Annotated in this window: 53 protein-coding genes, 1 tRNA gene and 5 pseudogenes (1 of these 59 running past the window's edge); 30 read left to right on the plus strand and 29 right to left on the minus strand. The window is 67.7% G+C overall.

Features of this window, described 5'->3' with window-relative positions; genetic code table 11:
- Window positions 1–11 precede the first annotated feature (11 nt).
- The 3 genes from AVS7_RS23910 to AVS7_RS15500 are packed head-to-tail and all read right to left on the minus strand — an operon-like array spanning window position 12 to window position 1232.
- Window positions 12–773: a LysR family transcriptional regulator gene (locus AVS7_RS23910; RefSeq protein WP_024001658.1), complete on the minus strand. Its 762-nt coding sequence runs from the start codon at window positions 771–773 to the stop codon at window positions 12–14.
- A complete protein-coding gene (locus tag AVS7_RS23915; protein WP_082176554.1) occupies window positions 770–988 on the minus strand; it encodes an oxidoreductase-like domain-containing protein in 219 nt (72 codons plus the stop codon). The genes AVS7_RS23910 and AVS7_RS23915 overlap by 4 nt, the downstream gene beginning before the upstream one ends.
- Window position 989: 1 nt before the next feature.
- Complete coding sequence (locus AVS7_RS15500; protein WP_020229250.1) at window positions 990–1232, minus strand: hypothetical protein; 243 nt, start codon at window positions 1230–1232, stop codon at window positions 990–992.
- A 47-nt stretch (window positions 1233–1279) separates the two neighbouring features.
- On the opposite strand from AVS7_RS15500, the gene ylqF reads away from it, so the two are divergent.
- On the plus strand, window positions 1280–2233 hold the full coding sequence (gene ylqF / locus AVS7_RS15505; protein WP_024001659.1) for a ribosome biogenesis GTPase YlqF: 954 nt from the start codon (window positions 1280–1282) through the stop codon (window positions 2231–2233).
- A 271-nt stretch (window positions 2234–2504) separates the two neighbouring features.
- Here ylqF and AVS7_RS15510 read toward each other — a convergent pair whose 3' ends face one another.
- From AVS7_RS15510 to AVS7_RS15520, 3 genes are all read right to left on the minus strand, one after another.
- Window positions 2505–2972 (minus strand): OsmC family protein, encoded by a 468-nt coding sequence (locus AVS7_RS15510; RefSeq protein WP_020229252.1) that lies wholly within the window; start codon window positions 2970–2972, stop codon window positions 2505–2507.
- 65 nt (window positions 2973–3037) lie between these two features.
- The gene (locus AVS7_RS15515; RefSeq protein ID WP_034691060.1) at window positions 3038–3883 is read right to left on the minus strand and encodes an EamA family transporter; all 846 of its coding nucleotides are present in this window, start codon (window positions 3881–3883) and stop codon (window positions 3038–3040) included.
- A gap of 61 nt (window positions 3884–3944) precedes the next feature.
- Window positions 3945–4565, minus strand: coding sequence for a nitroreductase family protein (locus AVS7_RS15520; protein ID WP_020229254.1), 621 nt, complete (start codon window positions 4563–4565; stop codon window positions 3945–3947).
- A gap of 80 nt (window positions 4566–4645) precedes the next feature.
- On the opposite strand from AVS7_RS15520, the gene AVS7_RS15525 reads away from it, so the two are divergent.
- Complete coding sequence (locus tag AVS7_RS15525) at window positions 4646–5539, plus strand: LysR family transcriptional regulator (RefSeq protein ID WP_020229255.1); 894 nt, start codon at window positions 4646–4648, stop codon at window positions 5537–5539.
- 52 nt (window positions 5540–5591) lie between these two features.
- On the opposite strand, the gene AVS7_RS15530 is transcribed toward AVS7_RS15525, so the two are convergent.
- The 5 genes from AVS7_RS15530 to AVS7_RS15550 form a co-directional block, all read right to left on the minus strand.
- Window positions 5592–7211 carry a hypothetical protein gene (locus tag AVS7_RS15530; protein ID WP_020229256.1) on the minus strand — a complete coding sequence of 540 codons (1620 nt, stop codon included), beginning with the start codon at window positions 7209–7211 and terminating at the stop codon, window positions 5592–5594.
- A 31-nt stretch (window positions 7212–7242) separates the two neighbouring features.
- On the minus strand, window positions 7243–7458 hold the full coding sequence (locus AVS7_RS15535) for a hypothetical protein (protein ID WP_020229257.1): 216 nt from the start codon (window positions 7456–7458) through the stop codon (window positions 7243–7245).
- An 80-nt stretch (window positions 7459–7538) separates the two neighbouring features.
- Window positions 7539–8300, minus strand: coding sequence for a pseudouridine synthase (locus AVS7_RS15540; protein ID WP_020229258.1), 762 nt, complete (start codon window positions 8298–8300; stop codon window positions 7539–7541).
- Window positions 8297–8587: a hypothetical protein gene (locus AVS7_RS25220; protein ID WP_020229259.1), complete on the minus strand. Its 291-nt coding sequence runs from the start codon at window positions 8585–8587 to the stop codon at window positions 8297–8299. The genes AVS7_RS15540 and AVS7_RS25220 overlap by 4 nt, the downstream gene beginning before the upstream one ends.
- Window positions 8588–8636: 49 nt before the next feature.
- A complete protein-coding gene (locus tag AVS7_RS15550) occupies window positions 8637–8891 on the minus strand; it encodes a hypothetical protein (RefSeq protein ID WP_020229260.1) in 255 nt (84 codons plus the stop codon).
- 123 nt (window positions 8892–9014) lie between these two features.
- On the opposite strand from AVS7_RS15550, the gene AVS7_RS15555 reads away from it, so the two are divergent.
- On the plus strand, window positions 9015–9941 hold the full coding sequence (locus AVS7_RS15555) for a DHH family phosphoesterase (RefSeq protein ID WP_020229261.1): 927 nt from the start codon (window positions 9015–9017) through the stop codon (window positions 9939–9941).
- 55 nt (window positions 9942–9996) lie between these two features.
- On the opposite strand, the gene AVS7_RS15560 is transcribed toward AVS7_RS15555, so the two are convergent.
- From AVS7_RS15560 to AVS7_RS15570, 3 genes are read right to left on the minus strand one after another with little or no spacing between them, the layout of a single operon-like run.
- Entirely contained in the window at window positions 9997–11196 is a 1200-nt protein-coding gene (locus AVS7_RS15560; RefSeq protein WP_020229262.1) for an ABC transporter substrate-binding protein, read from the minus strand.
- A gap of 16 nt (window positions 11197–11212) precedes the next feature.
- Complete coding sequence (locus AVS7_RS15565) at window positions 11213–12772, minus strand: class I adenylate-forming enzyme family protein (protein WP_020229263.1); 1560 nt, start codon at window positions 12770–12772, stop codon at window positions 11213–11215.
- A complete protein-coding gene (locus AVS7_RS15570; RefSeq protein ID WP_020229264.1) occupies window positions 12769–13641 on the minus strand; it encodes a DUF169 domain-containing protein in 873 nt (290 codons plus the stop codon). Before AVS7_RS15570 ends, AVS7_RS15565 begins: the two co-directional genes overlap by 4 nt.
- A 106-nt stretch (window positions 13642–13747) precedes the next feature.
- Here AVS7_RS15570 and AVS7_RS15575 point away from each other — a divergent pair, with 106 nt between their 5' ends.
- Window positions 13748–14341, plus strand: a complete 594-nt coding sequence (locus AVS7_RS15575) for an XRE family transcriptional regulator (protein ID WP_020229265.1) — start codon at window positions 13748–13750, stop codon at window positions 14339–14341.
- A gap of 3 nt (window positions 14342–14344) precedes the next feature.
- Here AVS7_RS15575 and AVS7_RS15580 read toward each other — a convergent pair whose 3' ends face one another.
- Window positions 14345–15586: an MFS transporter gene (locus AVS7_RS15580; protein WP_034691063.1), complete on the minus strand. Its 1242-nt coding sequence runs from the start codon at window positions 15584–15586 to the stop codon at window positions 14345–14347.
- Between the two features lie 314 nt (window positions 15587–15900).
- On the minus strand, window positions 15901–16326 hold the full coding sequence (locus tag AVS7_RS15585; RefSeq protein WP_020229267.1) for a thermonuclease family protein: 426 nt from the start codon (window positions 16324–16326) through the stop codon (window positions 15901–15903).
- 118 nt (window positions 16327–16444) lie between these two features.
- On the opposite strand from AVS7_RS15585, the gene rarD reads away from it, so the two are divergent.
- Both rarD and AVS7_RS15595 read left to right on the plus strand, forming a co-directional pair.
- Window positions 16445–17323, plus strand: a complete 879-nt coding sequence (gene rarD / locus AVS7_RS15590; protein WP_024001661.1) for an EamA family transporter RarD — start codon at window positions 16445–16447, stop codon at window positions 17321–17323.
- Window positions 17324–17399: 76 nt separating this feature from the next.
- Window positions 17400–18029: a hypothetical protein gene (locus AVS7_RS15595; protein WP_020229269.1), complete on the plus strand. Its 630-nt coding sequence runs from the start codon at window positions 17400–17402 to the stop codon at window positions 18027–18029.
- 3 nt (window positions 18030–18032) lie between these two features.
- On the opposite strand, the gene AVS7_RS15600 is transcribed toward AVS7_RS15595, so the two are convergent.
- Genes AVS7_RS15600 through AVS7_RS15610 form a run of 3 tightly spaced genes read right to left on the minus strand, consistent with a single transcriptional unit; the run spans window position 18033 to window position 20499 of the window.
- Window positions 18033–19040, minus strand: coding sequence for a tetratricopeptide repeat protein (locus AVS7_RS15600; protein ID WP_020424057.1), 1008 nt, complete (start codon window positions 19038–19040; stop codon window positions 18033–18035).
- A gap of 41 nt (window positions 19041–19081) precedes the next feature.
- Window positions 19082–19657, minus strand: a complete 576-nt coding sequence (locus tag AVS7_RS15605; RefSeq protein ID WP_020229270.1) for a pseudouridine synthase — start codon at window positions 19655–19657, stop codon at window positions 19082–19084.
- Window positions 19654–20499 (minus strand): peptidoglycan DD-metalloendopeptidase family protein, encoded by an 846-nt coding sequence (locus tag AVS7_RS15610; protein ID WP_020229271.1) that lies wholly within the window; start codon window positions 20497–20499, stop codon window positions 19654–19656. The genes AVS7_RS15605 and AVS7_RS15610 overlap by 4 nt, the downstream gene beginning before the upstream one ends.
- Window positions 20500–20705: 206 nt before the next feature.
- Here AVS7_RS15610 and AVS7_RS15615 point away from each other — a divergent pair, with 206 nt between their 5' ends.
- Window positions 20706–22109 (plus strand): aspartate ammonia-lyase, encoded by a 1404-nt coding sequence (locus AVS7_RS15615; protein ID WP_020229272.1) that lies wholly within the window; start codon window positions 20706–20708, stop codon window positions 22107–22109.
- Window positions 22110–22224: 115 nt separating this feature from the next.
- Here AVS7_RS15615 and AVS7_RS15620 read toward each other — a convergent pair whose 3' ends face one another.
- Window positions 22225–23031 carry an META and DUF4377 domain-containing protein gene (locus tag AVS7_RS15620; RefSeq protein ID WP_020229273.1) on the minus strand — a complete coding sequence of 269 codons (807 nt, stop codon included), beginning with the start codon at window positions 23029–23031 and terminating at the stop codon, window positions 22225–22227.
- Between the two features lie 321 nt (window positions 23032–23352).
- On the opposite strand from AVS7_RS15620, the gene AVS7_RS15625 reads away from it, so the two are divergent.
- The 13 genes and pseudogenes from AVS7_RS15625 to AVS7_RS24495 form a co-directional block, all read left to right on the plus strand.
- A complete protein-coding gene (locus AVS7_RS15625; protein WP_020229274.1) occupies window positions 23353–23859 on the plus strand; it encodes a sigma-70 family RNA polymerase sigma factor in 507 nt (168 codons plus the stop codon).
- Window positions 23856–24836: a FecR domain-containing protein gene (locus AVS7_RS15630; RefSeq protein WP_020229275.1), complete on the plus strand. Its 981-nt coding sequence runs from the start codon at window positions 23856–23858 to the stop codon at window positions 24834–24836. The genes AVS7_RS15625 and AVS7_RS15630 overlap by 4 nt, the downstream gene beginning before the upstream one ends.
- A 241-nt stretch (window positions 24837–25077) precedes the next feature.
- A complete protein-coding gene (locus tag AVS7_RS15635; RefSeq protein WP_144425120.1) occupies window positions 25078–27552 on the plus strand; it encodes a TonB-dependent siderophore receptor in 2475 nt (824 codons plus the stop codon).
- Window positions 27553–27620: 68 nt separating this feature from the next.
- A complete protein-coding gene (locus AVS7_RS15640; protein WP_020229277.1) occupies window positions 27621–28958 on the plus strand; it encodes a sigma-70 family RNA polymerase sigma factor in 1338 nt (445 codons plus the stop codon).
- A gap of 83 nt (window positions 28959–29041) precedes the next feature.
- Window positions 29042–31504, plus strand: a complete 2463-nt coding sequence (locus AVS7_RS15645) for a TonB-dependent receptor (RefSeq protein WP_020229278.1) — start codon at window positions 29042–29044, stop codon at window positions 31502–31504.
- A 145-nt stretch (window positions 31505–31649) separates the two neighbouring features.
- The gene (locus AVS7_RS15650; RefSeq protein WP_020229279.1) at window positions 31650–31952 is read left to right on the plus strand and encodes a hypothetical protein; all 303 of its coding nucleotides are present in this window, start codon (window positions 31650–31652) and stop codon (window positions 31950–31952) included.
- Window positions 31953–31955: 3 nt separating this feature from the next.
- A complete protein-coding gene (locus AVS7_RS15655) occupies window positions 31956–33620 on the plus strand; it encodes a PepSY domain-containing protein (protein ID WP_020229280.1) in 1665 nt (554 codons plus the stop codon).
- Window positions 33617–33964 carry a DUF3325 domain-containing protein gene (locus AVS7_RS15660; protein ID WP_020229281.1) on the plus strand — a complete coding sequence of 116 codons (348 nt, stop codon included), beginning with the start codon at window positions 33617–33619 and terminating at the stop codon, window positions 33962–33964. Before AVS7_RS15655 ends, AVS7_RS15660 begins: the two co-directional genes overlap by 4 nt.
- Window positions 33965–33974: 10 nt before the next feature.
- Window positions 33975–35153: pseudogene (locus tag AVS7_RS15665) on the plus strand (efflux RND transporter periplasmic adaptor subunit).
- Window positions 35147–36879, plus strand: a pseudogene (locus tag AVS7_RS24910) (ABC transporter permease); the annotation flags it as partial. The pseudogenes AVS7_RS15665 and AVS7_RS24910, both read left to right, overlap by 7 nt.
- Window positions 36870–37418, plus strand: coding sequence for a TolC family protein (locus tag AVS7_RS25445; RefSeq protein WP_200405931.1), 549 nt, complete (start codon window positions 36870–36872; stop codon window positions 37416–37418). The pseudogene AVS7_RS24910 and the gene AVS7_RS25445, both read left to right, overlap by 10 nt.
- A complete protein-coding gene (locus tag AVS7_RS15675) occupies window positions 37415–37714 on the plus strand; it encodes a Fur family transcriptional regulator (protein WP_020229285.1) in 300 nt (99 codons plus the stop codon). Before AVS7_RS25445 ends, AVS7_RS15675 begins: the two co-directional genes overlap by 4 nt.
- A gap of 163 nt (window positions 37715–37877) precedes the next feature.
- Window positions 37878–37979 (plus strand): annotated as a pseudogene (locus tag AVS7_RS24495) (transposase domain-containing protein); the annotation flags it as partial.
- Between the two features lie 22 nt (window positions 37980–38001).
- Here AVS7_RS24495 and cadR read toward each other — a convergent pair.
- The gene (gene cadR / locus AVS7_RS15680; RefSeq protein ID WP_369799117.1) at window positions 38002–38478 is read right to left on the minus strand and encodes a Cd(II)/Pb(II)-responsive transcriptional regulator; all 477 of its coding nucleotides are present in this window, start codon (window positions 38476–38478) and stop codon (window positions 38002–38004) included.
- Between cadR and AVS7_RS15685 the strand changes: the two genes are divergently transcribed.
- Window positions 38468–39586, plus strand: a complete 1119-nt coding sequence (locus AVS7_RS15685; RefSeq protein WP_020229288.1) for a cation transporter — start codon at window positions 38468–38470, stop codon at window positions 39584–39586. The genes cadR and AVS7_RS15685 overlap by 11 nt on opposite strands.
- On the opposite strand, the gene AVS7_RS24500 is transcribed toward AVS7_RS15685, so the two are convergent.
- On the minus strand, window positions 39552–39833 hold the full coding sequence (locus AVS7_RS24500) for a hypothetical protein (protein ID WP_024001665.1): 282 nt from the start codon (window positions 39831–39833) through the stop codon (window positions 39552–39554). The genes AVS7_RS15685 and AVS7_RS24500 overlap by 35 nt on opposite strands.
- A 99-nt stretch (window positions 39834–39932) precedes the next feature.
- Between AVS7_RS24500 and AVS7_RS15690 the strand changes: the two are divergent.
- Window positions 39933–40298 (plus strand): annotated as a pseudogene (locus AVS7_RS15690) (type I restriction endonuclease subunit R); the annotation flags it as partial.
- 100 nt (window positions 40299–40398) lie between these two features.
- Here the strand turns inward: AVS7_RS15690 and AVS7_RS24505 are convergent.
- Window positions 40399–41490: a hypothetical protein gene (locus AVS7_RS24505; RefSeq protein ID WP_144425122.1), complete on the minus strand. Its 1092-nt coding sequence runs from the start codon at window positions 41488–41490 to the stop codon at window positions 40399–40401.
- Between the two features lie 535 nt (window positions 41491–42025).
- On the opposite strand from AVS7_RS24505, the pseudogene AVS7_RS23925 reads away from it, so the two are divergent.
- Window positions 42026–42331 (plus strand): annotated as a pseudogene (locus tag AVS7_RS23925) (transposase); the annotation flags it as partial.
- On the opposite strand, the gene AVS7_RS15695 reads toward AVS7_RS23925, so the two are convergent.
- Complete coding sequence (locus AVS7_RS15695; RefSeq protein ID WP_020229291.1) at window positions 42280–43803, minus strand: class I SAM-dependent DNA methyltransferase; 1524 nt, start codon at window positions 43801–43803, stop codon at window positions 42280–42282. The pseudogene AVS7_RS23925 and the gene AVS7_RS15695 overlap by 52 nt on opposite strands.
- Window positions 43804–44135: 332 nt before the next feature.
- Here AVS7_RS15695 and AVS7_RS23930 point away from each other — a divergent pair, with 332 nt between their 5' ends.
- Entirely contained in the window at window positions 44136–44699 is a 564-nt protein-coding gene (locus AVS7_RS23930; RefSeq protein ID WP_234450026.1) for an inovirus-type Gp2 protein, read from the plus strand.
- A 377-nt stretch (window positions 44700–45076) separates the two neighbouring features.
- Here the strand turns inward: AVS7_RS23930 and AVS7_RS23935 are convergent, their stop codons facing one another.
- From AVS7_RS23935 to AVS7_RS15715, 5 genes are all read right to left on the minus strand, one after another.
- Entirely contained in the window at window positions 45077–46498 is a 1422-nt protein-coding gene (locus tag AVS7_RS23935; RefSeq protein WP_024001668.1) for a YfjI family protein, read from the minus strand.
- Entirely contained in the window at window positions 46495–46740 is a 246-nt protein-coding gene (locus tag AVS7_RS25450; protein WP_369799118.1) for a helix-turn-helix transcriptional regulator, read from the minus strand. The genes AVS7_RS23935 and AVS7_RS25450 overlap by 4 nt, the downstream gene beginning before the upstream one ends.
- A 508-nt stretch (window positions 46741–47248) precedes the next feature.
- Window positions 47249–47338 (minus strand) — tRNA-Ser (locus AVS7_RS15705).
- Between the two features lie 69 nt (window positions 47339–47407).
- Window positions 47408–48553, minus strand: a complete 1146-nt coding sequence (locus tag AVS7_RS15710) for an ABC transporter substrate-binding protein (protein WP_020229294.1) — start codon at window positions 48551–48553, stop codon at window positions 47408–47410.
- A complete protein-coding gene (locus AVS7_RS15715; RefSeq protein ID WP_020229295.1) occupies window positions 48550–49041 on the minus strand; it encodes a fasciclin domain-containing protein in 492 nt (163 codons plus the stop codon). Before AVS7_RS15715 ends, AVS7_RS15710 begins: the two co-directional genes overlap by 4 nt.
- A gap of 189 nt (window positions 49042–49230) precedes the next feature.
- Here AVS7_RS15715 and pstS point away from each other — a divergent pair, with 189 nt between their 5' ends.
- From pstS to phoB, 6 genes are all read left to right on the plus strand, one after another.
- The gene (pstS, locus tag AVS7_RS15720; RefSeq protein WP_024001670.1) at window positions 49231–50271 is read left to right on the plus strand and encodes a phosphate ABC transporter substrate-binding protein PstS; all 1041 of its coding nucleotides are present in this window, start codon (window positions 49231–49233) and stop codon (window positions 50269–50271) included.
- Window positions 50272–50344: 73 nt separating this feature from the next.
- The gene (pstC, locus tag AVS7_RS15725; protein WP_020229297.1) at window positions 50345–51370 is read left to right on the plus strand and encodes a phosphate ABC transporter permease subunit PstC; all 1026 of its coding nucleotides are present in this window, start codon (window positions 50345–50347) and stop codon (window positions 51368–51370) included.
- Complete coding sequence (gene pstA / locus AVS7_RS15730) at window positions 51367–52248, plus strand: phosphate ABC transporter permease PstA (protein WP_020229298.1); 882 nt, start codon at window positions 51367–51369, stop codon at window positions 52246–52248. Before pstC ends, pstA begins: the two co-directional genes overlap by 4 nt.
- Before the next feature lie 18 nt (window positions 52249–52266).
- Window positions 52267–53052 carry a phosphate ABC transporter ATP-binding protein PstB gene (gene pstB, locus AVS7_RS15735; RefSeq protein WP_020229299.1) on the plus strand — a complete coding sequence of 262 codons (786 nt, stop codon included), beginning with the start codon at window positions 52267–52269 and terminating at the stop codon, window positions 53050–53052.
- A gap of 176 nt (window positions 53053–53228) precedes the next feature.
- A complete protein-coding gene (phoU, locus tag AVS7_RS15740) occupies window positions 53229–53930 on the plus strand; it encodes a phosphate signaling complex protein PhoU (protein WP_020229300.1) in 702 nt (233 codons plus the stop codon).
- 18 nt (window positions 53931–53948) lie between these two features.
- Window positions 53949–54527: the 5' portion of a phosphate regulon transcriptional regulator PhoB gene (phoB, locus tag AVS7_RS15745; protein ID WP_020229301.1), read on the plus strand. It continues 141 nt past the right edge of the window; the window shows 579 of its 720 coding nt (coding positions 1–579); it begins with the start codon at window positions 53949–53951; the stop codon falls past the right edge of the window.

The following is a 54527-nucleotide window of genomic DNA, read 5'->3' on the forward strand; positions in this document are numbered from 1 at the left end:
CTTCGTGATCCTCATGTTGCCCAAGGCTGCGCCTGTCCTGGGCTCCGGAATAAGTTCATAACACGCTCTAGGCAGAGGTCGCTGATGGATTGAAACAGCGATGCTTCAATCATTGCATCGACTTGCACTCCATTGGCACCGAGCCAGGCATTCAAGCGTGTCTGGAACGTTCCGGATGAAGCTATGAACGGCTTGTTGGCAAATTCGCCTATGTGGATGTGTCCGGCTCGTGGATCAAGCCATCTCTCGGTGCCGATGCATACACATTCCGATGAAAATTCGGCAACTGACTCGAGGTCTCCCAGCGAGAGCGTATCTGCCGTGAGTCCGATATCAGCCTGCCGGGTCCTGACATGCCTGGCCACGTCAACGTATGAGGCGACTCGAAGGCTAATAAAAACGTCGGGGAATTTTTCTCTCAGTTGGCGGATTACAACTGGAAGGATGGAATGGCCAATGGATGGGATTGCGCTGATCGAGAGCTGGCCAAGTTTCTGCTTTCGCAATTGACCGGAAAAATCGACAATTTGCTCTAATCCCAGAAAAGACTGCTGAACCTTTGCCATCAGGGCATGGGCTTCTTCCGTAGGTTTGATGGTGCGCCCGTTTTTGGCAAACAACAAAATACCCATCGATTTCTGAAGATCGGCGATCAGCCGACTCATAGCCGGTTGGGTGATTCCCAGCGCTTCGGCTCCGGCGCTGATCCCGTTATGCAGCATCGCGGCCCGAAAGGCCTCGATCATCCGGTGGGTGACATTCCGACTGGTCATGGAAATCGAAGGACATGGACAGAAGCAGCGGTCAATGCCTCCCGCGCATCTTCACACCACCATTCAGCGGCGGCATAGAACCCTTCCCACACGCACCCATTGCACCCCCGCCCGCAGCAACTCGTGGGCTCGGGCGGCGGCAAACGGAGGACCACACCCGCGCGCGCAGCCTCGGCCTGCAGCGCGGCGAAGCGCTGGCGCGTGGCTTCGAGCATGTCAGCGGCGGCGGCCGCGCCAGCGGATGAGGCCGTAGCGCGCCAGGAAGGCGCAGCCCAGCACCAGGGCGAACCAGCCGGCCAGGTAGGCCTGGCCCATGATTTCGCGCACGTCGGGCGAACGCGCCACGTAGGGGGCCAGGAGGACGATCACGCCGATGAGCGCGCACACGGCGCCCTTGAGCAGCAGCTCGGAATCCTGCTTGCGCTGCGGCGACTGGGAAGAAAGAGGCATGGCGGGCATTATCCTTGGCGCCTTCGTTCTCCCCATTCGTGAAAGTACACAGCCCCATGGCCATCCAGTGGTTCCCCGGTCACATGCACCTGACGCGCAAGGCGATCGGCGAGCGCATCAAGGACATCGACGTGGTGATCGAGCTGCTGGATGCGCGTCTGCCCGCGTCCAGCGCCAACCCGCTGCTGGCCGAGCTGACGGGCCACAAGCCCGCGCTCAAGATCCTCAACAAGCAGGACGTGGCCGACCCGGCGCGCACCCCGGCGTGGCTGGACTGGTACAACGCACGCCCGGGCACGCGCGCCATCGCCCTCGATGCGTCCGACGCCGCGCCCGCGCGCCGCCTCATCGACGCCTGCCGCCAGCTCGCACCCAGCCGGCGCGGCCTCTCGAAGCCCATGCGGGTGCTGATCTGCGGGATTCCGAACGTGGGCAAGTCCACGCTCATCAACACCCTCTCGGCCAAGCGCGAGGCCAAGACGGGCGACGAGGCGGGCATCACCAAGCAGGAGCAGCGCATCGTGCTCGACGATGACTTCTACCTGTGGGACACGCCCGGCATGCTGTGGCCGCGCATCACCGTGCCCGAGAGCGGCTACAAGCTCGCCGCCAGCGGGGCGGTGGGCCGCAACGCCTACGACGAGGAGGAGGTGGCGCTGGAGCTGCTGGCCTACCTCAAGCACCACTACGCGCCGCTGCTCGATGCGCGCTACAAGCTGGGGCTGCAGGCCGACGCCATCGCCGCGCTGCACGACGACGAGCTGCTGGAGCGCATCGCGCGCAAGCGCGGCGCGGTGATGGGCGGCGGGCGGCTCAACCTGCAGAAGGCCGCCGAGATCGTGCTCACCGACCTGCGCAGCGCGGCGCTGGGCCGCGTGACGCTGGAGACGCCGCAGGAGTTCGAGGGTTGGCTGGCCGCCGCCGCCGTGCAAGAGAAGGAGCGCGCCGAGCGCAAGGCCGAGCAGCAGCGGCGCAACGAGCGGCGGGCGCGCAACGCGCCGCCGCAGTAGGGCGTCTCATTCATCCAATCCCCCGCGCGCTGGCCCCGCAATGGGGATGGATGCGCGAAGCGCGGCGCAGCCAATAGCCGTAGCTATTGGCAAGCCGTGCGACAAAGCAGACGCCCCATTGCGCAGCCAGCCCGAAGGGAGGGGCATGCGGGCGGCGCATTGCGTTGTTGCGGCTCGCTTGTGTAGCAGAGCTACACGGCACTCACCGCGCCTAGCACTGCACCGCCCGGACGCCCCTCGCGCGGGGGATTGGATGGATGAAACGCCTTGGTCACGCCACCGGCTCGCAGCGCACCTCGGTCTTCACCGAGTTGGCGATGAAGCACTCCGCGTGCGCCTCGTGGTGCATGGCGTGCAACTGCTCCGGCGTGGGCTGCGCGCCGCCGAAGCGCACCTCGGGCCGCAGCGTGACCAGCGTCATCGCCATGCGGTCCTGCGCGTCGCGCGCCATCACGCCTTCGGCGGCGTCGCGGTAGCGGTCCACGCACCACCCCTGGCGCGCGGCGATGGAGAGGAACCACAGCATGTGGCAGCTCGACAGCGCGGCGACGAAGGCCTCCTCGGGGTCCACCGCCGCAGCGTCCGACCAGGGCAGCGGCACCACGTGCGGGGACGAGGAGCCGGGCAGTTCCGCCCCGCCGTCGAAGCGCAGCAGGTGGCGGCGGCTGTAGCGGTTCTTCAGGAAGTCCTCGGGCGGCGCGGTGCGCTCCCAGAGGGTTTCGGCGTGGTAGGTGGCCATGGCGTGTCCTTGAAGTGAAAAGTGCCTCCAGCGCTTGCCAGTCAAGCGCAGGCAGCTATCAAATTCTAGGCATTGCGCTGCCCCAGCCAGATACCGCCCAGCACCAGCGCCACGCCGGCGATCTGCGGCCCGGCGAGCGTCTGGCCCAGAAAGGCCCATCCGAGCAGGATGGCCGTGACCGGGCTCAGGAACCCCAGCGACGCCACCACGCCCGGCTCCAGCCGTGCGATGCCACGGAACCACAGCACATAGGTCAGCGCCGCGCCCACCAGGCCCAGCCACGCCAGCCCCAGCAGGTGGCCCGCCGTGGGCGCAGGCCAGTGGGGGCCGGCCAGCAGCGCGACCGGCACCAGCAGCAGGCCGCCCGCCGTGAGCTGCCATGCGGCGAAGGTGCGCAGCGGGACCGGCGGGCGCCATTTGCGCGTGAGCACCGTGCCGCAGGCCATGGAGACCGCGCCGGCCAGGCCCGCCGCGATGCCCGTGGCGTCCAGCGCCGCGCCGGGCGTGAGCACCAGCAGCGCCACGCCCGCGAGGCCGGCCAGCGCCCCGAGCACCGCCGCCGGGCGCACCGCGCTGCCCAGCACCGCCGCCGCCAGGAAGACCACCACCAGCGGCTGCACCGCGCCCACGGTGGCCGCGGCCCCGCCCGGCAGCCGGTAGGCCGAGACGAACAGCAGGCTCCAGAACACCGAGAAATTGAGCGCGCCCAGGATGAACACGCGCAGCCACCAGATGCCCTGCGGCAGCCGCCGCGCGGCCAGGAGCAGCAGCAGGCCCGCGGGCAGGGCGCGCAGCAGGGCCACCGTCATCGGCGGCACCTGCGGCAGCAGCTCGGTGGTGACGATGTAGGTGCTGCCCCAGATGGCGGGGGCCAGCGCCGTCAGCAGCAAATCCCGTGTCCGTATGGTCATTGGAAAACCTCCGTGCTGCGCACTGCGGTGCGAGCCCCCTTCGGAACGGCCGGGCGGGGACTCATGCGAACTCCAGCACCTGCGCCAGCGGGCGGCGCGGCTTTTGCGGCCAGTTGCCGGGCGCGGCGCGGCCCACGGTGGCGAGCATCACCGACACTTCGCCGGGTGCCAGTTGGAACTCGCGCGCCACGCCTTCGGCATCGAACCCCGTCAGCGCGCAGGACGCCAGGCCCAGCGCCTGCGCCGCGTGCATCAGCGTCATGGCGCCGAGGGCGGCCGAGCGCACGGCCTCGTCGCGCGCCGCCTGGGGTGTGGCGTATTGCAGGCGCGCGGCCTGCTGCCAGCCCTGCGCCATCCCGGCCGGCATGTGGCCCGCCTCCACGAACGGCTGCAGCCGCCCGGCCAGGGCCTGCGGGTCGGCGAGCACGCCGCAGACGATGAAGCAGACGGCCGCCTCCGCCACCTTGGCCTGGTCCTGCGCCACGGCGCGCAGCCGGGCCTTGGCCGCGGGCGTGCGCACGGCGATGAAGCGCCAGTTCTGCAGGTTGTAGGCGGTGGGCGCGCGCGTGGCCAGGCGTACCAGCCGCTCGATCTCGGCGTCTGCCAGGGTGTGGGCGACATCGAAGCGGTTGGCCGAGATGCGCTGCTCGATGAGGGTGAGGGTGGGGTGTGTCGTCGTCATGGCATGACTGTAGGTAATTCACCCTAAATTGATAATTGGCGAATATCGAAAGAAACTGTTCACCAACAGATGGGAATGCCATGGACCGCCTGACCGCCCTGCAGGTCTTTCGCCGCGTGGCCGAGCGCGGCAGCTTCGCCGATGCGGGCCGCAGTCTGGGCCTGTCGCCCGCCGCCATCAGCAAGAACATCGCCGAGCTGGAAGCCCACGTGGGCGCGCGCCTGATCCACCGCACCACGCGGCGCATGGCGCTGACAGAAGAAGGCCGCCTGTACCTGGAGCACGTGACGCGCGCGCTGGACGCGCTGGCCGAGGCGGACACGGCGCTGTGCCCCATCAAGGCGGCGCCCAGCGGCCTGCTCAAGGTGAGCGCGCCGATGACGGTCACGCTGACGCGGCTGTCCAGCGCCATCCCCGCCTTCCTGGAACGCCACCCGGGCCTGCGGCTGGACCTGCAGTTGGACGACCGGCGCGTGGACATCGTGCGCGAGGGGTTCGACCTGGCCATTCGCGGCAGCGACCGGCTGGAGGATTCGTCGCTGGTCGCCCGCCCGCTGGCCACCATGCCGCACGTGCTGTGCGCCGCGCCGGCGTATTTCGCGCGGCGCGGCCGGCCCGCGGTGCCGGCCGACCTGAACGCGCTGGACTGCGTGCGCTTCAGCCTGTCGGGCCATGCGGACGTGTGGGAGTTCCACCAGGGCGGCCGCACCGAGCGGGTGGCGGTGGATGCGCGGTATTCGGTGTCGTCGAGCCTGGCCGTGCGCGATGCGCTGCGTGCCGGGTTCGGCGTCAGCCTGATCCCGCGCCCCTACGTGGAGGACGACCTGCGCACCGGCCGGCTGCAGGCCGCGCTGGAGGATTGGCGCACGGTGGAGACCACGCTCTACGCGGTCTACCCGTCGCGGCACTACGTGGCGCCCAAGCTGCGCGCGCTGCTGGACTTCCTGGTCGAGGCGTTCGAGGAACAAGGGTGAAATAGGGCTCCAGCGCTTATCCATAAAGCGCAGGCAGCTATGGAATAAGGAGCTACCACGCCAGCGGCGCGGGCCCGTCCGTCCAGAACAGGATGCGCCGCGCCTCGGCGTAGCGCGAGGTGCCGTACTGGCAAGGGTCGGGCCCGCCGGCCCTGCGCAGCAGCGCCAGCGTGCCGCCCGCCGTGCCCACGGCCAGGGTGTCGCCCGGCCCGGGGGCGATGCACAGCACCGCGCCGCCGCCCACGTGGTGGTGCCACAGCGCGCGGCCGTCCTCGGCCAGGCCGAGCAGGTTGCCGCGCGCGTCGCCGTGCACGGCGGTGCCGTGGAGCGCGGCGCGGGGGGGCGAGTCTTGGAGGGGCGGATCGCCCTCGGCCGGGGTGATGCGCAGGCCGTCGACGCTCACGCGCCAGCAGCGGTCCGTCCAGGCCAGCAGCGAGCCGTCGGGTTGCCAGCGCAGGGCGTGCACGCGCTGGCCGTGGCGCGAGGCGTGGCGCGCATAGGCGCCCGGCGCGAAGGCGAAGCGGTGGTGGAAGCGCTCGGACAGGCCGGCGTCCGCCAGGGCGTGCACCGTGCGCGCCAGGTGCAGCACGGCGGCGGCGTGCAGGCCGCGCGGGTCGGCCAGGGGCGGCGGGCCGTCCTCGGGCTGGGCGGCCCAGTGCTCGCGCACCACGGCGGCGTGCGCGCGGCCGGCGGCCTGCCAGTCGCGCGACAGGGCGGTGAGCGCGGGGCCGAAGACTTCGGTGTCGGACTCGTGCGGCGCGAAGGGGGGCGTGCGCGGCAGGGCGGGGAGCGGGCCATCGGCCGTCTGCGCATCGGGCGGCTGCCGCTCTACCGCGGCGAACAGGCGCAGCAGGCGGTCCATGTGCTCCACCGCGTCGTTGGGCAGCAGCTCCAGCGCGTCGCTCTCGCGCTGGCGGTAGCTGATGCGCAGGCCCGGCGGGTGGGCCGTGCCCGCGCCTTCGGCCAGATCGATCTGGTAGCTGGCGCGGGTGTCCTCGGGCGCGCCGTCCCCGTTGCGCCAGTCCAGCCGCAGGGCGCGCCCGCCGTGCGGGTGGGGCTGGAGCGTGCAGGCCCAGGCCTCGCCTTCCCAGCCGTCGATGCGCTGGCCGGTGAACACCGGCAGCCGCGTGAGCGCCTCCACGCGCGCGGGCGTGAGCAAGGCGTGCAGCCGCGCGCGCAGCGGCCGACCGGCGCGGCGCTGGGCTTCGGCCAGGCGCCAGTAGCGCAGCACGCCGTGCCAGCCTTCGGTGCAGGCCTGCAGCGCCTCGGGCGGGGCCTGCGCGTCCAGCGTCAGCCAGGGGCCGGGGCGGCCGGTGCCGTCATGGCGGCGGTACTGGCATTCCAGTGTGTCGGGCGCGGCGGGGGTGGCGGCGCCGCGCAGCCGCGCCCAGGCCCGGGCCAGCGGGCGGCCGGGCGCATGTGCGGGCAGGGCGATCCAGAAGTCCCAGCGCTTCCAGAGCGTGATGAACAGGGCGTCGTGGTAGGCGTCCTGGTCCTCGTCCACATGGCTGCGCGTGATCAGGAAATCGGTCTGCCCAAACCAGCCGGCCGCCTTGTGGCGGCCCTTGTCGGGCAGGGCGGCGCGCAGCAGCTGGCGCAGGTGCCCGGCGCTCAGGGCATCGCCGGGGCACAGCGCGGGGTCTTGCGGCAGGTCGAAGAAGGCAAGGGGCATGGCTGCGGCGCATGGTAGCGCCGCCGGGGCGTCAGTTCTGCAGGGCGATGAGGCCCTCCCGCACATAGCGCTCGAACTGGTCGCGGGGCAGCGCGGCCAGGCCGGCCGCGCCGTTGCTTTCCTGCCAGCTCAGCGTGACGCTGTCGGCGGCATGCGTGAGTTCCACGGGGCCTTGGGGAATGGCGATGGGCATGCCGTCTCCTTCCCGGTAGGTCACGTGGCCTTGGATGGTGGCGTACTGCGGCATGGGCGGGCTCCTGGGCAAAAAAGTCTCTTGCCGTATTGCAGAGCAGGGGCCGGGCGGTGTCTGTCGGACCAGCGCCCGTTTCAGCCCTGCCAGGGCAGGGTGAACACGCGGTGCTGCCAGTCGTGCAGGTCGGGTGCTTCGTGCGGCGCGGAGGCGCCCGGCGCAGCGGCGTCCGTGGCGGGCCAGCGCAGGCCGCTGTGCAGTGCGATGGGCCGGCCGTCGGCGGGGTGCGGCAGGTCGAGCTGCCAGGCGTGCAGCCACAGGCGCTGCAGGCCCAGGCGCTGGGCCCACCAGCGGTTGAGCGGCCCCTTGCCGTGCGTGGCGTCGCCCAGCAGCGGGTGGGCGATGTGCTTGAGGTGCCGCCGGATCTGGTGGCGCCGCCCGGTGGTGGGCTCGGCCAGCACCAGCGAGGCGCGCGTGGTGGCGAAGCGCGGGTCGCTGGGCTCGGGCAGCTCCAGCCGCGCCAGGGCGGTCAGGCGCGTGTGCGCGGGCTGGGCCGGGGCATCTGACGGCGCGTCGTCGGGGCGCAAGGGGTGGTCCACCTCGGCCTGGGGCGGCGCCCAGCCGCGCACCAGGGCCAGGTAGCGCTTGCGCACCGCGTGGCGGGCGAAGGCGTCGGCCAGGGCGCGCGCGGCCGCGGGGTGCAGGGCCATGGCGAGCACGCCGCAGGTGCCCTTGTCGAGCCGGTGCACCGGGTAGACGTGCTGGCCGAGCTGGTCGCGCAGCGCCTGCACGACGAAGCGCGTCTCGCCCGCGTCCAGACCGGTGCGGTGCACGAGCCAGCCCGCGGGCTTGTAGACGGCGACCAGGTGCTCGTCGCGCCAGAGCAGGGGCAGGCTCAAGCGCGGCGCCCCGGGGTGAGCTGGATGGTGCCCAGGCCGGAGTCGGGCGGCGCGTCCTGGCGCGGCGCCACCCAGTACACCCACAGGCCGCGCAGCCAGGCGCACAGGTAGATGGCGGAGACGGTGAAGATGCCCCATTGCCCCGTGGTCCACGAGGCATAGAACCAGAACGGCTGGCCCAGCAGCCCGAAGATGCAGGCCCAGCGGCGCGCTGCCGCGCCGCGCGCCTGGGACAGCCAGGCGGCGGCGGCGCCCAGCAGGGCAATGGCGATCTGGTCGATTCCCATGGTGTTGGCGTGAGGCTGGATGTTTATACAGTCATCATAGCAGGCGGCGCTATGCGAGGTGCTTGTCCTTCAGCTTCCGCTCGCGCAGGGCCAGCACTTCGCGCGCGCGCTGCGCCCGCAGCGAGGCATGGCCCATGCCGGTGATGGCCGTGACCTGCGCGCCCTGGCCGGGGCCGTCGGGCAGCGTGGCCTGCACCATGCCCGCGGCGCGCAGCACGCGCAGTTTGTCGATGTCCGATTCGTCGGTCACGACGGCGGGGAACTGGTCCCGCTGAGCCAGTTGGCGCAAGAACTCCAGGGGCATGTCCGTGTCTCTCCGGTGGGAACCTGCCGCGCAGGGCGCGGCGCAATGCCCGGCCATCATGCGGGCCCGCGGCCGACGGCGCTGTAGGAGCCCGGCGCATGTTGCCGGGCACAATGCGCGCCCATGACGATTTCCGCACGCACCACGATCCTGCCGCTGCCCCTGCTGGCCGCGCCCAGCCCGCAAGACCCCCGCCCCCTGGTCCTCTACCACGGCCGCTGCGCCGACGGCTTCGCCGCCGCGCTGGCCGCGTGGCGTTTCTACGCAGGGCAGGTGGAATGCGTGGGGCTGTCGCACGGGCAGGTCACCTCGGTAGGCGACCTGCCGGCCCTGGAGGGGCGCGCCGTCTACGTGCTGGATTTTTCCTTCGCGCCCGAGCTGCTCGCCGCGATCGACGCGCGCGCCGCCAAGCTGGTGCTGCTGGACCACCACAAGAGCGCGGCCGAGCAGCTGGCGGGCTTCGCCTGCCGCTGCGGCGCGGTGCACTTCGACATGGGCAAGTCCGGCGCGCGGCTGGCGTGGGAGTTCTTCTTTCCCGAAGCGGAGCTGCCCGACCTGGTGCGCTTCGTGGAAGACCGCGACCTGTGGCGCTGGCAGTACTCCGAGACGGCGGGCTTCGTCGCCGCGCTGGACATGGAGCCGTTCGACTTCGAGCGCTGGAGCCAGATCGCCGCCTTCGCGCCCGACGCCACGGCCGCCTTCGTCGCGCGCGGCCAGGCCATGGACGAGAAGTTCCGCCACCTCGCGCAGGACGTGGCCGGCGGCGCGCAGCCGCTGGTTTTCAACGGCGAGGAGGGGCTGATGGTGAACGCGCCCGGCGCCTTCCACAGTCTGGTGGGCGAGCTGCTGTCGCAGCAGAGCGGCACCTTCGCGCTGATGTGGGCCGTGGGCAAGGACGGGCAGGTGAAAGTGGGCCTGCGCTCGCAGCGCGGCTACGACTGCTCGCCGCTGGCCGTCAGCATGGGCGGCGGCGGGCATGCGCAGGCGTGCGGCTTCCGCATGCCGGCGCAGCGCCTGCCGGAGTTGCTGGGTGGCACGTTCAAGTCATAGCCAAAATGGCCGCCAGCGCTTGTCTGGAAAGCGCTGGCAGCTATGGTTTTGAGAGTCATCCGCGCAGCAGCGGGCACTTCGACTCCGCGGGGGGAATGAAGGCCTGTTCCCCGGGCACCGTCGAGATCTTCTTGTAGTAGTCCCACGGCGACTTGGAGTCCTCGGGCTTTTTCACCTCGAAGAGATACATGTCGTGGATCAGGCGCCCGTCGGCCCGGATGTAGCCCTTGTTGAAAAAGTCGTCGATCCTGGTGCTTTTCAGCGCTTCCATGACTTTCTTGCCATCCGTCGTGCCGGCTTTCTGGGCGGCTTTCAGGTAGGTCGTCGCGGCGGAATAATTCGCTGCCTGGATGTTGCTGGGCATCCGCTTGTATTTCTCGAAGAAGCGGCGGGAGAATTTTCTCGAACCCTCGTCCTGGTCCCAATACCAGCTGTCGGCCAGTTGCAGGCCCGCGGTGGTCTTCAATCCCAGGCTGTGGATCTCGTTGATGAACACGAGCAGGCCGGCCACCTTCATGGTCTTGTCGACGCCGAACTCCTTGATGGACTTCATGGAGTTCGCGAAGTCCTTGCCCGTGTTCGCCAGCGCCAGGATTTGCGCCTTCGAATGCTGCGCCTGCATGAGGAACGACGAGTAGTCGCTGTTGCCCAGGGGCGCGCGCACTTCGCCGACGATATTGCCGCCCATGGCCTTCACCACGCGCGCCGCGTCGCCCGCCAGGGATTGGCCGAAGACATAGTCCGCGGCCAGGAAATACCACGACTTGTAGCCCGCGTTGACGAGCGCCGCGGCGCCCACCTTGGTCACGGCGCTGGTATCGAAGGCGGAATAATGGACCGCGTAGGGGTTGCATTCCTCGTTCGTGAGCCTGGCGGTGCCCGGGCCGGTGGCCAGGAAGGGAATGCTTCTCTCGGCCGAGATTCTCGACATGGCCAGCAGCGCGGCGGAATTGGTGCCGCCGATCAGCATTTGCAGCTTCTCCTTGTCCATCCATTCCCGCGCCGTGACGCTGGCCACGTCGGGCTTGTTCTGGTGGTCGGAGGTCAATACCTCGATGGGCCTGCCCAGCAGCTTTCCGCCGAAATCGCTCACGGCCCATTTGACGACCTCCGCGCCCGCCGCCCCGTCGATATCGGCATAGGCGCCGGACATGTCGGTGATGAAGCCGATCTTGATCGGGTCCGAGTTCTGTGCCTTGGCTCCCGTGGCCAGGACCAGGGCCGCAGCGGCGAGCGTGATTTTGGAAAGTTTCATGTTGCCTCCAGGTTTTTCAGGTCGGTCGATGGGTCGCGGTGTTCTCGAATTCGTCGCGGAGCTTTCTCTTGAGCACCTTTCCTGAGACGTTCTTCGGGAGTTCCTCGCGGAAGACGACACGCTTGGGCAGCTTGTAGCCCCCCAGCAGGAACCTCGCGCGCTCGATGATTTCCTTCTCCGAGACCTGGGCGCCCGCCTTCTTCACCGCGAAGGCGGTGACCGCCTCGCCCCATTGCGGGTCCGGAATGCCGACGACCACCACCTCCTGCAGTTCCGGGACGGCTTTCTGCAGCGCCAGCTCGACCTCGAGCGAATAGACGTTCTCGCCGCCGCTCTTGATCATGTCCTTCTTGCGGTCGACGAAATAAAGCAGGTTGTCCTTGTCGAAATACCCCAGGTCGCCCGTATGGAGCCAGCCGTTGCGCAGGACCTGCGCATTGGCTTCGGGGCGTTTGAAATACCCCTTGAAGACATTGGGGCCGCGCACGATGATTTCTCCGATGTCACCCGTGGGCAGCGGGGTGTCGTCGTCATCGACGATCCGCACGTCGTTGTACCAAACGGGCTGCCCCAGCGTGTTGGGCCTGGAGATCATGTGGATGGTGTATTCGCTCATGGTGACGGCCGGCGCGGCCTCCGTCAGCCCATAAATGAAATGCACGCTGTCCAGCCCCATTTCCTCGATGGCCTGGATGACCATTTCGGGCGTGTATTTCGCGGCAGCCGATATGAGCCGGCGCAGCGAGGTGAGGTCGTATTTCTTGCGGGCAGGGGAGGCCAGGAGCTGGATCAGTGGCGTGACCAGGATGTATGCCAGGGTGACCCGGTGTTTCTCGATGAGCCGGCAGGCTTCTTCCGGGTCCCATTGCGCCATGATGACCATGGGCAGGCCGCGTGCGAGGAAGGTGGTGGTTTGCGTGTGCAGCCCGCTGACGTGGCTCATGGGCATGGACAGCAGGAAGCAGTCGTTCTGGCCGGGCGGCACGTAGGTCAGCGACGAGATCGAGTCCCAGCAGACATTCGAATGCGTCAGCACCGCCCCCTTGGGCAGCCCGGTCGTGCCGGAGGTGTACATGATGATGGCGTCGTCGCTGCCTTGCACCTCCACCTGCGGCTCGTCGCTGGAGGCATCCGATACCAGTGCCTCGTAGCGCAGCGCGTTCTTGATCTGGACTGCCCCGTTGTAGACGATGAGCTGGACGCCTTCCAGTTCGCCCGCGAACTGCGCGGCGAGGTCCTGCAGGGAGGCGTCGATCAGCAATGCCTTGTTCTCGGCATCCTTGATGATGAACAGCAGCTCCTGCGGAGCCAGGCGCCAGTTCAGCGGCCCGAAAACCGTGCCGATCTTGGCCGATGCGTGGCACATCTCCAGGTACTGGATGGAGTTCTTTCCCAAGACGGCGAAGTGGTCGCCCTTGGAGAGGCCCAGTTGCGCCAGGGCGTTCGCGCAGCGGTTCACCCGGGCGTTGTATTGGGAAAAACTCACCCGCTCGTCGCCGAAGATCATGGCAGTCCGGTGAGGGTACTGCTCGGCGGAGCGGCGGGCGATGGAGCCCATGGTCAAGCCATCGATCATTCTTTCGTCTCCTTCGCGGCCGGGGTTTCGTGGGGGTAGCTGACGGACATGCCGGCCCGCGCGTCCATCTGGATGCCGTACTGGGGAAAGGGGTAGCGCAGGCCGTTGCCCGCCAGTGCGCGCATGCCGTCCAGGGCCTTGGCGACGTCGGCCGCGGTCAGCGCCATGAGCAGTTCGTCGTCGAGCACGCCGCCGTAGCGGCGCTCGGCGAAGCAGGGGATGGACAGGCTGGGCTCACGCGTCTTGAGCGCCCGGCCCCAGGAATCGGCGCAGGACGATTCGCCCACCACGCCCCACTGGAAGTTGCGGTAGCCGCTCCACTGGAGCCCGTTGATGAAATACATCATGGCGCCCGGCGTGGCATAGAACAGCACGATGTCCGGCGCGCCCAGCGGCGCGCCCGGCGTGCCGCTCCACTTGCGCAGCGGCGCCGCCACCAGGGCGCGGTACATGCCCTGGGGCACGCGGTGCATGGCCGCCTGGTGGCGCGTGGCGTCTTCCACGGTGGCGAACCACACGCCCGCCATGTGCCGGCCGGTGTGCCAGGCAGGGTCGTCCTGGCCCAGCCCGACGACGAAGCGGCACTGGTCGCCCACCAGATCGTCTGCGGTGATGCCGACCGTCCAGCCCAGCCGGGTGGCCTGGCCGACGATCTGGTCCATGGTGTGCACGGCCTTGGGACGGCGCAGGCGGGGGATGGCCTGCAACTGCTCGGCGGTCTGGAGCAACTGCATGCCTATCGGCGGCACACGCAGCTTGAGCAAGGCTTCCAGCTGCTCGGACAGGGCCGCCAGCGAAGGCAGCCGCGCCCCAGGGGGCGGTGGCGCGTTGGTACCATGGGTGCTCGCCAAGGCGGCGTCGTTGTCCATGCTCTTTCCTGTGGGGTGGTCAATAAAATTCATTATTGGTCATTAAAATGACCTTTCAAAGGCGGGTTTTCCCTGCGGCCGCCTCACCCAACGCTCACTCCAGGCCATGACCGATATCAACCAGACCGTTGCCCGCAACGTGGAGCGCTACCGCCAGCAGCGCAAGATGTCCGCTTCGCAGGTCGCGAAGCTGGCGGGCATTTCCAAAGCCACCTTGCTCTCCATCGAGCTGGGACGCGCCAACCCGACGCTCGACACCTTGCAGCGCCTGGGCGATGCCCTGAATGTCCGGCTGGCGGAACTGATCGCCGAAAGCGCGGAAGCGGTGGTGGATGTGCGCAGGGCCGGGGAGGGGCGCAAGCGCCAGCTGGACGGCATGCAGCAGCGGCCCCTGGCGACTTTCTACGGCGCCGAGCTGGTCTATGTGTTCACGGCCACCGTCAATGCGCAGGGGGTGACGTCCCCGGCCCACGAACCGGGCAGCGCCGAGAGCGTGCTGGTCCTGAGCGGCTCGGTCATCGCAGGGCCGTGCGATGCCCTGGTCGAGCTGGGCACGGGCGACTGGATCCGCTTTCCGACCGACCGCCCGCACACGTGCAAGGCCGCCGGGGAGACGGCCGAAGTGCTGTTCCTGGCCGTGCGGCGCAGGATTCCGGGCGTCGTGGACGAGCCCCAGGGCAAGCCCGTCTGCAGCCCCTGAACTTCAGCGCGGCTCCGCGTCCTCGAAGCGGTCCACCTCGCGCAGCGGCTTGAACCACGCCATCCAGGCGCCCACCACCCCCAGCGTGCACAGGCTGCCCAGCACGGCGGCCGGCACCACGCCCAGCCAGGCCGCGCTGGTGCCGGCGCGGAATTCGCCCAGTTCGTTGGACGAGCCGATGAACAGCATGTTCACCGCGTTCACGCGCCCGCGCATGTCGTCGGGCGTGGAGAACTGCACCAGCGCGCCGCGGATGTAGACGCTCACCATGTCCGCCGCACCCGCCACCATCAGCGCCGCGAACGACAGCGCGAACACGGTGGAGAGCGAGAACACCAGGTTCGCCAGCCCGAACACCGCCACCGCCGCGAACATCGTGCGGCCCACGCGCCGGTTGAACGGCCGCATGCTCAGGTAGAAGCCCGCGCCCACCTCTCCGATGGCCATGGCGCTGCGCAGCGCGCCCAGGCCCTGCGGGCCCACGTGCAGCACCTCGTGCGCGTAGATGGGCAGCAGCGCCACCACGCCGCCCAGCAGCACGGCGAACAGGTCCAGCGAGATGGTGCCCAGCACGATGGGCCGCGAGCGGATGAAGCGGATGCCCGCGCCGAAGCGCTGGAAGATGCTGCCCTGTGCCGGCCCGTGCGGGGCCGCGCGGGCCACCGCCACGCGCGCCAGCAGCAGCGTGCCCAGCGCGAAGCTGGCCAGGCACACCGCGTAGGCCAGCGCGCCGCCGCCCAGCGCGTAGAGCACGCCGCCGATGAACGGGCCGCCGATGGTCGCCGCGCGCATGATCATCCCGTTGGCCGCCACCGCCTGCGCCAGCTGCCCGCGCGGCACGATCTGCGGCAGCAGGCTGGACAGCGCCGGCGCCGAGAACGCGCGCGAGCAGCCGAACAGCACCAGCACCGCGTACATCCACGACACCCCCGCCACCCCGTGCCCCGCCAGCCACCACAGCAGGCCGCTGCACACCGCGCCCACGGACCAGCTCGCGGCCAGGATGGTCTTGCGGCTGAAACGGTCGATCAGGTCGCCCGCGGGCAGCAGCAGCGCCAGCATGGGCAGGAACTGCGCCAGGCCCACGTAGGCCAGGGCCAGCGGCTCGCGCGTCAGGTCGTACACCTGCCAGGCCACCACCACGGCCTGCACCTGGGTGGCGAACACGGCCACCAGGCGCGCGGCGAGAAAGGCGACGAACCCCGTGTGGCGGTACACGCTGGGGGCGGCGGAGGGTTCGGTCATGGGAGAGCGGCGCGGGGCAAAGCGGGCGATGATAGGGCCTGCCATCGGATTATTCCCCCACGCGCTGGCCCCGCAATGGGGATGGATGCGCGAAGCGCGGCGCAGCCAATAGCCGTAGCTATTGGCAAGCCGTGCGACAAAGCAGACGCCCCATTGCGCAGCCAGCCCGCAGGGAGGGGCATGCGGGCGGCGCATTGCGTCGTTGCGGCTCGCTTGCGTAGCCGAGCTACGCGGCACTCACCGCTCCTAGCACTGCACCGCCCGGATGCCCCTCGCGTGGGGGAATAATCCGATGGCAGGCCCTAACGCGTGGATCAATGGCGCTTATGCCGGCGCCGATAGTCCCACGGCGCCGTCGGGCGCGGCTGCGACCACAGCCCCGTGCGCGCCTGCCGGGCCTGCGCCTGCAGCGCCTCCAGCCGAGGGTGCTTGCCCGCCTGGGGCGCATACACCCAGGCCAGGCCCGCGCGCACCTGGGCCGTGGCCACGTTCTGCCCGCCGCAGCGCACGTGGGCCAGCATGCGGCCGTAGGTGTCGTGCCCCAGCGCGTACAGCCGCGCCTGCTGGCGAAAGCACAGCCGCGCGAGGTTTTGCCGCGCGCGCTGGCCGAAGGCCTGGCGCAGCTCCGGCGCGTCGATGGCGGCCACGCGCACGCGCTTGGGGCGGCGGTCGCCGCAGCGCACGGAGAGGGAGTCGCCATCGCCGATGGCGATCACGAGGCAGAGCAGGGTGGCGGACATGGCGGCGGTGCGGTGAGCGCGAAGGGGGCGCACTATACCCGGCAGGCAGCGGCGCGATGCCCGACAATCGCCGGCGCGCATCCCGCGCGCTGCCTCTTTTCCTTTCTGCCCCTTCCCCGTGCTCAAAGGCCTTGCCGCTTCCCTCGTCGCGTCCGTGCTGTTCGGCGCGCTCTACTACATGGCGCCGCTGCTGGCGCCGCTCGACGGCGAGCAGATCTTCGGCTGGCGCGTGCTGTGCACGCTGCCCTTCACCACGGCGCTGCTGCTGGCGATGGGGCAGTGGGAGCGGGTGGCGGCGCTGGGGCGGCGCGTGCGGCGCCAGCCGCTGCTGGCGCTGGGCCTGCTGGGCAGCGCGGCGATGCTGGGGGTGCAGCTTTGGATCTTTCTGTGGGCGCCGCTGCACGGGCGCGCGCTGCCGGTCTCGCTGGGCTACTTCCTGCTGCCGCTGGTGATGGTGCTGACGGGGCGCGTGCTGTACCGCGAGCGGCTCACGCCGCTGCAGTGGGTGGCGACTGTGCTTGCCGCCGCGGGCGTGGCGCACGAGGTGGTGCGCGCGGGCGGCGTGTCGTGGGAGGTGTGGCTGGTCTCCGTGGGCTACACGGTGTATTTCGTGGCGCGCCGGCGCATGCGCACCGACCACCTGGGCGGGCACTGGCTCGACATGCTGCTGCTGATGCCGGCCGCGCTGTGGTTCGTGGCACGTGCGCCCTCGTCGCTGCCGCTGGTGGCCGGGCACGCGCACCTGTGGGCCATGGTGCCGGTGCTGGGCGTGGTGAGCGCGGTGGCGCTGGCGCTCTACATGGCGGCCAGCCGGCTGCTGCCGCTGGGGCTGTTCGGCCTGCTGAGCTACGTGGAGCCGGTGTTGCTGGCGCTGGTGGCGCTGCTGCTGGGCGAGAGCATCCAGCCGGGCCAGTGGCCGACCTACGGGCCGATCTTCGCCGCCGTGGGCGTGCTGGTGGTCGATGGGGCGCTGCGGCTGCGGCAAGTGCGGGGTTGAGGTGATTTGGGGCTGCAGCGCCCGTCCATCAGGCGCTGGCAGCTATGAGAAAAGAAGCAAAAGGCAGGGGGGAGACGTGGGCACACGGAAATGGACATGGGCGGCGCTGGCCGCTGCCGCCGCGCTGGCGCTGCCCGCGGGCACGGCGCTGGCGCGCGACGAGGCGCATGGCAAGCGGCTGGTGGAATCTTTCGAGCTGCCGCCCGAGGCGCTGGCGGATTTCGCGCGCCACCAGGCGAAGACGGCGGGAACCAGGCCGGCGGGCGTGCTGTCCGACACCGTCACCTGGACGGCGCCGCGCACGCTGGACCTGCCCGCCAGCGGCAACCCCTACACGCTGGTGGTGCGCGTCTCGGGCGTGGCGCAGGCCGCGGGCGAGGGCCACACGCTGTGGATGGCCGGCTGGATGCTGGACGGCGGTGCGCGTCTGGGCATGATGCAGGGCGCGTCGTTCCCGGACGGCACGCGCGCGGGCGAGGTGCTGCGGCTCACGGGCGCGGCCCCGCCGGTGAGTTTCAAGGAAAACCGCACGGTGGCGCCGGTGCTGGCCTTCGCCGGCGCGCGCAACCTGCGCGTGGACGGCGTGCGGCTGGAGGTGTGGTCCGGCATGCGCCGCAGCTCGTTCGTGGAGCTGCTGTTTTCCGCCGTGCCGCTGCTCACCGGCGTGGTGTTCCTGGGCCTGGTCTGGTGGTGGCGCCGGCGGTAGCCGCTACAACCCCAGCGGCTGGCCGGGCTTCCAGGCGTCGGCCAGGCGCTCGGCCTCGGCGATGTCGCTGGGGTGCATCCTGTCCTTCAGGCGGCTGAGGCCCGCGCGGGCGCTGGACGGGCGGTGCCGCTCGGGCAGCAGCTCGTCGCGCTCGGGCGCGGCGCGGTAGTTGCGGTCGGCCAGCGTCAGCAGCATCCAGGCGGGGATGGGGCGCTGGCTCACCGGGTCGGCGCCGTGCGCGTAGAGCATGCCCAGGCTGTAGAGCCCCGCGGAATGGCCCTGGCGCGCGGCGCGCAGGTACCAGTTCTCGGCCAGCGAAGGCTGGCGCGCCGTGTGTTCGCCGCGCTCGTAGATGCCGCCCAGGCGCACGGCGGCCACCGGGTCGCCCAGCGTGGCGGCGCGCTCCAGCCAGCGCCGGGCCTCGGCCGGGTCCAGCGGAGTGCCGATGGCGTCGCGGTACGGGCTGCCGCCCAGCAGCATGCAGCCGAGCAGGGTCATGGCGCGCACTTCGCCCTGGTCGGCCAGCGTGCGCACCTCGGGCAGGGAGCGGGCGCCTTCGCCCATGCGCCACTGGCGCTCCAGCGCGTCGATGCGCGCGCGCATGTCCTGACTGGCGCGGGTGTCGTCTACCTGGGCCGCACGGGCATCGCTGGCGGCGCGCGCGGCGTGCTGCGTTGCGCGGTCGCGGTCGTCCGCCGCCTTCCAGGCCAGCAGCGCGGCGCCCGCGAGCACGGCGCCGCCCAGGGCGATCAGCGTCCAGGGGCGCTGCGGCGCGGCCTGGCGCGTGGAGCGGGCGGGGCGGGGGGGCTCGTCTTCGTCGCCGCCGCGCGCGCGGCTGCGCGGCACCGCCTTGTCGTACACCACTTCGCAGCGCGGGCACTGCCATGCGGGCGCGGTGTCGGTGCTCTGGCGGGTGTAGTGGCAGCGGGGGCAGGTGCGGCCGCCGGGCGGCGCGGGCGGTGGCGCGGGCGTGTCCAGCGGTGCGAGGGAGAGTTCGGTGTCGGGCTTCATGTTGTGAGTAAAAACGGGCTCCAGCGCTTGTCCAGCAAGCGCTAGCAGCTCTTTTTTCGATAGCTCGGCTGGGGCGGCGGATCGGCGTCCGCCCAGGCGCCGGGCGCCAGGCCCTCCAGCGTGTAGGGGCCGATGGCCGCGCGCACCAGCCGCAGCGTGGGGTGGCCCACGGCGGCGGTCATGCGGCGCACCTGGCGGTTGCGGCCTTCGCGGATGACGAGTTCGATCCAGCTGTCGGGGATGTGCTGGCGCACGCGGATGGGCGGGTCGCGCGGCCACAGCGCGGGCGCGGGGTCGAGGCGGCGCGCGCGGGCCGGCAGGGTGGGGCCGTCGTTCAGCTCCACGCCCGCGCGCAGGCGGGCCAGCGCCTCGTCGCCGGGGATGCCCTCGACCTGCACCCAGTAGGTCTTCTCCATCTTGTGACGCGGGTCGCTGATGCGCGCCTGCAGCGGCCCGTCGTCGGTGAGCAGCAGCAGGCCTTCGCTGTCGGCGTCCAGCCGGCCGGCGGCGCGCACGCCGGGCAGGGCGATGAAGTCCTTCAAGCCCCGCCAGCGACCCTCGGGCGTGAACTGGCTCAGCACGCCGTAGGGCTTGTTGAAGCGGATCAGCCGGGTCACAGGAACAGGGCCGGATCGACCATGGTGAGACCCAGCATGACGCCCCAGTGCAGGTGCGGCCCGGTCACGCGGCCGGTGGCGCCCACTTGGCAGAAGACGTCGCCCGTGCGCAGCACGTCGCCCACCTGGCAGTCCATGCGGCTCAGGTGGCAGTACAGGGTGAGCAGGCCGCCGCCGTGGTCCAGCCAGACGGTGCCGCCGTTGAAGAAATAGTCGCCCACGTCGATCACCCGGCCGGGCAGCGGCGCGGCGATGGGCGTGCCCGTGGCGGCGGCGATGTCCATGCCGCTGTGCGGATTGCGCGGCTGGCCGTTGAACACGCGCCGCAGGCCGAAGCTGCTGCTGCGCCGCCCCGGCACGGGCTGGCGCATGCGCAGGTCGTCCGGCGGCAGCGGGGTGGAGAACGTGGCCCTCACCTGCTGCTGGTGGGCGCGCTCGCGCTCGTAGCGGGCGTTGTCCTCGGGCGAGAGATCGACGGTGCGCGGCGCCACGGTCAGGCGCTGCTCGCTGTATTTCTTGGGCGTGATGCGGTAGGGGATGCGCGCAGCCTGCGTGGCGATGTGCGCCTCGCCCACGGGCGCGGCCAGGGGGATGCCCACGAGCGCCGTCCACTCGATCGCGTCGCCCAGCACCAGCACGGGCATGCCGTCCGCCGTGTGCGCCACGGGCCGCTCGGGCCCGGGCCCCAGGGACAGGCGGGCCACGCCGCCGGGCACGCGCCGGTCCTGCGGCCAGGGGCCGGCGGGCGGGGCCGCCCAGGCGGTGCGGGCGGCGAGCAGCGGCAGGGCCAGCGCCTGCAGCAGCGTGCGGCGCGGGAATGCGGTAGGGGGCAGGGCAGGCATGGGCGGCAAGTGTAGATGCCGAAGGGGTTATGCGCGAAAGTAAGAAGCCCATGCGCGGGGCGTGCATGCGGGCCATAATCGCGCCCCAATGCCCTGTGCGGCGGCGCATCGCTTCGTTGTGAAGCGTGCTTCGGCGTCAGGGCATTCCCACGTCAGGCGCTGCGGCGCCTTTTTTTCCATCCTTTTTTGACAGAAAGCTGTTCGCCATGCGTCAAGAACACGACTTCATCGGCATCAAGACCATCCCTCCGGACGCGTACTGGGGTGTCCACACCGCACGTGCCGTAGAGAACTTTCCCATCACCGGCCACACCGTGGCCCACATGCCCGAGTTGATCCGGGCCTTCGCCTTCGTCAAGAAGGCCGCCGCCCGCGCGAACCTGCAGCTGGGCGTGATCAACGAAACCCAAGCCCGCGCCATTTCCGCAGCCTGCGACGACCTGATCGCCGGACAGCTGCACGACCAGTTCGTCGTGGACGTGATCCAGGGCGGCGCCGGCACCTCCACGAACATGAATGCCAACGAGGTGATCGCCAACCGTGCCCTGGAGCACCTGGGATTGCCCAAGGGCCGCTACGACGTGATCCACCCGAACGACCACGTCAACGCATCGCAGAGCACCAACGACGCCTATCCCACGGCGCTGAAGATCGCCACCTATTTCGGCATCGCGGCGCTGCTGCAGTCCCTGGCCGCCCTGCGCGGCGCCTTCGAGGCCAAGGCCGGGGAATTCGCCGCCATCCTGAAGATCGGCCGCACGCAGCTGCAGGACGCGGTGCCCATGACGCTGGGCCAGGAGTTCGCGGCCTTCGCCGCGATGGTCGCCGACGACGAGAAGCGCCTGCGCGAGTCCGCCTACCTGATGGCCGAGGTGAACATGGGCGGCACGGCCATCGGCACCGGCATCAACGCCCCGGTGGGCTACACGGACGTGGTCGTCCCTGCGCTGGCCGAGCTGTCGGGCGTGCCCGTGCAGGCCGCCGGCAACCTGATCGCCGCCACGTCGGACACGGGCGCCTTCGTCGATATCTCCGGCGTGCTCAAGCGCATCGCCGCTAAGCTCTCCAAGATCAGCAACGACCTGCGCCTGCTGTCCTCCGGCCCGCAGGCCGGCGTGGGCGACATCCGGCTGCCTGCGCGCCAGGCGGGCTCGTCCATCATGCCGGGCAAGGTGAACCCGGTGATCCCCGAGGTGATGAACCAGGTGTGCTTCGAGGTGATCGGCAATGACGCCGCCATCACCATGGCCGCCGAGGCGGGCCAGCTCCAGCTCAACGCCTTCGAGCCGCTGATGGGCTGGGCGCTGCACAAGAGCCTGCGCCACTTGGCCCAGGCCTGCCGCACGCTGCAGGTCAACTGCGTGGAAGGCATCGTGGCCAACCAGGCGCTGCTGGGCGAGCGCATCGCCGCGTCGGTGACGCTGGTGACGGCGCTCAACCCGCTGATCGGCTACGAGAAGGCCGCCGCCATCGCCAAGTCGGCCATCGCCTCGGGCAAGCCTATCGCGCTGGTGGCCGAGGACCTGGGCATCATGAGCCAGGCCGACATGCAAAAGCTCCTGGTGGCCGAGCGCCTGACGCAGGCGGGCGCGCTCTCCGCCGGGACCTGAGGTGCCATGGAGTCCGTAGCTGCCCGCGCTTTCTGGCCGGGCGCTGCGGGCCGTTTCCAAGGAAAAAGCCGGTGCATGCACCGGCTTTTTCGCATGCGGCGCCGGAGCGCCGCTTTCAGCGCGTGCGCTCGGACTCGACCACCATGTCCAGCACGTAGGCGTAGGCCAAGGCATCCGCCGGCACGTTCTGGCGCTTGAAACGGTTCACGCGCAGCACGTTGCGGATGCCGGGCTCGTGCGTGTAGCCCTCGATCTCGCTGTAGAACAGCTGCCATTCGCCCGTGCCCAGCTTCACGCCGTTGTCGCCATAGCGGACCTCGCGCACGCGCAGGCACTGCGCGCCCTTCACCACGCCGTGGCTGCAGGCGGCGCGCTGGGGCGCCACTTCCAGGAAGATGCGCTCGCCGGCGCCGCCGTATTTCGTCTGCGGCGTGGGCGTGCCGGCCAGCTCCCAGCGGCTGCCGTCGGCGAAGTGCAGCACCAGCTGCGGCGCCGCGCCGCTGCGCAGGTCCACGCGCTGGGCCTGGGGCAGCTGCGCGGCCACGCGCTGCTCCAGGGCCATCAGGTCGCGGTCGGCGCAGGCGCGCAGGGTGGACATGGGACGGCTCACCTGCAGGCGGCTGCCTTCCAGCGTGTAGCCCGCGCCCAGCGTGTTGCACAGGTTCTGCACCGAGAGCTGCTGGCCGCCGAAGTGCAGCCGCGCGGCCGGGCGTCCGTCCAGCCGCCAGCCGGGCGCTGCCTGCCCGCGCCCGTCGTAGGCGGCGGCCAGATCCCAGTCATAGGCCTGCAGTTGCGTGGATGCGTTGGCGGGCGGCGGGGTGGGGGTCACGGACGCTCCTTGCGGCGCGCTGCCGCAGGCGGCCAGCAGGGCGGCCAGGCCCAGTGCGGGCACGGTCTTGGTGAAAAAAGATGTGTGGTTCATGGCAGGACCTTACCGCAGGTGCGCACACTGCCGGGTAGGAGAAGGGCGCATTCAGGACGCGATGCGCTGGTGTATCCGCACCACGCTGGCGGGCGAGTTGGCGCGCGGCTGGCAGGTCAGCGCCAGCTACAACTACAGCACCACCGAGGGTGCGGACGGCGAGCGCATCCGCACCGTTTTCCCGCGCCAGATGGCCAAGCTGTGGACCAGCTGCCGCCTGCCCGGCACCTGGAGCCGAGGAGCGGGCCTGGATACAATTGAACAAGAACCATTCTTGTTTAATTGCGGGCGCTACGTCCCACATTGCGCTCAGCACCCGCCATGCCCACCTCCCGCCCTCTGCACGGTGAAATCGCCACCCTCTACACCGACCACCACGGCTGGCTGCAAGGCTGGCTGCGCAAGAAGCTCGGCGACGTGCACCAGGCGGCCGACCTGGCGCACGACACCTTCGTGCGCCTGCTGGCGCGCGAGGAGCCCGTGCAGGCGCGCGAGCCGCGCGCCTTCCTGACCACGGTGGCGCAGCGCGTGGTGGCCAACCACTACCGGCGCCAGCAGCTGGAGCGCGCCTACCTGGAGGCGCTGGCCCAGGCGCCGCAGGCCGCCGCGCTGTCGCCCGAGGAGCGCGCGCTGCTGCTGGAGGCGCTGGACGAAATCGACCGCCTGCTCGACGGCCTGCCTGCGCCCGTGCGGCGCGCGTTCCTGATGGCCCAGCTCGACGGCATGAAGCAGGCCGACATCGCCCGCGCGCTCGGCGTGTCGCTCACCACCGTCAAGCGCTACCTGGTGCAGGCAGGCATGCGCTGCTACTTCGCGGTGGCGCCGTGACGGTGCCGCCCGAGGTGGCGCGCCGCGCCGTCGAATGGTGGCTGCTGCTGCAGGACGGGGACCTGCCCGAGCCCCAGCGGCGCGCGTGGCAGGCCTGGCGCGCGGCCGATGCGCTGCACGAGCAGGCCTGGCAGCACATCGCCGCCGTCAACGAACGGCTGGCGGGCTTGGCCCCGCCGCAGCAGGCGGCCATCGCGCGCGCGGCGCTGGCGCCGCGCGGCCCGGCGCGCCGCCGCGTGGCGCAGACCCTAGCCGTGCTGGCCTTCGGCGCGGGCGTGGCGTGGCAACTGGAGCAGCGCACGCCCTGGCGCACCTGGGTGGCCGACGTGCGCACGGCGCGCGGCGAGCGCCGCCGCCTGGTGCTGGAAGACGGGACGCAGCTCGTGCTCAACGGTGCCAGCGCGCTCGACATCGCCTACGGCCCCGCATTGCGCCGCCTGCGCCTGCTGGAGGGCGAGGTGCTCATCACCACCGCGCCCGACAGCCACCAGCCCGCGCGCGGCTTCGCCGTGCAGACCGCCGCCGGCGAGGCCCAGGCCCTGGGCACGCGCTTCGCCGTGCGCGCGCTGGCCGGGGGCGATACGTGGGTCGGCGTGTTCGAGGGTGCCGTGCGCCTCACGCCGCGCGACGCCGCCGCCAGCGCGCTGGTGCTGCCCGCGGGCCGGCAGGCCACGCTGCAGGCGCAGGGCGTGTCGGCCCCGGCCGCCGTGCACGAGGACAGCACGGCCTGGACCGAGGGCATGCTGGTCGCGCGCGGCCTGCCGCTGCCCGACCTGCTGGCCGCGCTGCAGCCCTACAGCGCGGCGCGGCTGGTCTGCGCGCCCGAGGTGGCGCACCTGCGGGTGTCGGGCACCTACCCGCTCGACGACGTGCCGCGCGTGCTGGCCGCGCTCGGCGCCCTGCCCGGGCTGCGGGTGCGCACGCTCGCGCGCTGGTGGGGGCGGCAGGAGGTGGTGGCCGAAGCCGCGCCCCGGTGACTCTGCAAAAAAGAGAGCTGCTCGCGCTTGCTATTCCTGGGTTTCAATACCAAAACCTATTGGATTCTGCGACTGGCAAGCGCGAGCAGCTCTCTTTTTTGATAGTGGCACTCGCCGTTGCGAAAAAATTGCGCGCGCGGTGGGCTGTTTTGGCAACTCGCGGGACATGGAAGGGGAGTGCGGCCCCGCGCCGCGCCCGCCCGGCGCGCAGGCGCCTTGCCCTTTCTTCCTCCTGACCACCATGGCCCCTCTTTCAGCCCCCCCCCGTTTTCCGCTCTACCCGCAGGCCCGGGCCTGCCGCAGCCTCGTGCTGGCGCTGGCCTGCGCCAGCCTGGGCAGCAGCCTGCATGCCCAGGCGCCCGGCGCATCCTCCGGCGCCGAGGCGGCGCGCAGCTACAGCATTCCCGCCGGTCCGCTCGAAGACGCGCTCAACCGGTTCGGGCGCGACTCGGGCCTGCTGCTGTCCTTCACCCAGGACCAGGTGCAGCGTCTGCGCAGCCCGGGGCTGCAGGGCAGCCACACGGCGCGCAGCGGCCTGGACGCCTTGCTGCGGGGCACGGGGCTGGAGGCTGCGGCGCAGGCGCAGGGCGGCTACGTGCTGCGCGCGGCGCCCCGGGTCCGGCAGACGGCGCCTTACGGCGGCGATGCCGCGCTGCCGGAGGTGCGGGTAACGGCCGAGGCGGTCTCCAGCCCCATCACCGAGCAGACCGGTTCGTACACCACGCGGGCGCTGTCCATCGGCAAGATGCAGCAGTCGATCCGCGAAACGCCGCAGTCGGTGACGGTGGTGACGCGCCAGCAGATGGACGACCAGCGCATGACGGCGATCGAGGACGTGATCGTGCAGACCACCGGCGCCAGCAAATCGCAGCGCAACTTCGGTTCGCACACCTACACCATGCGCGGCTTCGTCATCCCCGACGACAACTACCTGATGGACGGCGTCTCCAGCGGCGCGCTCAGCCCGACGGGCTGGGTCCCGATGGACACCGCCATCTTCGACCGCGTCGAGGTGCTGCGCGGCGCCGGCGCCCTGGTGGTGGGCGCCGGCGACCCGAGCGGCGTGGTCAACATGGTGCGCAAGCGCCCGCGCGCCGAGGCGCATTTCGAGATCGCCCAAAGCATCGGCTCGTGGAACAACTACCGCACCGAGATCGATACCGGCGGCCCGATCAACGCCGCCGGCACGGTACGCGGCCGCGTGGTCGCGGCGTATACCGACCGCGACTATTTCTATGACGTGGCCCACACCCGAGAGCCCTTGTTCTATGGCGTCATCGACGCCGACCTGGGCAGCCGCACCAGGCTCACCGGCGGCTACCGCCATCAAACGGTGGACACGCCGGGCTACACCATCTACGGCCTGCCCAGCTACACCACAGGCGCCTCGCTGAACCTGCCGCGCTCCACCTCGCTGGGGCAGAACTGGAACCGCCACAAGGCCCAGACCGACGACTTCTTCGCCGAACTGTCGCATGCGTTCGATGGCGACTGGGTGGGCAAGATCACCGCCAACCACGGCAACAGCGACTACACGCAAAAACTGAGCACCGCCCGCGGTGCGATCGACCCCGCGACCATGGCCGGCGCCAGCACCGTGAGCCAGTATTTCTCTCGCCGTGATCTCGACTACAGCGGGCTGGACGCCAACCTGACCGGCAGCTTCCAGGCACTGGGCGGCACGCACAAGTTCCTGGTGGGCGCGATGTGGTCCCGGCAAGACACGTTCATCGGCAATACCACCGTGCCGCAACGCATTGCCGTCGACATCTTCAACTTCAACCATGGGCTGATTCCGGAGCCGGCCAACCCGGCGAACTACGCCAACCGGCAACAGCAGCGGGTGGAGACCGCGGGCCTGTACGCCAGCACCCGCCTGGAGCTGGCCAAGAACCTGCACCTGAGCCTGGGCGGCCGGCTCAACTGGTACCAGTCCCGCACCGACAACCTGGTCACTGGCGCGGTGCTCAACGACTATCAGGAAGACGCCCAACTCACGCCCTATGCGGGCCTGGTCTATGACCTGGATCCGAATTGGTCGGTCTACGCGAGCTACGCCGACACCTTCGTGACGCAGTCGCAATACCTCTCGGCCACGGGCGGCGGCTTCGACCCCGCCGTCGGCACCAACCTCGAAGCCGGCGTGAAGGGCGAGTTCTTCGATCGCAAGCTCAACGTGGCCTTCGCGGTGTTCGACATCAAGAAGCGCAACATGGCGCTGTATGACAACAGCACGCTGCCGTCCTGCCCGGGCGGCATGATCATCACCACCGGTGATTGCTATCGCGCGGTCAGTGTGCGCAGCAGGGGTTTCGACGCCGAGGTCGGGGGCGAGCTCGCACGCGGCTGGCAGATTGCCGGTGGCTACACGTATCTGACGAGCAAGGACTCGTCGGGCGCGCCGCTCACCAGCGATGCACCACGCAACCTGCTGCGCGTCTCCACCAGCTACAACCTGCCGGGCGATTGGTCCGCCTGGACCGTTGGTGCGAATGTGGCCGCGCAGAGTCGGGCCCACGTCGAGACGGTCAAGAACCCCGGCCACGCCGTGCTGGACCTGCGCGCGTCCTACCGCATCAACCCGCACTGGACTGCGGCGCTCAACATCAACAACGTGACCGACAAGACCTACTGGTCGGCGATCGGCGGCACCATCGGCGGCAGCTATTACGGCGCCCCTCGCAACGCCATGCTGACCCTGCGCGGCGCGTTCTGACGGCGAGGCCGCGGGCGGTAGGGTGATATTGAGAATGATTCTTCTTACCATGGTTATGATGCCGCCCCATGGAACTGTCCGCCTCCTTCACCCGCGCGCTGCTGTCGGGCTTCGACCGCGCCTATGCCGACCTGCTGCGCGTGGCCACGCGCAGCACGGGCAGCCGCGAGGAGGCCGGCGACCTGGTGCACGACACCTGGCTCAGGCTGGCCGAGCATGCGCGCGGCCTGCCTGCCGAGCGGCACGGTGAAGCGCCCCAGGCACCGCGCGATGCCGCTGCCTACCTGGCCGTCATGGCGCAGCACATGGCGCTCGATGCGCAGCGCCGCCGCCAGCGCCACGGGCGCTACCTGGACGCGGCGGTCCTGCACGAGCAGCTGGCGCCCAGCCATGCGCCCGACGCGGCCGACTCTGTCATGTACCGCCAGGCGCTGGCCGCGCTGGAGGCGGCGCTGGCCGGCCTGCCCGCGCGCGGCCGCGCCGCCTTCGTCGCGCACCGCGTGCACGGCGAGCGCCAGCCCGAGATCGCCGCGCGGCTGGGGGTGTCGCTCAATACCGTGGAGCGCGACCTGATCCAGGCCCAGGCCTGCATCGAGGACGCGCTGCACCGCTGGCGCGGCACCCGGCCCGGCAGCGCCGACACCCGGCGCGCGGGCCGGCGGCGCAGCCTGGGCGCCTTGCTGGGGCTGGCCGGCATGGGCGTGGGAGGCAGCGTCGGCTGGCGGCAGTGGCAGCTTTACCGCGATACCCATGTGCAATGGCAGGCCCATTGGAGCAGCACGCGCGGCCAGTTGGCGCGGCACGGCCTTCCCGATGGCTCCAGCGTGCTGCTCGACGCCCAGAGCAGCGCCGAAGTCCGCTACTTCGCGGTGCGGCGCGCGGTGACGCTGGCGCGCGGGGCCGCGTTCTTCGACGTGGCGCGCGACCCGGGGAGGCCCTTCACCGTGCAGGCGCGCGGCGTGCGCGTCACGGTGCTGGGCACGCGCTTCGGCGTGGAGGTCGCCGCGGGCGCCGATGGCCGGGAGCGCGTCACGGTGCAGGTGGAGTCCGGGCGCGTGCGCGTGGAGCCTGGCGCGGGCGGCCAGGCCTGCGAACTGGGCGCGGGCCAGGGCCTGCAGGTGGAGGGCGCCACTGTCACGCAGACCCAGGCGCCGCCCGGCGACGCGGCGCTGTGGCGCCATGGCGAGCTGGCCTTTGCTGGCAGCACGCTGGGCGAGGCGCTGCAGCGGCTGTCGCGCTATGCGCCGTTCACGCTGGCGGCCACACCGGAGGCGGCCCGCCTGCCGCTGAGCGGGCGCGTGCGCATCGCGCAGGCCCGTGCCTGGGTGAGGGCGCTGCCCCGTGCGCTGCCGGTGCAGGTGCGGCAGCAGGCCGATGGCGGTCTGCTGGTGGCAATGGCGCGGTAGTTTTTTTCAGGAATTTTCTCGGCCGGTCGTCTAGGCAGTGATCCCTTCGGATTTGCCATCACTCACTGTCAAGGACGAATTCCATGCCTTCGCTTTTCTTCCGTTTCCGCCGCGCCCCGCTGGCCCGGGCCGCACTGTGCCTGGGCCTGGCCCTGCCGCTGCACGCCGCCCCGGCCCAGACGGCGGCGCAGCCCGTGCGCTTCGACATCGCCGCGCAGCCGCTGGCCAGCGCGCTGGACCAGTTCGCGCGGCAGGCGGGGCTGCAACTGGTGTTCAAGCCTGACCTGGCGGCCCAGCGCCAGGCGCCCGCCGTGCGTGGCGAGCTGCCGCTGCGCCAGGCGCTGGATGCGCTGCTCGCAGGCAGCGGCCTCGATGGCCAGGTGCGTGACGGCACGCTGACCGTGCAGCCTGCCGCGGCCTCCAGCGGCAAGACCCTGGCCGAGGTGCGCGTGCTGGCCCGCCGCGCGGGCGATGGGACGACTGAAGGCACGGGCGCATATACCAGCCGCGTGACCAGCATCGCGTCGAAGACGGACCAGTCGTTCCGCGAGATTCCCCAGTCGGTGTCGGTGGTGACGCGCCAGCAGCTCGACGACCAGCGTGCGACCGACGTGACCGAGGCGCTCAAGCTCACGCCCGGCATCGTCGTGGCCAACACCGTGGGTGACTTCTATTCGCGCGGCTTCCAGGTCACCAGCATGCAGGTCGACGGCGGCGCGCCGCTGGCGCTGGGCGCCTACACCTACTCGCCGCAGCAGAACATGGCGTTCTACGACCGGGTGGAGGTGATGCGCGGCGCTTCGGGCCTGCTGGGCGGGGTGGGCGACCCGGGCGGCATCATCAACATCGTGCGCAAGAAGCCATTGGCGCAGCGCCAAGTCAAGGCCGAGCTGTCGGCCGGTTCCTGGAGCCGGCGCGGCGTGGAGCTGGACGCCACAGGCCCACTGGCCGAGGACGGCAGCGTGCGCGGGCGCGCCGTGCTGTCCTACCAGAAGGGCGACTCGTACATGGACTGGCGCAGCAGCGAAAAGCCCGCGCTGTACGGCGTGCTGGAGGCCGACCTGACGCCCGACACCCTGCTCACCGTGGGCGGCAGCTATGGCAAGCAGCACGAGAACGGCGACTATGCGGGCCTGCCGCGCTACACGGACGGCCGCAGCCTGGGCCTGCCGCGCAGCACCAACTTCACCCAGCCCTGGGCGTACTACGACTACGAGACCAAAGAGTTCTTTGCCCAGCTGGAGCACCGCTTCTCCAACGGCTGGAAGGCCAAGCTCAACGCCTCCCGCGTGGAAACGGAACTGGACCGCAACTGGGTCTACATGGGCGGCGCCATCCATCCGCAGACGCTCGCCGGCGCGGTATGGCGCGGCGGCCATATCCAGTCGGGCAACACGCAGGACATGGTCGATCTGAGCCTGGGCGGCACCTTCGGACTGATGGGCCGCACGCACGAGGTGCTGGTGGGCATGGACTGGCAGCGCGTGGACAGCTTCTGGCAGACCGGCAACTTCCCCGGCAGCGGCACGGTGGCGAGCAACCCGTTCGACCCCAGCGTCTGGACGCCGTCCACGGACACCTATTTCAACACCCGCTACGGCCCCTGGGGCCAGAAGCAGGCGGGCGGCTACGGCGTGCTGCGCCTGCACCCCACCGACCGGCTGCACGTGATAGTGGGCGTGCGGGCCAGCCGCTACGACTTCGCGCAGGCGATCTGGAGCATGGACGCCAGCGGCAACCGCACACCCTGGTCGGACACGCCCTTCAAGGAGCCTACCAAGGTCACGCCCTATGGCGGCGTGATCTACGACCTGGGCGGCCAATGGTCGGCCTATGCCAGCTATGCGTCCATCTTCAACCCGCAGGCGCTGAACATGGCGGGCCCGCCGCCGGGCACGCCGCTGCCGCCGGTCAAGGGGGCTAGCTACGAGGCCGGCCTCAAGGGTGAACTGATGGACGGCCGGTTGAACGCGACTTTCAGCGTCTTCAACGTGGAGCGCACTGGCTCGGCCGCCGTGGACCCGAACTACGAGACCTCCAACAACCGCTGGAGCGGCAATTGCTGCTATATCGCCCAGGGCAAGGTGACGAGCCGCGGGTTCGACATGGAAGTGGGCGGGGCGGTGCGGCCGGGCTGGCAACTGGCTGCGGGTTATACCTTCAACAACACCAGGGACCATAGCACCGCGAAGACCTACAGCAGCATCACGCCGCGCCATCTGCTCAAGCTCTCCACGGCCTACACGCTGCCGGGTGCGCTATCGCAGTGGCGCGTGGGAGGCAGTGCCACCATCCAGAGCACCCACTACGTGAGCGGGACGGCGCTGTCTGCCAGCGGGGCGTCTGTGCCGTTCGACTTCAACCAGGACGGCTATGCGCTGTGGAACGCGATGGTGCAGTATCGGATCGACCCGCGCTGGACGCTGACGCTGAACGTCAACAACCTGTTCGACAAGACCTATTACCAGACCCTGGGAAGCACCTTCAGCAACAACCTCTATGGTGCGCCGCGCAACGCGATGCTGACGCTGCGCGGCTCGTTCTGAGCCATCTGGCAAGGGGCCGCGTCATTTGGGTGGCCCTTTTTGGGTTTTCGTTTGTCATGTATGGAGAAGGGCCGTGTTTTCGGCCCGGCCCGACCGTAGAGAAATCCGGCCGCCCCTGAGGGGCGCAGCCCCGACCAGCCACCCCATGACCCGTTTTCCTGCCGCCCTCCCGGGCCTGTCCATTCTCTCCCGCCTGTTGGCCGCCGTGCTCGGCGGCTATCTGCTGGCCAGCGCGCTGGCAGTGTTCCTGCCAGCGGCGCTGCCCGGCCCGCGCGCCGAGGCCGTGCTGGTGGGCGTGCAGTGGAGTTTCGCGCTGCATGTGCTGGCGGTGGTCTGGGCGTTCTCGCCGCTCTCGCTGGCGCGGGTCTGGTGGGGCCTGCTGGGGTTCGCGGCGGCCCTGGCGGGCCTGGCGGCGGTGATCGGGCTCTGGACACGCGGGGGGGCTTGAGCGGTGGCCCGGCAGAAAAATGCATCCGGCGCGGGGCAGGGGGGCTTTCGCCAGGCTCAGGCCTGGCTGCATACCTGGTGCGGGCTGTGGTTCTCGTGGCTGCTGTTCGCGGTGTTCCTCACGGGCACGCTGGCCGTGTTCGAGGAGGCCATCACCCACTGGATGACGCCCGAGCACCACGCCGGGGAGGCCGCGACAGCCCAGGCGCCCGCGGGCGCGGGCCGCGCGCAGCGCCTTGCCTGGGGGCTGGCCTACATGGAGCAGCACCACCCGGGTGCCGGGATGTGGGAGCTATGGCCCGCGAACGCCGAAGGCGCGGGCGAACTGCGCGTGTACTGGTTCGACGACCAGCGCCAGTACGCCTCGGCCGACCTGGACACTACCACGGGCCGGCCGCAGCCCGCGCGCGTCCAGGGCGCCGCGCGCGCCACCCTGGGCGGCCACCATTTCGTGGACTTCCACTACGAACTGCATGCCGGGCAGGCCGGGCTCTGGGTGGTCGGCATCGCAGCCATGGCCATGCTGGTGGCGCTGGTCAGCGGCGTGGTCACGCACCGGCGCATCTTCAAGGACTTCTTCACTTTCCGCGCGCGCAAGGGCCAGCGTAGCTGGCTCGACGCGCACAACGCGGTGGCTGTGCTGACGCTGCCGTTCCAGTTCATGATCGCCTACACGGGCATCGTCCTGTCGGGCATGACCTTCATGCCCGCGGGCATCGCGGCCCATTTCGGCGTTGGCAGCGAGGGCACGCGGGCCTACCTCGCCGCGCTCCATGAGTCCGGCAAGCCCCGGCCCTCGGGGCAAGCCATGGCAGTGCCCGCGCTGGAGCCGTTCGCACAGCGCGGGCAGGCACTGATCGGCCAGCCCGTGCGGGCCGTGGTCATCGACCACCCGGGCGATGCCGCCGCGCGCATCGGCGTCTATGGCTGGAACAGCGGCGACAGCATGCGCCAGCGCCTGAGCCCCACCAGCGGCATGGCGATGTTCTCGGCCGCGACGGGCGAGGTGCTGCAGGTGCGCCTGCCCGGCGGGGTGGATGGAGGGACGGCCTCGCTGGCACAGTCCGTGATGGGCGGCCTGCACATGGTGCAGTTCGGCGGCCTGGCGCTCAAATGGCTGTATTTCCTGTGCGGCCTGGCAGGCAGCGCGATGGCGGCCACGGGGGCCATCCTGTTCATGGTCAAGCGCCGCGGCAAACACCTGGGCGAATTCGGCGCTGCAACGGCGCGCGTGTACCGGCTGATCGAGGGCATGAACGTGGCGGCCATCGCGGGCCTGGGCCTGGCCTGCATCGGCTACCTGTGGGCCAACCGGCTCGTGCCCGTGGGACTGGCGCATCGGGGCGACTGGGAGCTGGCCGTTTTCTTCGGCGTCTGGGGGCTGGCCCTTGCGCATGCGCTGGTGCGTGCGCCTGCGGCCGCGTGGCGGGCGCAACTGGGCCTGCTGGCCGTGCTGTGCCTGTCGCTGCCGGTGCTGAACGGGCTGTCGGTGGGCGACCACCTGCCAGCGCAGGTGCTGCACGGCGACTGGGAGAGCGCGGGCGTGGAGCTGTTCTGCATGGCGGCAGGGCTGGCAGCGGCCGGAGCCTGGCACTGGCAGAGGCGCCGCAGCGCGGCAACCGGGCGGCCACGGCCGGCGGGCGATGCCGGGGCGGAGGTGCGCACATGAGCCCGCTGCACGCTTCCTTTCTGGCGCTGACCTCGGCCTATGCGGGCATGGCGGCGCTGGCCTTCGCCATGGACCGCCACCATGCGCAGCTGACGGGCGCGCAGGAGGTGCCGTTGGCGCGCCAGCGGCTGCTGCGCTGCGCTGGCGCGCTGCTGCTGGCTGCGGCGGGTATCCCGTGCGTCCTGGCCTGGGGCGCCACGGTGGGGCCGGTGGCCTGGCTGGGCTGGCTGTCCGCCGGGGCTTTGGGCGCAGCGGGCTTCATCGGCGCTGCGGCGCGCGTGGCGGCCGGGGTGGCATGCGCCGCAGCGGCCGCGGCGGTGCTCGGACTGGTCCACGGCGTGTGAGGAAGGTGCAATGAAACATACCCGGCTGCGTTGGGCAGCTATCGCGGCGGTGGCCGCGCTCGCCATCGGTGCGGGCTTATGGTGGGCCCAGCGCCCGGCTGTGGCCTACCAGACCGAGACGGTGGCCCGTGCAGACATCGAAGCCACCGTCACGGCCATCGGCACGCTGCAGCCGCGCCGCTACGTGGATGTGGGCGCCCAGGTGTCGGGCCAGGTCACGCGGCTGCGCGTGGAGCCCGGCGCGCAGGTGGCCAAGGGCGATCTGCTGGTGGAGATCGACCCCAGCGTGCAGCGCGCCACGGTGGACGCGGGCCGCGCCCAGCTGGCCGGGCTGCGCGCGCAGCTGGCCGAGCAGCAGGCCCAGCGCCGGCTGGCCGAGCAGCAGCTCGCGCGCCAGCGGCAGCTGAGCCGCGACGGCGCTACGCGCGAGGAGGACGTGCAGACGGCCGAAGCCAACCTGGCCATGGCCGCGGCGCGCATCGGCCACCTGAGCGCGCAGCTTGACCAGATCCAGGCCACGCTCAAGGCCGACTAGGCCCGCCTGGGCTACACGCGCATCTATGCGCCCATGGCCGGCACCGTGGTGTCGGTGGCGGCGCGCGAAGGCCAGACGCTCAACGCCACCTACCAGACGCCGAACATCCTGCGCATCGCCGATCTGTCGGCCATGACGGTCTGGACCGATGTCTCCGAGGCCGACGTGCGCCGCGTCCGGCAGGGCATGCCGGTGTACTTCACGACGCTGGGCAGCGCCGGGCAGTCCAGGCCCCGGCGCTGGAGCGGCACGGTGCGCCAGGTGCTGCCCGCGCCCGCGGCCACCCAGGCGCCGGCCGGCGGCACGGCGGCGTCGCCCGCGCCCGCCACCAAGGCCGTGGCATACACGGTGCTGTTCGATGTGGGCAACGAGGACGCCGAGCTGATGCCGCAGATGACGGCACAGGTGGTCTTCGTCACCGCCGGCGCGCCGCAGGCGCTGACCGTGCCGCTCACCGCCGTACAGGAGCGCGGGGACGGGCAGGGCCATGCGGCGCGCGTGCTCGACGCGCGCGGGCAGCCCGAGACTCGCAGCGTGAGGCTGGGCGTGCGCAGCCGCCACCAGGCCCAGGTGCTCGAAGGCCTGGCCGAAGGCGAGCGCGTCATCGTGGGCGAGACGCCGCTGGAGCGTGGTTTGCGGTGGCTGCAATGGTGATGAGCGGAGCATTGGATGCCAATGCGCCGCTGATCGCGCTCCACGGTATCTGCAAGCACTACGGCGGCGAGGGCGGGCAGCCGCGGGTGACGGTGCTGCACGGCATCGACCTGCAAATACATGCCGGGGAGTTCGTCGCCGTGGTGGGCAGCTCGGGCTCGGGCAAATCGACGCTGATGAACATCCTGGGCTGCCTGGACCGTCCCAGCGCGGGCGGCTACCGCTTCCAGGGGCAGGACGTGGCGCGGCTCGACGCCGATGCGCTGGCCTGGCTGCGGCGCGAGGCCTTCGGCTTCGTGTTCCAGGGCTACCACCTGATCGCCAGCGAAAGCGCGAGCGAGAACGTGCAGATGCCCGCCATCTACGCGGGCCTGCCCAAGGAGGAGCGCGTGCGCCGCGCGCAGGCGCTGCTCGCGCGCCTGGGGCTGGGCGAGCGCCTGGGGCTGGGCGAGCGCCTGGGCAACCGGCCCAACCAGCTCTCGGGCGGGCGTGTCGATCGCGCGCGCGCTCATGAACGGCGGCCAGATCATCCTGGCCGACGAGCCCACAGGCGCGCTCGATTCGCACAGCGGCGCCGAGGTGATGGCGCTGCTGCGCGAGCTGGCCGACGCCGGCCACACCATCATCCTCATCACGCACGACCGCGCCGTGGCGACGCAGGCGCGCCGCGTGATCGAGATCAGCGACGGGCGCATCGTCGGCGACAGCGCGCGCGGCGACAGCATGGTGGGCCGTGGGTGCCTGGCGCAGCCGCTGGCGCCCCGGTGCCCGGAGGCGGCCGGCACGCCCTGGCCGGCCGAACTGCTGGAGGCCGCACGCAGCGCCTGGCGCGGCATGCGGCTGAACCGCGTGCGCACCAGCCTGACGCTGCTGGGCATCGTCATCGGCGTGGCCTCGGTCATCGTGATGCTGGCCATCGGCGAGGGCGCGCGGCGCAAGGTGGTCGAGCAGATGGGCACCATGGGCACGGCCATCCTCTACATGGGCAGCAAGCCGCCAGCCACGGGCGGGCCTGCGGGCCAGATCACCGAGGACGACCTGGCCGCCCTGCGCGAGCTGCCCGAGATCCGGCGCGTGATGCCGGTCATCGGCGACCCTGTCACGGTGCGCTACGGCAATGCCGACAAGCAGGTCTACGTCTTCGCCGCGAGCGAAGAAATGCCGCTGGTGCACCACTGGAGAACGGCCCTGGGCCGCTACTACACCGAGGCCGAGGACCGCGACCTGGCACCCCTGGTGGTCCTGGGCCACAAGGCGCACAGGCATTTCTTTCCCGATACGCCCGACCCGCTGGGCCGGCAGCTCATCATCGGCACTTCGGCCTTCGAGGTCATCGGCGTGATGAGCGAGCGCGGCGCGGATTCCGGCGCGCAGGACTATGACGACATGGTGTTCATTCCCTACCGCTCGGGCCGCGCGCGCGTCTACCAGGCGCAGACCCAGCCCGACTACGTGGTGATCGAGGCGCGCAGCGCGCAGGTGGTGCACGAGGCCGAGCAGGCCATGCTCCGGCTGCTGCTGGCGCGGCACGGCGGGCGCGAGGACTTCGGCATCGGCAACGCGGCCGCGCGCATCCAGGCCGAGGCCGCCACGCGCGAGAGCATGGCCGTGATGCTGGGCCTGATCGCGGCCGTCTCGCTGGTCGTAGGCGGCATCGGCGTGATGAACGTCATGCTGATGACGGTGCGCGAGCGCACGCGCGAGATCGGCATCCGTATGGCCGCTGCCAGCGCAGACGTGCAGGCCGCGCGCGCGGCGCTCTGGCCCCGGCTGACCCTCACGGGCAGCGCGGCAGCGAGCGCGGGCCGTGCCGCCGACTGGCTGCACGCGCCCGTGGCCACACTGCTGGCGGGGCTGGCAGGGCCCATCTTCGACGGAGGCCGTCTGGCGGCGCAGCACGACGCCGCGCAGGCCCGGCGCGAAGAACTATTGGCGAATTACCACAAAGCCATCGTTGCGGCCTTCACGGATGTCGAGCTGGCCCTCGATGCCTCCGCCTCCCTGGAGGAGCAGGCCAGGGCGCAGGACGAGGCGCTCGTGCAGGCGCGTGCGGCCCTGGCGCTGGCGGAAAGCCGCTACCGGTCGGGGGCGGAGACGATGCTGGCGTTGCTGGATGCCCAGCGCGTCGTGACTGCGGCGCAAGACGCGCAGGTGCAGATCCGGCTCGCGCGGCTGCAGGCGGCCGTGTCGCTGTACCGCGCGCTCGGAGGCGGCTGGCGCCCGCCCGAGGCTACGTCCATGGCACAGGCGGAGCCATTGCCATGACGGTATCGGGGAACGCCCTCCAGCGGCTGCGTGAGGCGGGCGTGCGGCCCACGGTGCCGCGCATCGCCGTGCTGCAGGTATTCGACGATCTCGGGGACCAGCCGCTGTCCGTCGAAGAGGTCTTCCGTCGAATCTCCGAGCGCGGGCTGCGTGTGAGCCTGGGCACGGTCTATCGCTCGGTGCGCCAGATGGAAGCACAGGGGGTATTGCACTCAGCATACCCTGCGGGAACCAAGCGGCTTTACCGGCTGCAGGGCGCGGAGCCGGTTGCAGGAGACCGCATCTCCGTCAATTGAAGTCCGACCCGTTTACACAAAAATTCGGACACGCCCCATTCTGCAATCAATTGCAGACCCTACTCGCTCGCGTGGTCATCGTCTTTGGCGCTGCCCATCCCCACCATGCCTATCTGTTCGTCAACAAGCGCGGCAACCGTTTGAAGGTGCTCGTGCACGACGGGATCCCTATGCATACCTCAAGGACGTTCTGTCGCGCTTGCCAACGCAACGGGCCAGCCTGGTTCATGAGTTGCTGCCGCATCGTTGGCACGCGCCAAGCTGACTTCAGGCAGCTGACGTTGTACTCAGCCGCACGCTAGGCAGCTTGCCCCGGTGGCGGTGCGCAGCGATTCCAGTGCCCCACAGTCTCCAACACAAACACCTCCAGCGCAGGTACTGCGAATGGCCCGCAGCTGCTTGTGCAGGGCCCTCAGTTCAACGATCCGGCGCTCCACCAAGCGCATGTGATCGTCCAGGAGGGCATTGACCTCGTCGCAGGGCTTGGCTGGGTCATCCTGCAGTTGCAGCAGGGCTCGAATGTCGTCGTGCGGCATGTCCAGCGAGCGACAGCGAACGATGAAGGCCAGCCGGTCCACGTGCTCCTGGCCATAGTGCCGATAGTTGTTAGCAGCGCGCATGGGCGCCTGCAGAAGACCCTCAGCCTCGTAAAAGCGCACTGTGGGTACGGAGCATCCAGCCAATGACGATAGTTCACCGATTTTCATATGTGCCTCGCTACTGCTTGACTCTACATCTACTTGAGGGTTTCTAATGCAGGACATGAGTACATGTCAAAGCGGTAGCTGCTCGGGCAGCTGTGATTCCCAGACCAAGGATGAAGGGGCCCCAAGCGCCGCTTCAACCGTGGTGAGCACGTTTGCCATTCCCGGGATGGACTGCCCCTCCGAGGAGAACCTCATTCGCATGGCCCTGGGCGGCTTGCCCGGGTTGGGGCCGATGACCTTCGATCTGGCAGGTCGCCAACTACGGGTGGTGCACACGGGCGAGCCCGCCCGGATCGCCGAGAAGCTGGTTCCTTTGAACCTGGGGGCGGAATTGCTCATCAGTGAGGAGCGCGTAGACGGTGGGCACTGGAAGACCCGTTTCTCCGTGCCGAAGATGGATTGCCCGTCCGAGGAGAACCTCATTCGCATGGCACTGGCCGACGCGGCTGCAGTTGGCGCTCTGGACTTCGATTTGAAGGGCCGTGTACTCACTGTGCAGCATGGCGGGAGCCCGCAGGAGCTGCTGGCTCGTCTCGCTCCCCTCAACCTGGGGGCGCAGGTGCTGGATAGCGCTCAAACCATCGGGGCGCAAGCGATTGCACCTGATGCCGAAGGGGATGCGGCCGAGGCGCGGACGCTGAAGCTTTTGCTCGCGATCAACGGCGCTATGTTCGTCTTCGAGATGATCGTGGGCCTGATCGCACAGTCGACCGGCCTCATCGCGGACTCGCTCGACATGTTCGCCGATGCGGCGGTCTATGGGCTGGCGCTCTATGCAGTGGGTCGCGCTGCCGCCTTGAAGGTGAAGGCCGCGCACATCGCCGGCTGGCTGCAAGTCGTGCTTGCGCTTGGGGCGCTTGCAGAAGTGGTTCGGCGGGCTGTGACGGGCAGTGAGCCCGAGTCCACCCTCATGATGGGCATCGGCCTGGTGGCCGTGGTCGCCAATGTCATTTGCTTGGTGCTCATCGCCAAGAAGCGCGACCGTGGTGCTCACATGACAGCAAGCTATATTTTTTCTGCGAACGACGTGATCGCCAACGCAGGGGTGATTGTGGCTGGTGCGCTGGTCGCGTGGACCGGATCCTCGTACCCTGACTTGGTGATTGGCACCGTCATCGCGCTGGTGGTGCTTAATGGTGCCCGGCGCATCCTGAACCTTCGATGAGCCAAGCTGGACAGAATGTGGATGCTAGCGCGGTCTGCGCCGTGATCGTCACCGCCCCCGGCGCAATGGCAATATGAAACGCCCCGACGGACTCGTCCATGCCGCGATGAACAGATTTGAGCAAATGCAGGAACTCGTCGAACACAGCCTGCAAATTGCCCATCGCGGCATACGATGAGACGGCAACCCAGGGCTTGGCCCCCGGCAACACGGCTCGCAGCACACGCTGCGATTCCATGCGGTTCATCTTGTCGATGAACGACGATGCGCAGTCCGTCGCGTGCGCCAGTCGTTTCTCGTCGCTGTTGTCGGCTGCGCCGCTTTCCCAAAGCCGCTGACGGACACAGGCGGCGGCGAGGTTCAGGAGCCCCTGAAGGTGAAGCTCTCTGAAATTCTGTCCAAGGTGAATGACCTGTTCGAGGGCGAACTCACGGACGACGACAAACTCGTCTACGTGAACAACGTCCTCAAGGGCAAGTTGCTCGAATCTGACCTGCTGCACCAGCAGGCCATGAACAACACCAAGGAACAGTTTGCGAACTCACCCGACCTGGCCAGCGAGATCATGAACGCCATCATGGATGCACTGGCAGCCCACGGAAGCATGAGCAAACAGGCACTTGGGTCAGACCGTGTGCGAACAGGGCTCAAGGATGTTTTGCTGGGGCCAGCGGGGTTGTATGAGGCACTCAGGGAGCGTGGTGCGTCCTAAGTCGAGCTCGATGAATTTGAGAGAAGCTTGCTAGGCCCACCTCTCCAGACTAGCACCGAACGCAAATCAATCAAGTAGCTTCTTTGGTCTTTGGCTGCGCTCAAGCGGATCGAGAGACGGGAGGGCCCCAAGGTACGAACTCCGCCTCAACGACGAAAGTGCGACTTCGCGTACGCTGCTCAACATGGCCGAATTTTGCATCCGCGCTGTACAGCCTCGTTTTCACGGCTGCGGCTAGACCGCCGTCAAGTGAGAACGTTGTCTTCTCCGTGATTTCGAGAGTTGCACTCAGGCACCCCCCTATCTCGCGCGCATAAACAAGTGCGCCCCAGGAAGGCTCAAAATGAACCCAAGCAAACTTGCTAGAGTCCAACTGCGTGCCTTGCGGCCATGCTTTTCCAGCCAAGACGTACGATCTTTCGTTGCCGAGTTCGTAGTCTTTCGAGGTTCTCAGGTGCGCAGAAGCATCAACCTGCGCTGCAACCGCTTTGGCGCCTCCTGAAACGCTTGCGACGCTCTCTCTGCGATTTGCATCTGCGACCCGTTCCGTGATGCAAATCCGACTTGCACCAAGCTCCACAAGTAGTTTGAGAAGCTCGCTTTCACGCTCCTGAAGCAAAACATCGTCGAACATCTCAGCAGGGATATACACGGCGCCTTTGTTGGCGGCGGGAAGCTCCGCCAGAGGGTGCAGCATGTACGTCCCACCGACCTGTGGATGCCCAGGAGGAAAGGTATATCCGCGCTTCTTTGCCGTCGCGACTGTGATGCCATTCTCACCGACGAACGAAGCAAATTCCTGCTCGCCTTTGGCTAAAAGCTCTGGTGCCGCCGACTTCTGGGGATCACTCGCCAAAAGTTGCGCGAGTGCGGGCCGTGCTGCGGCAGCAGCCAAGGCAACGCTCCATGGCGCAACCGCTAACAATGCCGTTATCGCTACGTCCGCAACAATGCCAGGAGTCTTGGCGGGCAACTTCACTTCGACTGTCTTTTTCTCAGTCGTCTTCATGCCCTCATGCGCTGGAATCGTGAAATTGGGGTAAGAACTCCCGTCCATTTCGTCACAGACTCCATAGTCACCTGTGCGAACCACATACAACAATTTCTGCATTTTTCCTCCAGTGAAAATCATGCCAGCAATTTCATGCCTATCTATCAAAATCGGGCTGAAGTTTGATGTACGTGATTCCATTCTCGTCACAGCACAAATTGATCCGCATGCCTCCCGCAAACCCTCGCAAACAGGCTGTCCAAGTTGAACCGCCCGAGAGTCGGGGCTAGGAGGGTAAGATCAGCTACGGGTTGCCCTCCTCCTGAGCCTGTTCAGCAGTTCTTGTTCTAACCCAGAAGCAGGCCCACACTACACCTGCCCCAAGTGCAGCGTTGGCCCAAAGGAATTAAGCTTGAGAGAGTCGGAAAACGTACAGTCAAAAGCCGATACAGTCGCGCAACTACACTGATGTGATGGGCCATTTGGTTGTCGAACAGGTACACGGGGGAAACCGTAACCAGCAACTCACTGATCGAATAAGCTAGCCCGGGTTCACAGCTAGATTCTGCGCAAATGGCCCCGGAGTCACACGCGCCAGTAGTTCACCAAGATGTTGATTTCTGCGCAAGCCCAACCCACCGGGGCTAGCAGGCTGTTGAATTTCGCTCCCATAAAACCTGGCATTCAGGAGCATCGTTGTAGATACTGACTGCTCGCTCAACAAGGAGTCCAGACGATGCGAGGTTCAGACGCGATGCAGGAGTCATTGTTCACAGTGGCCAAGCTGGAAGACTTCGTACCAGCAGATCACCCATTGCGCCCGATCCGTAGCCTGGTCAACGACGCGCTGGTGCGTCTGAACGGTCTGTTCAACACCATCTACGCGGACACGGGCCGCGCCTCCATCGCCCCCGAGAAGCTGTTGCGCGCCATGCTCATCCAGGTGTTCTTCTCGGTGCGCAGCGAGCGCCAGTTGGTCGAGCAGATCCGCTACAACCTGCTGTACCGCTGGTTCATTGGTCTGGCCATCGACGACGAGGTACCCTTGATACCCAGCACCACATTGCCCGCTTCGTCGCGCAGCGGGCGCTCGACGGTGATGGCGTGGTAGCCAAAGGCTTCGTTGTCGAAGATGCGGCTGATGGGAGTGCCGTCGTTTTCCTTGGCCTCCACAAAGTCGCCAAACATGCGGGTGATGCGCTCGATGTGGGCGTCGCTCAGTTCTTTGCGCTTTGACCCGAGGCTTTTGCGCATCTTCTGCCACATGCCGGATGCATCAATCAGCTGCACCTTGCCCTTGCGCGCTTCGGGTTTGCGGTTGCTGATGATCCAGACGTAGGTGCTGATGCCGGTGTTGTAGAACATGTCGGTGGGCAGGCCCACGATGGCCTCACACAGGTCGTTCTCCAGCACGTAGCGGCGGATTTCGGATTCACCCGAGCCCGCGCCGCCGGTAAACAGAGGCGAGCCGTTGAGCACGATGCCGAAGCGGCTGCCCCCTTCAGCCGCCGGGCGCATTTTGCTGAGCAGGTGCAACAAGAACAGCATGGAGCCATCTGACACGCGGGGCAGGCCGGGGCCGAAGCGGCCGTTGTACCCCTGCTGCTCGTGTTCTTTGCGCACTTCCTTTTCGACCTTCTTCCATTCCACGCCAAAGGGTGGGTTGGAGAGCATGTAGTCGAACTTCTTGTGGCTGTGGCCGTCGTCACTGAGCGTGTTACCAAAGGCGATGTTGGCTACGTCCTGGCCCTTGATCAGCATGTCGGCCTTGCAGATGGCGTAGGACTCGGGGTTGAGCTCCTGACCAAACACGGTGAGGCGTGCCTGCGGGTTGTGCTCGGCCAAGTATTCGCCCGCCACGCTGAGCATGCCGCCCGTGCCCGCTGTGGGGTCGTAGATGGTGCGCACTACGCCGGGCTTGCTCAGGATGTCATCGTCCTCGATGAAGATGAGGTTGACCATAAGCCGGATGACCTCGCGCGGGGTGAAGTGCTCCCCGGCGGTCTCGTTGCTGATTTCCGCAAACTTGCGGATCAGCTCTTCGAACACCAGGCCCATCTGCATGTTGCTGACGGCCTCGGGGTGTAGGTCGATCTGGGTGAACTTCTCGGTGACCTGGTAGAGCAGCCCGGCCTTGGCCAACCGCTCAACCTGAGCCTGAAATTCGAAGCGCTCGAACACATCACGCACAGCGGGCGAAAAGCCTTGCACGTACGTGAACAGGTTGTGGGCAATGTTGTCGGGATCCCCCAACAACTTGGGTAGGTCCAGCGGGCTCTGGTTATAGAAGCTCTGCTTTGACTTGCGCAACAGGAAGGGCTCGGGATTGAGGCCCTGTGCCTCCTTTTCTGCCAGCTCCGACAAGACGGCTGCCTTGGTGGGCTCCAGCACGCAGTCGAGGCGCCTCAAAACGGTGAACGGAAGGATGACTTTCCCGTAGTCGGACTGTTTGTAGTCTCCACGGAGGAGGTCGGCGACCGACCAGATGAAGGCGGAGAGGGATTGTTGGTTCATGCGCTCAGGAAACTGACATTTGCTTACTGGGTGCAGTATGCCAGCCACCGATGGGTTCCCTTGAGTGTGCAGACCTGATCAGGAGCAAAGGCGCTGGATTTTTAACTTCTATTTTTGCATAACTTCGTATATGTGAATAAATATAAATACGGATTTTCGCCTGTGTTGATTTGCGATGTGTTCTTATTTTACCCACTGCTGCGCCAGTGGTTGATATAGGTTATTAATACAATGGGATAATTAATTGATGATTGGTCTCTTTATGTGCGTGGTTATGATTTGTTTTATTTGGGGGTGGTATGCTGCGTGAGTCGGAATTGAATGGAAGAATCATGGGGAGTTTGATAAATTACTGCTACGGGCTCCATAAGGTTTATTCAAAGTTGTTGGTTGTCAGGGTGGATCTTGGCTATGGAAAGGAGTATGCTAGAACGTGTCTTTTAGCGGAAATAAAAAAAGATATTAAGCACATGCTGGATAACCGTAGAGGCAATCGTTCATTGTTCGAGCATATGGTTGGTTACTTTATTAAATATGAGTTCGCCGAAGAGAAGGGGCCGCACGCTCATGCTCTGTTTTTTTATGATGGTCAAAAAGTGCGCAAAGATGAACATTATGGTGATCAAATTGGCCGTTACTGGAGGGAAAAAATAACTGCTGGAAATGGTGTTTTTCACAATTGCAACTATGACAAGGATCGCTATAAACAATGCGGAATTGGAATGATTGACCATTCCGACATTGCTAAGCGAAAAATCCTAATTGACAGAGTTATTTCATACATGCTCAAAGAAGAGCAAAGCATTGAAAGTATCAAGCAATCGAGTCGAGATCGGGCGGTTACTAAAGCCGTTCTCCCTCGCCACAAGAGCAGTGCTGGGCGACCACGGAACTAGCCGTCTGAGTTTGAGCGCTTCGATGCGCTCCAAGAGCGTTTGGCATTCGCGTGGGCTCCAAGGTCACAAGGCGACTGAGTCCTGTAGGGAACGCCTGGAAGTTGCTTTTTTCGCTAGTTTCAGCGGAAATTAGCGGTGATAGCGAAGTTGAAGAGCGTAGTTTTGCGATGTCTCCGGTCTGGTCTACAAGCGTACGGGGAGACTGGAGATCATGACTCGGCTCTATTGAAAAGAGCAAACTGGGGCAACGGTCTGTTCCTTAACTACAAACCGTTGGAGCGGAGAGTGCTTTCAATGTGGTTGGAAGTCTTTTTTCCAAGAAGAAAAGGCAACCCCAGATGCTCTGAGGCTACCTTTTTAATTTCTAAAAAATCGCTTTAGTACCGGTTTGAATCGTAGTATTGTGGTACCGCAATGGTTGTATTTGCATAGACTACGGTCTTCTTGTTCATCTTCAAGATTGTGATTCGAAGGGATGAGGCTAAAATATCAAGTAGTAAGTCCAGCTTTGCCTTGTCGCGAAAGCGATTTGGTCCATATTGCAAGATATAAGCTTTCGGTATGCAACTCCATTGTTTGTTATTTTGAGTTGTTTGTATCCAATCTTCAAGATCGGTCAGATCTCGCTGCTGCTCTGTAACGGGATTGTATTTTCCGAAGATGTTTACATACTGCTCGCCATAGAAGCTGATTAAGTTGATGGCGCATTGTAAAGTTTCACTACAAATCTCGTCGCTATCCTCGATGAGAAACGCGTGAAAGATGGCCGCGATCCTTGCGATGTTTTCCGCAGCTTTGGATGCAAAATCTCTTGCTGCAAAGTACACACCGCCAGGTTGCATGCTGGCTTCATAGGAGTTCGCAATCCCATTCCAGTTGGCTTGGGCCTGTGGTGAAAACCTCAACAACCGCGACTCACTTCTCTCCAGCAGTGTTTTGCATCGGTCATAGAACCAATTGAGTTTGGTGTAATCGCCCTGGGATCCACTCTCGAATCTTTGGCCCTGAGTTGAGTATGGCCAGCACACCAGCACACGCGCAAAGAAACCGTTGCCGAGAGCTTGCTCGCCCTGTTTGGCTAAAAATCTCTGAAACACAACAGGCTGCGCTTGCAGTAGGCAGGTCAGGCTGGAGTCGTGTAGCACAAAGCTCCCGCTCGTCTTGCGATCTACCGACCAATCTGAGCCGCTCCACAGTGCATTCAAGGCCCCCAATTGCCTTGACATAGGGCCGTCGCAAAACTGAGCAAACTCGTCGTGCACCATTACTGCACTGTTTCCTCGCTCATGCAGCCCTTCCAGCAGTGCTTCGATAGTGGTGTCCGAGTAGATCAGTTTGAGCGCCAAACTAGGCTGAGGCTCAGCTTCGAGGGCCACCCGAAGCTGCTTTTCGATCTCATCGATCGACTCCTCTTTACGAACAGCCCGCTTCATGGCGTCACGCAGCGCGTCCACCTTTTCGCGCCAGAGCGCATGCTCAACCCTGTGTGCCGCGACACTGTGCGTGGCCTCTTCACTCCAGAGGCGCTGGATCTCCGTGAGAGCTTTGAAAAGCAGCTTCTGTACCGCGCTTTTTCGCTCACCTGAGTCACAGATGGCAATCAGGTACACGCCCACAGGTCCATCCAGTCCTGACTTGCGTTGAACCCGACATCTGCGCTGAACAGTGGCGGCCAATGCGCATATCAATATGCTGATGATCAGCTCACGCGGAGCCTGTGTGATTCTTGCGATCTCATCGACAAGTTGCTCAAGTTCTGGCGGCAGAACATTCGGCCATGGTTGTGCTGGGACGTTCATTGTTCAGCCCTCCCGGTTGGTTGTGGACCGGCTTGACGGCTCTCCAGCCAAGCTTCGATTTCGTGCAAAAAATGTCCGACAGCTCTGCTAGAAAGCTGCACTTTTTTGGGGAATGTCGGATCGAAGCGGCGTGATCGCGGGTTCTGCAAATCTGACAGCGTTGCATTCCCGAGACCTGTGACCATCCTCAAACGTGGTCGGCGGATAATTTCCTTCTTGGACTGCATTTGGCAATCTCCCATTTGTTTCAGCGAAAAAAACCCTCACGCAATGTGTGGCGCATTACAGTGCGTAAACGAGGGGCTTTAGACCTACCAGCGTTGTGCGCAGTGACATCGTGCAGAGCGATGCCAAGGGAATTTCTTACGTTGATCAGGTGGGAGTACGCCGCCTGAAGAAGCCTGAAGGCTTTGAGGTACGCCGCCGAAGCGGGTTTGTAGATGTTGGCGGAACTAGGTCACGCCTGAGATGCTGACGACACGGACTTAAGATGTCCCGTGTACTCCAGTGTAGCGCGGATTGACTCGGATGCGCAAATCAAAATTTTAGGCAGTCCATCGTGTTCGCCGTGCGGTGAGGGGCTGAAGGTCCCACGGACCGGGCCAAGCACCTCGTAGAAATTTGATGGATCGCGGCATTTGGAATGCCAAGGATGGCCGAAAGCTGCCTGTAGCATCCAAGACAAAAAGGTCTACCAAATGGCATACAAAACAAAAAAGCGCCCCGAGAGGCGCTTGTTTGCTTGCTTACTGGCGGAGAGGGCGGGATTCGAACCCGCGGTGGGGATTAGCCCACACACGCTTTCCAGGCGTGCGACTTAAACCGCTCATCCACCTCTCCGAAGCCCGCTATTGTAGCAGGACTTCGGGCCGCGTTCGGGAAAGAACCAGGCGCGAACCGCCGGCCGTCTCACCCGACGATGCGGCCATCGGTGGTCAGCATGCTTTGCGTGACGTGGGTGGTGGCAAGGCGGCGGCCTTCGTAGGCGACCACGAAGCCGCCCACCTGGACTTCCGAGCGCTTCCTGAACGCGGCCAGGGCGCTGGCGCGGTGCAGCGGGCCGGTGACGGAGGCCAGGACCTCGGCCGTGTAGCGGGCGGCGATGAAGCCTGCCAGTCCTTGGGGGGACGGGGGTTCGTCGTACAGCCGGGCCATCACCTCGCGGTAGGTCCGCACGACGGGCAGGCTGGCGGTGACCAGCGGCACGGGCTGCGTGGCGATCACCGAGACGTTGCGGTGCAGGCCGCCCATTTGGGCCAGCACCTGCAGGTTGACGTCGGCCAGCGCGATCACGTAGCACTGGCGTCCCTGGGGCAGGGCCATGCGGCGCACGTAGTCGTGCAGTTCGGGCGTGCCGCCCACGAAGAGGACGATGGCGGGTGGCGCGGGGTGGCGCTGCGCCGCGGGCAGGCTCTGCATGCGCAGCCCCACGGCGGCGCCCGCCTGCGTGACGGAGTCCTGCAGTTGCCGCTGCAGGTCCGCATGGGCGAAGACCACGCCCGCCTGCTGCACGCCCATGACGGACAGCGATCGCACGGCGTGGGCGATCTGGGCCTGGTAGTTGGGAAAGATGCCGAAGACGGTGTCGCCGGGGTCCTGCCACTGGCGGTGCAGCCACGGCGCAGCGTGGGGCAGGGGCGCATCCGCGGGCTGCAGCGATGCAATGGCGGCGGCGGTGCCGTCGCCCACGCAGCCGGAGAGGGCGACGCAGGCCGGGTCTGCGTGCGCCGTCTGCCATGCGGCGCGCAGGCTGGCGGCGGAGCCGTCGGTTTCCAGGACCAGGTGCTGCACCGGCTTGCCGCGCAGCCCGCCCTGGGCATTGAAGGCGGCCCAGGCGGCGCGGGAGCCGACGAGGAAGTCGCGGCTCACGTCCTGGTGCCGGGCCGACAGGTCCACGATCTGCGCAACGGCGATGCTGCGCATATCCTGGGCGCGCGCGGGCCTGGCCGGCAGCGCCCAGGCGGCAGTGGCCGCGCCGGCGGCCTGCAGGACGGCGCGGCGGCGCGGCGCGAGGAGGGCGGCGATGGCCATGGCGCTGCGTTGGCCCGTGCTCACTTGCGCGGGGGCATCAGCACGCGGTCGATGGCGTGCACCACGCCGTTGCCGGCGCGGATGTCGGCCTGCTCCACGAGGGCGTCCTCCACCGTGAGGAAGGTGCCTGCACGCGCGAGCGTGATGTCGGAGCCCTGCAGCGTCTTGAGCTTGCCGGCCTTGGCGTCGGCAGCGGCCAGGCGGGCGACGATGATGTGGTGCGACAGCACGGCCTTGAGCTGGGCCTTGTCGGCCTTGAGCGCGTCCAGGGTCTTGGGGGGCAGGGCCTGGAAGGCGGAATTTGTGGGCGCAAAGACGGTGTAGGGCCCCGTGCCGTCCAGCGTGGCCAGCAGGCCGGCCTCGCCGGCGAGGCGGTGGAAGGTGCTCAGCGCGGGCGTGCGCGCCAGGGCGGCGGACACCGTGCCGGGCGCGGAGGCCGGGGTGGCGCAGGCGCCGAGGGTGGCTACGGTGGCCAGGGCCAGGACGGTTCGGAGTGCAGAGCGGCGGAACATGGTTTTCTCCCGTGTGGTGGGTCTGTGACCGACGGCAGTCGGCGGCGGGAGCGTACGCAGCGCATGCGACAGCGCCGTGACAGCGGCCGGCCGCGCCGCTGTGTGACGGTCATCCGGGGGTGTCATGTCGATGTCACAAACGCCTCCTAGAGTCACGGCATAGCGTTTTTTCAACCAAGAGGCTCTTTCATGAAACTCTCCGCGATTCGGGTTCTGGTGTCTGGTGTGGTGGCGATGGGTGCGTTCTCTGGCGCCTGGGCGCAGCAGGAAGCGACGGGCGCAGGCGCCAGCTTCCCCGCGCCGCTGTATTCCAAGTGGGCCGCCGACTACCACAAGGCCACGGGTGTGAAGATCAACTACCAGTCGGTGGGCTCCGGCGCGGGCCTGCGCCAGATCGAGGCCAAGACGGTGGATTTCGGCGCCTCCGACGCGCCGCTCAAGGACGAAGAGCTGGCGGCCAAGGGCCTGGTTCAGTTCCCCACCGTGATCGGCGGCATCGTCCCCGTGGTGAACATCAAGGGCATCCAGCCTGGCCAGCTCAAGCTCAGCGGCCAGGTGATCGGCGACATCTACCTGGGCAAGATCACCAAGTGGAACGACGAGGCCATCAAGGCGCTGAACCCCGGCCTGGGCCTGCCCGACGCCACCATCGCCCCCGTGCGCCGCGCCGACGGCTCGGGCACGACCTTCGGCTTCACCAACTACCTGTCCAAGGTGAACGCAGAGTGGAAGTCCAAGGTGGGCGAAGGCACGGCCGTGAACTGGCCCGTGGGTGCCGGCGGCAAGGGCAACGAGGGCGTGGCCGCCTTCGTGGGCCGCCTGCCCAACTCCATCGGCTATGTGGAATACGCCTACGTCAAGCAGAACAAGCTGACCTTCGCGCAGATGCAAAACAGCGCCGGCAGCTTCGTCTCGCCCGACGAGTCTTCCTTCAAGGCCGCCGCCGCGGGTGCCGACTGGGCCAAGAGCTTCTACCAGATCCTGACCAACCAGCCCGGCAAGGACGCCTGGCCGATCACCTCCGCCACCTTCATCCTGATGCACAAGGCGCAGGACAAGCCGGTGCAGGCCGCCACGGCGCTGAAGTTCTTCGAATGGGCCTACAAGGGCGGCGACAAGACCGCGTCCGACCTCGACTACGTGGCCATGCCCGAGAGCGTGAAGGGCGTGATCATGAAGTCCTGGGACAGCATCAAGGACGCCTCGGGCAAGGCCATCGCCCTGAAGTAAGCTGGCGCCACCGGCCTGCCGCCCGGCGCGGCGGGCCGCCCCGATTCCTCCCATCACACACAAGGCAACCGACGTGTCCACAACGCTGCCAGTCCACCAGGCGCCGCCGCGCGATGCGGAGCGCGGCGCTTCCCGAAGCTCCCCGCCGCCGCGCTCCTCCATGGTCTCGGGCGTGCTCGCAGACCGCATCTTCGGCTGGATGGCGCGCGGCGCGGCGCTGCTGACGCTGTCGTTGCTGCTGGGCATCCTGGCCTCGCTGGTGTACGGCGCCTGGCCTTCCATCCAGCAGTACGGCCTGGGCTTCCTGACCAGCAGTGCCTGGGACCCGGTGCAGAACGAGTACGGCGGCCTGGTGATGATCTACGGCACGCTGGCCACGTCGCTCATCGCGCTGCTGATCGCCGTGCCGGTGAGCTTCGGCATCGCGCTGTTCCTGACCGAGCTGTCGCCCGCCTGGCTCAAGCGGCCCCTGGGCACGGCCATCGAGCTGCTGGCGGCGGTGCCCTCCATCGTCTACGGCATGTGGGGTCTGATGGTGTTCGGGCCCATCCTCGCCACCTATGTGCAGCAGCCGCTGCAATCGCTGTTTTCCGGCGTCCCCTACCTGGGCGCGCTCGTCTTCGGCCCGCCGGTGGGCATCGGCATCCTGTCGGCCGGCATCATCCTGGCGATCATGATCATCCCGTTCATCGCCTCGGTGATGCGCGACGTGTTCGAGGTCACGCCCGCGCTGCTCAAGGAATCCGCCTACGGCCTGGGCTCCACCACCTGGGAGGTGGTGTGGAAGGTCGTGCTGCCCTACACCAAGTCGGGCGTGCTCGGCGGCGTCATGCTCGGCCTGGGCCGGGCGCTGGGCGAGACGATGGCCGTCACCTTCGTGATCGGCAACATGAACCAGCTCAATTCCCTGTCGGTGTTCGAGGCGGCCAACAGCATCACCTCGGCCCTGGCCAACGAATTCGCCGAGGCCGGCGAAGGCCTGCACCAGGCATCGCTGATCTACCTGGGACTGGTGCTGTTCTTCATCACCTTCGTCGTCCTGTCGCTGTCCAAACTGCTGCTGGCCCGCCTGAAGAAGGGCGAAGGAGCACGCGCATGAGCACCTCACGCCAACTCATCTCCGCCGCCGAACTGGCGCAAGTGCGCGCCCAGCGCTACGCATCGCGCAAGCGCTTGAACGGCATCGCGCTGACCCTGTCGCTGCTGGCGATGGCGTTCGGCGTGTTCTGGCTGATCTGGATCCTGTGGGAGACGATCCGCCTGGGCCTGGGCGGCCTGAGCGTCGCCCTGTTCACGCAGATGACGCCCCCGCCCAACGAGGCGGGCGGCATCGCCAACGCCATCTTCGGCTCCTTCGTCATGGTGCTGCTGGCCACCTTCGTGGGCACGCCCATCGGCATCATGGCGGGCGTCTACCTCGCCGAATACGACCCGCGCGGCTGGCTGGCCAGCACCACGCGCTTCGTCAACGACATCCTGCTGTCGGCGCCCAGCATCGTGATCGGCCTGTTCGTCTACGCCGTGGTCGTGGCGCGCTTCAAGAGCTTCTCGGCCTGGGCCGGCATCATCGCGCTGGCGCTGATCGTGATCCCGGTGGTGATCCGCACCACCGAGAACATGCTGGTGCTGGTGCCCGCAAGCCTGCGCGAGGCGGCCTACGCGCTGGGAACGCCCAAGTGGAAGGTCATCACCCTGGTGACGCTGCGCGCGGCCCGCGCGGGCGTCATCACCGGCGTGCTGCTGGCCGTGGCGCGCATCGCGGGCGAGACGGCGCCGCTGCTGTTCACCGCGCTCAACAACCAATTCTGGAACGGGGATCTCTCCAAGCCCATGGCCAGCCTGCCGGTCACCATCTTCAAGTTCGCGATGAGCCCCTACGAGAACTGGCAGCAGCTGGCCTGGGCCGGCGTGTTCCTCATCACCCTGGCCGTGCTCGGCCTGAACATCCTGGCCCGCGTGGTCACCCGCCAGAAGTAAACATCCGGGAAGAACCCCATGCCCACCACCCTCAAGACCCCAGAGCCGCTGCCGTCCAAGATCGCGGTGCGCGACCTGAACTTCTACTACGGCAAGTTCCACGCCCTCAAGAACATCAACCTCGACATCCCCGAGAAGAAGGTCACCGCCTTCATCGGCCCGTCGGGCTGCGGCAAGTCCACGCTGCTGCGCACCTTCAACCGCATGTTCGAGCTCTACCCCGAGCAGCGCGCGCAGGGCCAGATCCTGCTGGACGGCGAGAACCTGCTCACCAGCAAGGAAGACGTGGCGCTGATCCGCGCCAAGGTCGGCATGGTGTTCCAGAAGCCCACGCCGTTCCCGATGTCCATCTACGACAACATCGCCTTCGGCGTGAAGCTCTTCGAGAGCCTGAACGCCACCGACATGGACGACCGCGTGGAATGGGCGCTGCGCAAGGCCGCGCTGTGGAACGAGGTCAAGGACAAGCTGCACCAGAGCGGCTCCGGCCTGTCGGGCGGGCAGCAGCAGCGCCTGTGCATCGCGCGCGGCATCGCCATCAAGCCCGAGGTGCTGCTGCTCGACGAGCCCTGCTCGGCGCTGGACCCGATCTCCACCGCCAAGATCGAGGAGCTGATCGCCGAGCTCAAGGACGACTACACCGTGGTCATCGTCACCCACAACATGCAGCAGGCCGCGCGCTGCAGCGACTTCACCGCCTACATGTACCTGGGCGACCTGGTGGAGTTCGGCCGCACGGAGCAGATGTTCTTCAAGCCGCAGCGCAAGGAGACAGAGGACTACATCACCGGAAGATTTGGATGACCCCCCTGAGCGGCTTCGCCGCTTCCCCCCTCTTTGCTTCGCTGCGCTGCGCAGGGGGGGACGCCACCAGCGCGGCGGGGCGGCCCTTGCGCGGTGGCCCTCGCCAGGGTTGCGCCAGTGGCATGCGATGTGGGCAAAGCATTGCGTCATTGGGCGTTGATTTCAAGGAAAAAGACATGACCGACAAGCACCTTTCCTCCCAGTTCGACAGCGAACTCAACAGCATCTCCGCCCGCGTGATGGAACTCGGCGGGCTGGTGGAATCGCAGATCCGCCAAGCCATCCACGCGCTGTCGCACTTCAGTATGGAGGCGGCCGAGCAGGTCGAGCAGCTCGAGCGCCGCGTGAACCGCATGGAAGTGGAGATCGACCACGAGCTGTCCACCGTCATCGCCCGGCGCCAGCCCACGGCGCGCGACCTGCGCCTGCTGATCGCCTTCTCCAAGGCCATCGCCAACCTGGAGCGCATGGGCGACGAGGCCACGCGCATGGCGCGCATGTGCCGCTCCATCATCGAAAGCGGCGCCGCGCGCTCGCTGCCCTCCAGCGACCTGCGCGTGGCGGCCGACCTGGCCTCGGGCCTGCTGCGCAAGGCGCTGGACGCGTTCGCGCGCCTGGACACCAAGGCGGCGGTCGCCATCCTCAAGGAAGACGACCTCATCGACCGCGAGTTCGACGGCTTCGTGCGCAAGCTCATCACCTACATGATGGAGGACCCGCGCACCATCTCCGCTAGCCTGGACCTGCTGTTCCTGGCCAAGGCCATCGAGCGCATCGGCGACCACTCCAAGAACGTGGCCGAACTCATCATCTACCTGGTCGAAGGCAAGGACGTGCGCCACACCACGCTCGAGGAAATCGAGTCGGCCCTGGCCTGAGGAAGGGCACACCACCGCATGAAGAAACTCCCCCGCGTACTCATCGTCGAGGATGAAGCGCCCATCGCCGAGCTGGTGGCCGTGAACCTGCGGCACAACGGCTTCGCGCCGATCTGGGCCGAGGACGGCGAATCGGCCCAGCGCGAGCTCGACGCAGTGCTGCCCGACGTGATCCTGCTCGACTGGATGCTGCCGGGCGCCAGCGGCCTGCAGCTCGCGCGCCGCTGGCGCAGCGACGCGCGCACCAAGCAGATCCCCATCCTGATGCTCACCGCGCGCGGCGACGAGCCCGACAAGGTCTCCGGCCTGGACGCCGGCGCCGACGACTACATCACCAAGCCCTTCTCCACGCAGGAGCTGCTGGCGCGCATCCGCGCCGTGCTGCGCCGGCGCGCGCCCGAGCAGGTGAGCGACAGCGTCGCCATCGGCGAGCTGGTGCTCGACGCCGCCACCTACCGCGTCAGCTACCAGGGCCAGCCGCTCAAGGTGGGCCCCACCGAATTCAAGCTGCTGCACTACCTCATGAAGCACTCCGAGCGCGTGCACAGCCGCGCGCAGCTGCTCGACAAGATCTGGGGCGACCACGTCTTCATCGAG

Origin of the sequence: Acidovorax sp. MR-S7, from assembly GCF_000400995.2 — a bacterium.
In the GTDB taxonomy this organism is placed as follows: Bacteria; Pseudomonadota; Gammaproteobacteria; order Burkholderiales; family Burkholderiaceae_C; genus MR-S7.

Excerpts from the sequence above, each read along its gene's own strand:
- AVS7_RS23910 (WP_024001658.1), bottom strand. The coding sequence starts at position 773 with ATGACCAGTCGGAATGTCACCCACCGGATGATCGAGGCCTTTCGGGCC.
- AVS7_RS23915 (WP_082176554.1), bottom strand. The coding sequence starts at position 988 with ATGCTCGAAGCCACGCGCCAGCGCTTCGCCGCGCTGCAGGCCGAGGCT.
- AVS7_RS15500 (WP_020229250.1), bottom strand. The coding sequence starts at position 1,232 with ATGCCCGCCATGCCTCTTTCTTCCCAGTCGCCGCAGCGCAAGCAGGAT.
- ylqF (WP_024001659.1), top strand. The coding sequence starts at position 1,280 with ATGGCCATCCAGTGGTTCCCCGGTCACATGCACCTGACGCGCAAGGCG.
- AVS7_RS15510 (WP_020229252.1), bottom strand. The coding sequence starts at position 2,972 with ATGGCCACCTACCACGCCGAAACCCTCTGGGAGCGCACCGCGCCGCCC.
- AVS7_RS15515 (WP_034691060.1), bottom strand. The coding sequence starts at position 3,883 with ATGACCATACGGACACGGGATTTGCTGCTGACGGCGCTGGCCCCCGCC.
- AVS7_RS15520 (WP_020229254.1), bottom strand. The coding sequence starts at position 4,565 with ATGACGACGACACACCCCACCCTCACCCTCATCGAGCAGCGCATCTCG.
- AVS7_RS15525 (WP_020229255.1), top strand. The coding sequence starts at position 4,646 with ATGGACCGCCTGACCGCCCTGCAGGTCTTTCGCCGCGTGGCCGAGCGC.
- AVS7_RS15530 (WP_020229256.1), bottom strand. The coding sequence starts at position 7,211 with ATGCCCCTTGCCTTCTTCGACCTGCCGCAAGACCCCGCGCTGTGCCCC.
- AVS7_RS15535 (WP_020229257.1), bottom strand. The coding sequence starts at position 7,458 with ATGCCGCAGTACGCCACCATCCAAGGCCACGTGACCTACCGGGAAGGA.
- AVS7_RS25220 (WP_020229259.1), bottom strand. The coding sequence starts at position 8,587 with ATGGGAATCGACCAGATCGCCATTGCCCTGCTGGGCGCCGCCGCCGCC.
- AVS7_RS15550 (WP_020229260.1), bottom strand. The coding sequence starts at position 8,891 with ATGCCCCTGGAGTTCTTGCGCCAACTGGCTCAGCGGGACCAGTTCCCC.
- AVS7_RS15555 (WP_020229261.1), top strand. The coding sequence starts at position 9,015 with ATGACGATTTCCGCACGCACCACGATCCTGCCGCTGCCCCTGCTGGCC.
- AVS7_RS15560 (WP_020229262.1), bottom strand. The coding sequence starts at position 11,196 with ATGAAACTTTCCAAAATCACGCTCGCCGCTGCGGCCCTGGTCCTGGCC.
- AVS7_RS15565 (WP_020229263.1), bottom strand. The coding sequence starts at position 12,772 with ATGATCGATGGCTTGACCATGGGCTCCATCGCCCGCCGCTCCGCCGAG.
- AVS7_RS15570 (WP_020229264.1), bottom strand. The coding sequence starts at position 13,641 with ATGGACAACGACGCCGCCTTGGCGAGCACCCATGGTACCAACGCGCCA.
- AVS7_RS15575 (WP_020229265.1), top strand. The coding sequence starts at position 13,748 with ATGACCGATATCAACCAGACCGTTGCCCGCAACGTGGAGCGCTACCGC.
- AVS7_RS15580 (WP_034691063.1), bottom strand. The coding sequence starts at position 15,586 with ATGACCGAACCCTCCGCCGCCCCCAGCGTGTACCGCCACACGGGGTTC.
- AVS7_RS15585 (WP_020229267.1), bottom strand. The coding sequence starts at position 16,326 with ATGTCCGCCACCCTGCTCTGCCTCGTGATCGCCATCGGCGATGGCGAC.
- AVS7_RS15600 (WP_020424057.1), bottom strand. The coding sequence starts at position 19,040 with ATGAAGCCCGACACCGAACTCTCCCTCGCACCGCTGGACACGCCCGCG.
- AVS7_RS15610 (WP_020229271.1), bottom strand. The coding sequence starts at position 20,499 with ATGCCTGCCCTGCCCCCTACCGCATTCCCGCGCCGCACGCTGCTGCAG.
- AVS7_RS15615 (WP_020229272.1), top strand. The coding sequence starts at position 20,706 with ATGCGTCAAGAACACGACTTCATCGGCATCAAGACCATCCCTCCGGAC.
- AVS7_RS15620 (WP_020229273.1), bottom strand. The coding sequence starts at position 23,031 with ATGAACCACACATCTTTTTTCACCAAGACCGTGCCCGCACTGGGCCTG.
- AVS7_RS15625 (WP_020229274.1), top strand. The coding sequence starts at position 23,353 with ATGCCCACCTCCCGCCCTCTGCACGGTGAAATCGCCACCCTCTACACC.
- AVS7_RS15635 (WP_144425120.1), top strand. The coding sequence starts at position 25,078 with ATGGCCCCTCTTTCAGCCCCCCCCCGTTTTCCGCTCTACCCGCAGGCC.
- AVS7_RS15640 (WP_020229277.1), top strand. The coding sequence starts at position 27,621 with ATGGAACTGTCCGCCTCCTTCACCCGCGCGCTGCTGTCGGGCTTCGAC.
- AVS7_RS15645 (WP_020229278.1), top strand. The coding sequence starts at position 29,042 with ATGCCTTCGCTTTTCTTCCGTTTCCGCCGCGCCCCGCTGGCCCGGGCC.
- AVS7_RS15650 (WP_020229279.1), top strand. The coding sequence starts at position 31,650 with ATGACCCGTTTTCCTGCCGCCCTCCCGGGCCTGTCCATTCTCTCCCGC.
- AVS7_RS15660 (WP_020229281.1), top strand. The coding sequence starts at position 33,617 with ATGAGCCCGCTGCACGCTTCCTTTCTGGCGCTGACCTCGGCCTATGCG.
- AVS7_RS25445 (WP_200405931.1), top strand. The coding sequence starts at position 36,870 with ATGGCCGCTGCCAGCGCAGACGTGCAGGCCGCGCGCGCGGCGCTCTGG.
- AVS7_RS15675 (WP_020229285.1), top strand. The coding sequence starts at position 37,415 with ATGACGGTATCGGGGAACGCCCTCCAGCGGCTGCGTGAGGCGGGCGTG.
- AVS7_RS15685 (WP_020229288.1), top strand. The coding sequence starts at position 38,468 with ATGCAGGACATGAGTACATGTCAAAGCGGTAGCTGCTCGGGCAGCTGT.
- cadR (WP_369799117.1), bottom strand. The coding sequence starts at position 38,478 with ATGTCCTGCATTAGAAACCCTCAAGTAGATGTAGAGTCAAGCAGTAGC.
- AVS7_RS24500 (WP_024001665.1), bottom strand. The coding sequence starts at position 39,833 with ATGAACCGCATGGAATCGCAGCGTGTGCTGCGAGCCGTGTTGCCGGGG.
- AVS7_RS24505 (WP_144425122.1), bottom strand. The coding sequence starts at position 41,490 with ATGGAATCACGTACATCAAACTTCAGCCCGATTTTGATAGATAGGCAT.
- AVS7_RS15695 (WP_020229291.1), bottom strand. The coding sequence starts at position 43,803 with ATGAACCAACAATCCCTCTCCGCCTTCATCTGGTCGGTCGCCGACCTC.
- AVS7_RS23930 (WP_234450026.1), top strand. The coding sequence starts at position 44,136 with ATGGGGAGTTTGATAAATTACTGCTACGGGCTCCATAAGGTTTATTCA.
- AVS7_RS23935 (WP_024001668.1), bottom strand. The coding sequence starts at position 46,498 with ATGAACGTCCCAGCACAACCATGGCCGAATGTTCTGCCGCCAGAACTT.
- AVS7_RS25450 (WP_369799118.1), bottom strand. The coding sequence starts at position 46,740 with ATGGGAGATTGCCAAATGCAGTCCAAGAAGGAAATTATCCGCCGACCA.
- AVS7_RS15715 (WP_020229295.1), bottom strand. The coding sequence starts at position 49,041 with ATGTTCCGCCGCTCTGCACTCCGAACCGTCCTGGCCCTGGCCACCGTA.
- pstS (WP_024001670.1), top strand. The coding sequence starts at position 49,231 with ATGAAACTCTCCGCGATTCGGGTTCTGGTGTCTGGTGTGGTGGCGATG.
- pstA (WP_020229298.1), top strand. The coding sequence starts at position 51,367 with ATGAGCACCTCACGCCAACTCATCTCCGCCGCCGAACTGGCGCAAGTG.
- pstB (WP_020229299.1), top strand. The coding sequence starts at position 52,267 with ATGCCCACCACCCTCAAGACCCCAGAGCCGCTGCCGTCCAAGATCGCG.
- phoU (WP_020229300.1), top strand. The coding sequence starts at position 53,229 with ATGACCGACAAGCACCTTTCCTCCCAGTTCGACAGCGAACTCAACAGC.